This is a genomic window from Picosynechococcus sp. NKBG042902 (genome assembly GCF_963864045.1).
In the GTDB taxonomy this organism is placed as follows: Bacteria; Cyanobacteriota; Cyanobacteriia; order Cyanobacteriales; family MRBY01; genus MRBY01.
In genome coordinates this window covers 1-57,671 of sequence record NZ_CAWLTV010000058.1, presented here as the reverse complement: position 1 = coordinate 57,671, position 57,671 = coordinate 1, and the positions used below count along the sequence as shown (strand labels likewise).

At 50.6% G+C, this 57,671-nt stretch carries 49 protein-coding genes and 1 pseudogene (1 of these 50 running past the window's edge); 23 read left to right on the top strand and 27 right to left on the bottom strand.

Going from position 1 to position 57,671, the window contains the following annotated elements; all coding sequences use genetic code 11:
* Nucleotides 1-419: part of a hypothetical protein coding region (locus tag AACR41_RS03515; RefSeq protein ID WP_030007809.1), annotated on the bottom strand (this coding region is incomplete at its 3' end). The annotated region extends 1,823 nt beyond the left edge of the window; the window shows 419 of its 2,242 annotated nt.
* Nucleotides 420-900: 481 nt separating this feature from the next.
* Nucleotides 901-2,448 (bottom strand): M16 family metallopeptidase, encoded by a 1,548-nt coding sequence (locus AACR41_RS03510; RefSeq protein ID WP_030007808.1) that lies wholly within the window; start codon nt 2,446-2,448, stop codon nt 901-903.
* A gap of 199 nt (nt 2,449-2,647) precedes the next feature.
* Between AACR41_RS03510 and AACR41_RS03505 the strand changes: the two genes are divergently transcribed.
* Nucleotides 2,648-2,989, top strand: a complete 342-nt coding sequence (locus tag AACR41_RS03505) for a hypothetical protein (RefSeq protein ID WP_030007807.1) — start codon at nt 2,648-2,650, stop codon at nt 2,987-2,989.
* A 29-nt stretch (nt 2,990-3,018) separates the two neighbouring features.
* Nucleotides 3,019-4,821, top strand: a complete 1,803-nt coding sequence (locus AACR41_RS03500) for a GAF domain-containing sensor histidine kinase (RefSeq protein ID WP_052349710.1) — start codon at nt 3,019-3,021, stop codon at nt 4,819-4,821.
* A gap of 33 nt (nt 4,822-4,854) precedes the next feature.
* Here AACR41_RS03500 and AACR41_RS03495 read toward each other — a convergent pair whose 3' ends face one another.
* Complete coding sequence (locus AACR41_RS03495) at nt 4,855-5,703, bottom strand: mechanosensitive ion channel family protein (RefSeq protein ID WP_223209950.1); 849 nt, start codon at nt 5,701-5,703, stop codon at nt 4,855-4,857.
* 24 nt (nt 5,704-5,727) lie between these two features.
* Nucleotides 5,728-6,960 (bottom strand): hypothetical protein, encoded by a 1,233-nt coding sequence (locus AACR41_RS03490; RefSeq protein ID WP_030007804.1) that lies wholly within the window; start codon nt 6,958-6,960, stop codon nt 5,728-5,730.
* Nucleotides 6,961-7,240: 280 nt separating this feature from the next.
* Between AACR41_RS03490 and AACR41_RS03485 the strand changes: the two genes are divergently transcribed.
* Nucleotides 7,241-12,973 (top strand): alpha-2-macroglobulin family protein, encoded by a 5,733-nt coding sequence (locus tag AACR41_RS03485; protein WP_030007803.1) that lies wholly within the window; start codon nt 7,241-7,243, stop codon nt 12,971-12,973.
* Here AACR41_RS03485 and AACR41_RS03480 read toward each other — a convergent pair.
* Both AACR41_RS03480 and ldpA read right to left on the bottom strand, forming a co-directional pair.
* Nucleotides 12,970-14,745, bottom strand: coding sequence for a R3H domain-containing nucleic acid-binding protein (locus tag AACR41_RS03480; RefSeq protein WP_030007802.1), 1,776 nt, complete (start codon nt 14,743-14,745; stop codon nt 12,970-12,972). The genes AACR41_RS03485 and AACR41_RS03480 overlap by 4 nt on opposite strands.
* A complete protein-coding gene (ldpA, locus tag AACR41_RS03475) occupies nt 14,742-15,806 on the bottom strand; it encodes a circadian clock protein LdpA (protein WP_030007801.1) in 1,065 nt (354 codons plus the stop codon). The genes AACR41_RS03480 and ldpA overlap by 4 nt, the downstream gene beginning before the upstream one ends.
* A 138-nt stretch (nt 15,807-15,944) precedes the next feature.
* Here ldpA and AACR41_RS03470 point away from each other — a divergent pair, with 138 nt between their 5' ends.
* Entirely contained in the window at nt 15,945-17,672 is a 1,728-nt protein-coding gene (locus AACR41_RS03470; RefSeq protein ID WP_030007800.1) for a succinate dehydrogenase/fumarate reductase flavoprotein subunit, read from the top strand.
* 75 nt (nt 17,673-17,747) lie between these two features.
* Here the strand turns inward: AACR41_RS03470 and AACR41_RS03465 are convergent, their stop codons facing one another.
* Both AACR41_RS03465 and AACR41_RS03460 read right to left on the bottom strand, forming a co-directional pair.
* Nucleotides 17,748-19,292: a peptide ligase PGM1-related protein gene (locus tag AACR41_RS03465; RefSeq protein WP_030007799.1), complete on the bottom strand. Its 1,545-nt coding sequence runs from the start codon at nt 19,290-19,292 to the stop codon at nt 17,748-17,750.
* Nucleotides 19,293-19,378: 86 nt separating this feature from the next.
* Nucleotides 19,379-19,585 carry a DUF751 family protein gene (locus AACR41_RS03460; protein ID WP_012308162.1) on the bottom strand — a complete coding sequence of 69 codons (207 nt, stop codon included), beginning with the start codon at nt 19,583-19,585 and terminating at the stop codon, nt 19,379-19,381.
* Nucleotides 19,586-19,741: 156 nt separating this feature from the next.
* On the opposite strand from AACR41_RS03460, the gene AACR41_RS03455 reads away from it, so the two are divergent.
* Both AACR41_RS03455 and gmd read left to right on the top strand, forming a co-directional pair.
* On the top strand, nt 19,742-20,632 hold the full coding sequence (locus AACR41_RS03455; RefSeq protein WP_030007798.1) for a branched-chain amino acid ABC transporter permease: 891 nt from the start codon (nt 19,742-19,744) through the stop codon (nt 20,630-20,632).
* Between the two features lie 75 nt (nt 20,633-20,707).
* Nucleotides 20,708-21,787 (top strand): GDP-mannose 4,6-dehydratase, encoded by a 1,080-nt coding sequence (gmd, locus tag AACR41_RS03450; RefSeq protein ID WP_030007797.1) that lies wholly within the window; start codon nt 20,708-20,710, stop codon nt 21,785-21,787.
* Here the strand turns inward: gmd and AACR41_RS03445 are convergent.
* Nucleotides 21,784-22,110 (bottom strand): ArsR/SmtB family transcription factor, encoded by a 327-nt coding sequence (locus tag AACR41_RS03445; protein ID WP_012308159.1) that lies wholly within the window; start codon nt 22,108-22,110, stop codon nt 21,784-21,786. The two genes, gmd and AACR41_RS03445, sit on opposite strands and share 4 nt — an antisense overlap.
* Before the next feature lie 102 nt (nt 22,111-22,212).
* Between AACR41_RS03445 and AACR41_RS03440 the strand changes: the two genes are divergently transcribed.
* Nucleotides 22,213-22,383, top strand: a complete 171-nt coding sequence (locus AACR41_RS03440) for a metallothionein (RefSeq protein WP_012308158.1) — start codon at nt 22,213-22,215, stop codon at nt 22,381-22,383.
* A 100-nt stretch (nt 22,384-22,483) separates the two neighbouring features.
* Here AACR41_RS03440 and AACR41_RS03435 read toward each other — a convergent pair whose 3' ends face one another.
* Both AACR41_RS03435 and folK read right to left on the bottom strand, forming a co-directional pair.
* A complete protein-coding gene (locus tag AACR41_RS03435; protein WP_030007794.1) occupies nt 22,484-23,296 on the bottom strand; it encodes a tetratricopeptide repeat protein in 813 nt (270 codons plus the stop codon).
* Between the two features lie 96 nt (nt 23,297-23,392).
* On the bottom strand, nt 23,393-23,908 hold the full coding sequence (folK, locus tag AACR41_RS03430) for a 2-amino-4-hydroxy-6-hydroxymethyldihydropteridine diphosphokinase (RefSeq protein WP_030007793.1): 516 nt from the start codon (nt 23,906-23,908) through the stop codon (nt 23,393-23,395).
* 139 nt (nt 23,909-24,047) lie between these two features.
* Between folK and AACR41_RS03425 the strand changes: the two genes are divergently transcribed.
* From AACR41_RS03425 to AACR41_RS03405, 5 genes are all read left to right on the top strand, one after another.
* Nucleotides 24,048-25,382: a histidine phosphatase family protein gene (locus tag AACR41_RS03425; protein ID WP_030007792.1), complete on the top strand. Its 1,335-nt coding sequence runs from the start codon at nt 24,048-24,050 to the stop codon at nt 25,380-25,382.
* A gap of 83 nt (nt 25,383-25,465) precedes the next feature.
* Nucleotides 25,466-26,344, top strand: a complete 879-nt coding sequence (gene fabD, locus AACR41_RS03420; RefSeq protein WP_030007791.1) for an ACP S-malonyltransferase — start codon at nt 25,466-25,468, stop codon at nt 26,342-26,344.
* Between the two features lie 38 nt (nt 26,345-26,382).
* Nucleotides 26,383-27,015 (top strand): transaldolase family protein, encoded by a 633-nt coding sequence (locus AACR41_RS03415; RefSeq protein ID WP_030007790.1) that lies wholly within the window; start codon nt 26,383-26,385, stop codon nt 27,013-27,015.
* A 69-nt stretch (nt 27,016-27,084) separates the two neighbouring features.
* Nucleotides 27,085-28,509 (top strand): folate/biopterin family MFS transporter, encoded by a 1,425-nt coding sequence (locus AACR41_RS03410; protein WP_030007789.1) that lies wholly within the window; start codon nt 27,085-27,087, stop codon nt 28,507-28,509.
* 141 nt (nt 28,510-28,650) lie between these two features.
* The gene (locus AACR41_RS03405) at nt 28,651-29,310 is read left to right on the top strand and encodes a M23 family metallopeptidase (RefSeq protein WP_030007788.1); all 660 of its coding nucleotides are present in this window, start codon (nt 28,651-28,653) and stop codon (nt 29,308-29,310) included.
* Between the two features lie 13 nt (nt 29,311-29,323).
* Here the strand turns inward: AACR41_RS03405 and AACR41_RS03400 are convergent, their stop codons facing one another.
* The 3 genes from AACR41_RS03400 to AACR41_RS03390 are packed head-to-tail and all read right to left on the bottom strand — an operon-like array spanning nt 29,324 to nt 32,423.
* Complete coding sequence (locus AACR41_RS03400) at nt 29,324-30,211, bottom strand: ATP adenylyltransferase family protein (RefSeq protein ID WP_030007787.1); 888 nt, start codon at nt 30,209-30,211, stop codon at nt 29,324-29,326.
* A gap of 42 nt (nt 30,212-30,253) precedes the next feature.
* Nucleotides 30,254-31,480 (bottom strand): ABC transporter ATP-binding protein, encoded by a 1,227-nt coding sequence (locus AACR41_RS03395; RefSeq protein ID WP_030007786.1) that lies wholly within the window; start codon nt 31,478-31,480, stop codon nt 30,254-30,256.
* 58 nt (nt 31,481-31,538) lie between these two features.
* Entirely contained in the window at nt 31,539-32,423 is an 885-nt protein-coding gene (locus AACR41_RS03390; protein WP_030007785.1) for a tetratricopeptide repeat protein, read from the bottom strand.
* 171 nt (nt 32,424-32,594) lie between these two features.
* On the opposite strand from AACR41_RS03390, the gene AACR41_RS03385 reads away from it, so the two are divergent.
* The gene (locus tag AACR41_RS03385; RefSeq protein ID WP_012308147.1) at nt 32,595-34,019 is read left to right on the top strand and encodes an efflux RND transporter periplasmic adaptor subunit; all 1,425 of its coding nucleotides are present in this window, start codon (nt 32,595-32,597) and stop codon (nt 34,017-34,019) included.
* 8 nt (nt 34,020-34,027) lie between these two features.
* Here the strand turns inward: AACR41_RS03385 and AACR41_RS03380 are convergent, their stop codons facing one another.
* The 5 genes from AACR41_RS03380 to AACR41_RS03360 all read right to left on the bottom strand — a co-directional run bounded on the left by AACR41_RS03380 (nt 34,028) and on the right by AACR41_RS03360 (nt 39,094).
* Nucleotides 34,028-35,257, bottom strand: a complete 1,230-nt coding sequence (locus AACR41_RS03380; protein ID WP_030007784.1) for a zinc ribbon domain-containing protein — start codon at nt 35,255-35,257, stop codon at nt 34,028-34,030.
* Between the two features lie 108 nt (nt 35,258-35,365).
* Nucleotides 35,366-36,385: an ABC transporter permease gene (locus tag AACR41_RS03375; protein WP_030007783.1), complete on the bottom strand. Its 1,020-nt coding sequence runs from the start codon at nt 36,383-36,385 to the stop codon at nt 35,366-35,368.
* A gap of 32 nt (nt 36,386-36,417) precedes the next feature.
* Nucleotides 36,418-36,936 (bottom strand): adenine phosphoribosyltransferase, encoded by a 519-nt coding sequence (locus AACR41_RS03370; protein WP_030007782.1) that lies wholly within the window; start codon nt 36,934-36,936, stop codon nt 36,418-36,420.
* 145 nt (nt 36,937-37,081) lie between these two features.
* Nucleotides 37,082-37,411, bottom strand: a complete 330-nt coding sequence (locus tag AACR41_RS03365; protein ID WP_045442333.1) for a (2Fe-2S) ferredoxin domain-containing protein — start codon at nt 37,409-37,411, stop codon at nt 37,082-37,084.
* Nucleotides 37,412-37,513: 102 nt separating this feature from the next.
* Nucleotides 37,514-39,094, bottom strand: coding sequence for an NAD(P)H-quinone oxidoreductase subunit N (locus tag AACR41_RS03360; RefSeq protein ID WP_030007780.1), 1,581 nt, complete (start codon nt 39,092-39,094; stop codon nt 37,514-37,516).
* 80 nt (nt 39,095-39,174) lie between these two features.
* Between AACR41_RS03360 and AACR41_RS03355 the strand changes: the two genes are divergently transcribed.
* From AACR41_RS03355 to AACR41_RS03345, 3 genes and pseudogenes are all read left to right on the top strand, one after another.
* The gene (locus tag AACR41_RS03355) at nt 39,175-39,426 is read left to right on the top strand and encodes a hypothetical protein (protein WP_216627663.1); all 252 of its coding nucleotides are present in this window, start codon (nt 39,175-39,177) and stop codon (nt 39,424-39,426) included.
* A gap of 104 nt (nt 39,427-39,530) precedes the next feature.
* A pseudogene (gene topA / locus AACR41_RS03350) lies at nt 39,531-42,172 on the top strand (type I DNA topoisomerase).
* Entirely contained in the window at nt 42,169-43,737 is a 1,569-nt protein-coding gene (locus tag AACR41_RS03345) for an ArnT family glycosyltransferase (RefSeq protein WP_030007778.1), read from the top strand. Before topA ends, AACR41_RS03345 begins: the two are co-directional and overlap by 4 nt.
* Nucleotides 43,738-43,785: 48 nt before the next feature.
* On the opposite strand, the gene AACR41_RS03340 is transcribed toward AACR41_RS03345, so the two are convergent.
* From AACR41_RS03340 to rnc, 3 genes are all read right to left on the bottom strand, one after another.
* Nucleotides 43,786-44,175: a hypothetical protein gene (locus AACR41_RS03340; RefSeq protein ID WP_030007777.1), complete on the bottom strand. Its 390-nt coding sequence runs from the start codon at nt 44,173-44,175 to the stop codon at nt 43,786-43,788.
* Between the two features lie 35 nt (nt 44,176-44,210).
* Nucleotides 44,211-45,932 carry an ABC1 kinase family protein gene (locus AACR41_RS03335; protein WP_030007776.1) on the bottom strand — a complete coding sequence of 574 codons (1,722 nt, stop codon included), beginning with the start codon at nt 45,930-45,932 and terminating at the stop codon, nt 44,211-44,213.
* A 128-nt stretch (nt 45,933-46,060) separates the two neighbouring features.
* Nucleotides 46,061-46,837 (bottom strand): ribonuclease III, encoded by a 777-nt coding sequence (gene rnc / locus AACR41_RS03330; protein ID WP_030007775.1) that lies wholly within the window; start codon nt 46,835-46,837, stop codon nt 46,061-46,063.
* A 186-nt stretch (nt 46,838-47,023) separates the two neighbouring features.
* On the opposite strand from rnc, the gene AACR41_RS03325 reads away from it, so the two are divergent.
* Nucleotides 47,024-48,208, top strand: a complete 1,185-nt coding sequence (locus AACR41_RS03325) for an NAD(P)H-quinone oxidoreductase subunit H (RefSeq protein WP_030007774.1) — start codon at nt 47,024-47,026, stop codon at nt 48,206-48,208.
* 94 nt (nt 48,209-48,302) lie between these two features.
* Nucleotides 48,303-48,941 (top strand): alpha/beta hydrolase, encoded by a 639-nt coding sequence (locus AACR41_RS03320; protein ID WP_030007773.1) that lies wholly within the window; start codon nt 48,303-48,305, stop codon nt 48,939-48,941.
* On the opposite strand, the gene AACR41_RS03315 is transcribed toward AACR41_RS03320, so the two are convergent.
* On the bottom strand, nt 48,938-49,957 hold the full coding sequence (locus AACR41_RS03315; protein ID WP_030007772.1) for a DMT family transporter: 1,020 nt from the start codon (nt 49,955-49,957) through the stop codon (nt 48,938-48,940). The two genes, AACR41_RS03320 and AACR41_RS03315, sit on opposite strands and share 4 nt — an antisense overlap.
* Nucleotides 49,958-50,199: 242 nt before the next feature.
* On the opposite strand from AACR41_RS03315, the gene sppA reads away from it, so the two are divergent.
* From sppA to gatB, 4 genes are all read left to right on the top strand, one after another.
* On the top strand, nt 50,200-51,018 hold the full coding sequence (sppA, locus tag AACR41_RS03310) for a signal peptide peptidase SppA (RefSeq protein ID WP_012308133.1): 819 nt from the start codon (nt 50,200-50,202) through the stop codon (nt 51,016-51,018).
* A 39-nt stretch (nt 51,019-51,057) separates the two neighbouring features.
* Nucleotides 51,058-51,447: a chorismate mutase gene (aroH, locus tag AACR41_RS03305; protein ID WP_030007771.1), complete on the top strand. Its 390-nt coding sequence runs from the start codon at nt 51,058-51,060 to the stop codon at nt 51,445-51,447.
* Between the two features lie 76 nt (nt 51,448-51,523).
* The gene (locus tag AACR41_RS03300) at nt 51,524-52,084 is read left to right on the top strand and encodes a Uma2 family endonuclease (RefSeq protein ID WP_030007770.1); all 561 of its coding nucleotides are present in this window, start codon (nt 51,524-51,526) and stop codon (nt 52,082-52,084) included.
* 116 nt (nt 52,085-52,200) lie between these two features.
* On the top strand, nt 52,201-53,691 hold the full coding sequence (gene gatB / locus AACR41_RS03295) for an Asp-tRNA(Asn)/Glu-tRNA(Gln) amidotransferase subunit GatB (protein ID WP_030007769.1): 1,491 nt from the start codon (nt 52,201-52,203) through the stop codon (nt 53,689-53,691).
* 130 nt (nt 53,692-53,821) lie between these two features.
* Here gatB and AACR41_RS03290 read toward each other — a convergent pair whose 3' ends face one another.
* Nucleotides 53,822-54,139 carry a DUF7734 family protein gene (locus tag AACR41_RS03290; RefSeq protein WP_012308130.1) on the bottom strand — a complete coding sequence of 106 codons (318 nt, stop codon included), beginning with the start codon at nt 54,137-54,139 and terminating at the stop codon, nt 53,822-53,824.
* 120 nt (nt 54,140-54,259) lie between these two features.
* Here AACR41_RS03290 and AACR41_RS03285 point away from each other — a divergent pair, with 120 nt between their 5' ends.
* Nucleotides 54,260-55,453, top strand: coding sequence for a response regulator (locus tag AACR41_RS03285; protein WP_030007768.1), 1,194 nt, complete (start codon nt 54,260-54,262; stop codon nt 55,451-55,453).
* A 100-nt stretch (nt 55,454-55,553) separates the two neighbouring features.
* Here AACR41_RS03285 and psb27 read toward each other — a convergent pair whose 3' ends face one another.
* From psb27 to AACR41_RS03270, 3 genes are all read right to left on the bottom strand, one after another.
* Nucleotides 55,554-56,093, bottom strand: coding sequence for a photosystem II protein Psb27 (gene psb27, locus AACR41_RS03280; protein ID WP_071884935.1), 540 nt, complete (start codon nt 56,091-56,093; stop codon nt 55,554-55,556).
* On the bottom strand, nt 56,065-56,577 hold the full coding sequence (locus AACR41_RS03275; RefSeq protein WP_138071537.1) for a hypothetical protein: 513 nt from the start codon (nt 56,575-56,577) through the stop codon (nt 56,065-56,067). Before AACR41_RS03275 ends, psb27 begins: the two co-directional genes overlap by 29 nt.
* Before the next feature lie 144 nt (nt 56,578-56,721).
* Nucleotides 56,722-57,671: hypothetical protein (locus AACR41_RS03270; RefSeq protein WP_030007765.1), on the bottom strand; the 950-nt coding region annotated here is incomplete at its 5' end.

The window sequence follows — 57,671 nt, the reverse complement described above, 5'->3', positions numbered from 1 at the left end:
AGGGGACGGGAAGCTTTTTCTCCTGTATCGTCACTTTCGGCAGGCTGAGACAAAATTTCTTCAAGTTGTCCCTCTATATCTTCATCGTCTTCTGCAACCTCCTGGAGAGGCTCATCTTCATCTAAACCTAAATCTTCACTAACGCCTTCTGGTTCATTGAGTAGTTCCTCTAATTCAGATTCTACAGAACCCGCTGGGTCAGACACTGAATCAATTACGGAGTCAATGATTTCTTGTGATTGAGCAATAAGAAGGGGGGCTGTCTCTTTCTCAAGAATCACCGATTGGGAAGAAGAAACTGCCTCAAGAGTGTCTCGATTCGATACTGCTTGTCCTCCTGAAGCCAAGGCGGTTCCCGGCAATGACAGAAATCCCAAAACCCAAAGCGCTTGAATTAGAAGCTTTCTATTGTTGGACATGACACCTACACACCAAAAGAATGATTGCTTTCATTTTATGCAAGAGTTTTACAAACTTCTAGAAAACCCAAACATATTTAACGACCATCACAACATTCTTTACATAATAGGTATTTCTTTACTTTTTTCAACTACTTTTGTACTGCTGTAAAATCACAATAAATATCTCTTTTGGGAGATTGATTTTTGTTTTTTTATGGTACTCAAAATAGACAGTAAACTTCTTTTTTAATTACGAAGTTATTGTGAAGTTTTTGTAAAGCGAATCCAGATATCTGAAAAGCATCTTGATAATTTCCCAGTCCTAGGCAATTATCGAGATGTTTCTTGTGTCGATGAAGTTCCCAAAATGTGGAGGCTTAGGGGCAACTCAAAAGCATTAGCTACGGTTTTCCAGGATGAGATCTTGACAGCGTATTCTCACTCCGCATCCTTATGCATCCTTGATGATGGTCAAGAGGCGATCGCCTTTATTCCGTCTCTATTCCGTCGGTGCCGACAACAACTTCCCAACGGTGCGATTTTCTGGGGTAAAGGTTTCCTGGGCAACCCGTTGCACATCCTCTGCGGTAATCGCAGCAATGCGGTCTAGCTCCGTGAACAACTCCCGCCAGTCTCCCGTTTGCACTTCATAGGTCGCCAGTAGACGGGCCATACCCATATTGGAATCTAGCGATCGCAACAGACTGGCCCGGGCTTGGGTTTTTACACGCTCTAGCTCCTCAGGGCTCACTGGCTCTGTTTTCAAGCGTTCCAATTCCGCCGCAAAGGCCGCAGCCACATCATCTACAGTTTTTCCGGGAGCTGTGAGGGCATAGAGCAACATAATATTCGGATATTTTTCGCCGGGAAAACCATTAAACCCTTCCGCATTCAGGGCCACCTGCTGTTCTTCCACGAGGGACTTGTACAAACGGGATGTGCGGCCATTACTAAGAATCGAAGCGATAATTTGGTACACCACATAGTCTGGATCCGTTAACTGGGGCGCATGGTAGCCTTCCAAGTACCACGGTTGGCTGGGCAGTTCGAGGGTGACAGAACGGGTTTCTGTTTGGGGCGGCTCCACGGGAAGCGGCGGTTCCTCCAGGGCCGCAGCTTTGGGGAAACGACCAAAGTAAACCTCTGCCATGGCTTTGACCTGGGTGGGGTCTACATCTCCCACAATGGCGATGGTGAGGTTATCGGGGGTGTAGTGTTCCGCAAAGAAATCCTTAATGTCTTGGCGAGTCAGGTTACGAATATCTTCGTCATAACCGATTACCGGACGACGGTAGGGGTGAGTCGAAAAGGCCGTATCAAGAAAGACTTCGACCATTTTGCCGATGGGGGAATTATCCGTGCGCATCCGCCGTTCTTCGAGGATCACTTCCCGCTCTTTATAAAATTCCCGAAAAACAGGATCTAAAAAGCGTTCCGACTCGAGGGACATCCACAGTTCTAATTTGTTGCTAGGAAAACTGTAAAAGTATTGGGTATAGTCGGCGGACGTGGCGGCATTTAACCCAACCCCCCCAGCGGCTTCAACCACTTGGCCAAAGGCATTTTGGATGACATATTCGTTGGCTTCTGCTTGCACCTGCTGAAATTCGGTTTCAAGGGTCTCGAACTGGGCCATGTCGCCAGCTTCCTTGGCCTGCTGCATTTGGTCAAAGAGTCGATCAAGGCGATCTAATAGGACTTGTTCGGCCTCGTAGTTGGTGGTGCCGAGGTTTGTGCTGCCCTTAAAGGCGAGGTGTTCGAGGAAGTGGGCCACCCCTGTTTTGCCGTCGGGTTCATCGACGCCGCCCACATCGGCATAGGTGACAAAGGAAACGACGGGGGCGCTCCGGTCTTCGAGCACGATAAATTGCAGGCCATTGTCGAGGGTGAATTCGGTGATATTTTCAATGACTTGGTCGAGGTAGGGTTGAATCGAGGGGGTCACACCAGGAACCTGGGCCCAACTGATGGCGGGGGAAAGTTGCCAACTGATCACGGCGATTAAGCAACTGGCGAGTAATCTACGACGGAACAACCCTTTAAACATGGAGATTTTTGGTGATGATCTTGAAGAAAATATTCTCGTCCTATTCTAAAGGAAAGTTTTTGGAATGCCCGACGGGTTAGATCGGAAAATAGCGGCATTGATCCCCTGAAAACCGGAGAAATGGGCGACTCCTTGGCAAATTTTGGCGGGAATAAATAGTAAGATCGACGGGTCTACTTTGTCCTATCTTTGATTTTCGATGCCCATGGTTTCCCCTGATTCTGCCGCTAATCTCTCTGAACAACTTGACCGTATCCAGCAGGAATTATTAGCGATCGCCGCCCAATATGAAGGCAACGGGGAAAGGCTCCTGGAGATTTTGCGCGAACTAGAATTCACCCATCGTCAAATTTCTGAAGATTATTTTTATCCGAGTCTCCCGGAACGGCGACGGGATCTGTACAATATCCTGCGGGACATGGAAACGGAAGGGGGATGGCCCTACATTGCGCGGCCGAAGTTACAGTTTATTTTGGAAAAGTTTTTGGCGGTGGAGTCAGAAGCCCTAGAGAATGATTCTGAGGATGACGGGGAAGAATAAAAGTAGAGCAAGATATTTCAGGCGAAACCATGGTCTCCGCTGCCCTCTACGACTGCTTAGAATTTGGCATTTCATCCCCGCGCCTTTTAGCCCGCCTAACGGCGGCGATCGCCCAGCAGTTACAGGTGGATTGGGTTTGTTTGAGGGTCGATTTAAGCCCATCCCAAAGCCTCACCGAGACCTGGCCCACGAACCTAGCCGATGTCAATCCTGTTCTACCCCAAGAATTTCATCCTGACATTTGCACCTATACAGATTTACGTCACACGCCTTACCACACTTTGATGACCCAGGGTCTGGAGGCGATCGCCACTGTGCCCCTCCCCGCACAGCAGGCCCAGGGTTATCTATGGCTCGGTTGTCAGTCCCAAACCTTACCCCAGATAAACACCCTTGAGGCACTCCGTCCACCGCTCCAGTTGGCCCTTGGGATCTTGGCCCAGCAAAACCGCATCGCCAACTGCCAACAGTACCAACAGGCCCAGCGGGAAATTCAGCAGCTCATTGATGAAATTCAAGACACACCAAAATTATTTCAGGCAGCCAGTACCCAACTCCAAACAATTTTCGGCGTCGAGCAGGGAGGTATCCTTTTACTCAAATCGGCGAATCCCCTCCGTCAACGACAGGAACCTGATCCGACGGATACTTTAGAGCTTAAGTCTAGCTGGTCTGAGCTGCCGACCCAATGGTCGCTCCAGGATTGTGAACTCTGTCAGGTGGCTTGGCAAAAAGCGCCTCTGGTGTGGGCGATCGCCGATACCGCAACCCATCCCTGGCAGTCTCCCCTCCTGGGATCCCCAGTTCGTAGCCTACTCTTTGCTCCGTTAATGGGTGGGCAACCGTCTTCCCAGCACAGTCAACCGGTCTTAGGTTTTGTGATTTTGGCCCAGCGATCGCCCCGACAATGGCTCCCCGAAGAAATTCAAACCATGGCCAGCATTGCTCACCAATTGGGCCGCACGATGATCCACCACCAGGCCCTCCGGCAGGTGCAATCCCTGGTCGAAGAACGCACGAGTCAATTGAAATGGAGCCTTGAAGTCCAGGCGAAACTTAGTCAACAGATGCGGCACCAAATTCAACAACTGCGGCACCTTAATCGCTTGAAGGATGATTTTTTGAGCACCGTTAGTCACGAACTCAATACTCCCCTGGCAACGATGAAGCTGGCGATTAAAATGCTCAAACAACCGGGGCGATCGCCAGAAAAACAACGAACTTATTTAAACATTCTCGATCAAGAACTCAACCGAGAAAGCAAACTCATCCACGACCTGCTCCAGCTCCAACAGGCAGAGGCCAGTGAATTTGCCCTCAAACCCCAACGCCTCGCCCTCGGCCCGGCCCTCTCAGAGCTTGTGCAAAAGTTCCAAGATCGCTGGACTCCCCTCAAACAACTCCAGTTTCACCTCCGGTTTAAGCCCAAGGCTCTCAGCACAAAATTGCAATTTGAGACGGATCCCGAACAATTTCTCAATGCCATGAGTGAACTCCTCACCAATGCCGGGAAATATGCCACCCCCAAGAGTAACGTTACCCTCAGCGTTGAATATTTGGGGCGATCGCCAGCCCGGATTCAAATTCGCCTTTGTAACGATGGGGCTGCCATCCACACCGAAGAACAATCCCAAATTTTTGATAAATTTCGTCGGGGCACCGGGGCCACGGCCCAGGCTATTCCTGGTACTGGTCTTGGTCTCGCCCTCGTGAAAACCATTGTTGAACATTTAGAAGGTAGCATTACCGTTTCTAGTGACCCCAATCCTCACCGCAATGATTACCGCACGTGCTTTCTATTGGATTTTCCCCAGGCGATCGCCGGGTTTTAACGGGCGGATTTTTAAATCAATATAATTAACGACTTATTCCTCGGCATCCACGGTTTGGGGCACAAGCCTCGGATAAGGCAGACCTTGATGGGCGAAGGCTTGTTTCGCGCGACGGATTAAATCTGTTTTGTAGATAAATTCGTCCCTCGCATCCATGGGATAGCAACGGAGTTTGAATTGGGTGCCCCACATTTTTTCTTGCATCACCACCACAATCGGTAGCTTAAGCTGGGTATATTTGCTGCTGTAGGCCGCTTGGTAGAGAATTTGGATCACCTGCTCCACATCAACGCCATGGCCAAAGAAAAAGTCCGTGGCGACCTGGGCTTCGAGTTGACCGCTATTGGCATTGGAAACCGCCTCTGTCCAGGTTTTGTTGTGGGGAATGGTGACGAGGTTATCGTCGGGGGTCTGGAGCTGAATCCCCCGCAATCCATAGCCAACGACTTCGCCATAATGTTCGCCAATTTTAATGCGATCGCCAACGCGGTAGGGCGCTTCAAACAAGGCCACGGCTCCGGCAATGATCGAACTGACATAATCCTTAAAGGCAAAACCCAAGGCCACAGCGATGGTACCAGTTAGGGCGATGAGATTGTTTTGGGAGAGATTAAAAAATAAGTTCAGCAGATAAGCGAGGATTAAAATTAGGATCAAGCCCTTCCAGAAGGGGATTGATTGTTTAATCAAGAGCCGCAAGCGTCGGGGCACCCGTTCCGACAACCAGTTAATGGTGCCTTGGATCAGGGCCATCGTGCCGTAAGCAATGGCGATCGCCAGCACAGCCCGGAGGATTTTTTGGATCGTGAAATCCGTTAAAAGTCTTTGGGATAAATTTTCAGGCGGGTCAACCTGGGCGAAGAGGGTGAACCATTCAGACATCGGCACAAAGGATACTCCCATCGATTAATCTTCCCCCACGAAAAAATTGTTATTGGCCAGCTCACTTTTGAGGCGGATATAGTGGGCCGCTTGAATGGAGAGGGCCCCTTGATTTTCCCGCAACACCCCCTGGCGGAGGAGCCACTGGATCCGGGCTTGGATGCGATTCCGGGATTCTCCCAAACTCAAGGCCAGATGGGCGCGGCTAATTTGGCCATGGATCAAGACGGAATGGAGAATGTAAAGATCACCACTGGCTAAGCTAGGCAGACTGGGCAGGGCTGGTTTAACGCTCTCAAGGGTGAGGGGCTGTTGGTGCGGATCTGTTGCGTCGAAATCAAATTGGAGGTTTGGGTGTTGCTCGATTTGCTCTTGGTGAATCCGTAAGCTTTCGAGCCAAAGATTGGCGGCGATTTGACCTGTGCCGTCGGCTTGACTAGCGAGATTTTGCCAATCATCGAGGCTATCGCCTTTAGGGGAATCTGATTCAGCCGTATCTTCTGGCGGATCTTCGGGGACGTTAGGGGGCGGCAAAACCACCTGGGCAATGGGTTCTAACCAAGTCTGGAGCATTTCTCCTTTTAACTTAGGCAGGGTGTCCACATGGCTAAAATAGGCGCTAATTTGTCCCACAAAATCCAGAAAGTCCCAGGCCCAATGGTTACAACTCATGATCCAGAAACAGTGGCGATTTTGAATGGTGATATCCCGGAGGGTCTCAATGCCTTCCCAACCGCCAATACACCGGAGAAAACATTGCTCCAGACAGGGAATAATCACCAGGGTTTGCCGTTGTTCTAGTTGATCCACAGTGGGCTGATCTTGGCGATCGCCTGGGCTGAGATCAATCTGGGGATAAAGTTCTAGGGCTTTTTGGATCTGTTGGCTAATGTGCCTGGGGTGGAGGGGGCGCTGTAGACAATCTAGGGGAGTGAGGATTTCCAGATCAGGGAAAGTTTGGCGGGGAATACTCTCACTCAAAATTTTGGGGAGCGGCTCCACGGGATTGCCCAGGAGCACAAAACTGTTGGGGGCTTCTAAATTGGTTTGCCAAGTTTCAATGGCCTCGGTAATGGAGGTTTTAACAGGCGCACAATAGCCCTCTGGACTCGCCAGGGTTTCCAGTTGACGCGCCAGCTGGAGGGACAGGGTATCGGGGAGTTCTACCAAGTCGGCAGCTTCTTCCGTGGTTGCCTGCTGCTGGGTAAACCAGGTGTGGAACTGCTGTTTGAGGGAGTCAACAAAAAGAGGTGCCATGGCATCGGTAGGGAAAAGCTGCGGGGCGATCGCCAATCCATTCCCGGAGGAATCATCGTTATCAAGCCCATTTGCTCATAATTTGTCCGCCATTTTAGGGGATATTTGCAGAGCAGCCGACTTTTTCATCAAGATTGCGTCATTTTACCCAATGGTTCCCCCGGCGATCGCCACAATTTTGTCACGAATTAATATCTTTGTCGTTTTTAAGAAATATACAAAAAATCGTTTATTGCCAGGGTGATTCGTTATCACAGAAGAGAGAATCAGAGGGCATTGTATGGGGTTTCCACGTCGCTTTGTTAAATTTCTCTTACTGGCCTGTTTAAGCTGTCTGTTGGCGATCGCCGGATTGTCTGGGTGCCAACAAATCCTCCAAATCAGCCAGGTCACCAACCAAGCCGCGCCCTTTCCCGCCGTTGCCGCGCTCCCTTTACCAGAACTACCCGACTGGATCACCGAAATTAGCCCCACCGGAGACAGCGCTGACCTCGCCCAAATCAGGATTCTGTTTAAACATCCCCTGATTCCCGTCGCCCAACTCGAAAGCCCCCAGGAAACAGCCCTCCTCCAAAAGATTGAACTACTCCCCGCCATTTCTGGGCAATTTCGCTTCCTCACACCGAAAATGATTGGTTTTCAAGCCGACCAACCCCTGCCCAAAGCCACCCGTTTCCGAGTTACTCTCAAATCCGGTTTAGGGGATCTCGAAAATAATCAACTCACGAAAGATTTAGCTTGGACATTCCAAACGTCCCAAATTCGCCTCAGCAATTTACCTGGGGTTGTCGGCACTTTGCCCGAAGATGCAGAACCCTTGGGTCTTGAGGAAGAAAGCACAGTGACTAGCAACACCCGACTCGACCTCGACTCCCTCAAGCAACATACTGTTTTTGTCAGCGGCCAGAGCAAAGTTAAGGCAACTGTTACGATGCAGGAACCGCCAGCAGATATTCTTTCAGACGGTCAATTTGATCCAGAAAAAACCTGGCAATACATTATTAAACCCCGTCAACCTTTACAGAAAGCGAGTCAATACACCCTAGAATTTCAACCAGGAATCGCCCCAGACCAAGGCAACTTGACCACCGAAAAAAGCTTTCGTTCCGTCTTTAAAACCTATGCGCCGTTGCAATATGAAGAAATGACTTTCTACGGGCAACCGGATGCGGGGGGAGCCTATGGTCGCTTTGTGAAAGGGAGTGCCCAACTGGTTTTTAATAATGGTTTGGATGCAGATTCTGCCCTTGAAAATATTACGATTAGCCCAAAACCGGAGGGGGATGATCTCGTCGTTCGTACCTATCCCGGTAGCCGCTCGGTGGATCTGAATCCGTGGGTGCTCCAACCGAATACTGATTACACGATTACGATTAGCAAAAATCTCAAGGATCAATACGGGCAGACCCTCGGCAAGGATCAAACCATTACCTATAACCCCGGTGATGTAGCGGCGGATATTTGGGCGCAACAGGATCTGAATATTTTTCCGGCGGGGACGGATCTGAATCTTGATATTGAAACGATTAATTTACCGGAAGGGAAGTTTCAGGTGGGTTATCGGGTGGTGCAACCGACGGATTTGGTTTACGCGGCGACGGCTTATCCGCAAAATAACAGCACCGATTTAGTGCCGTCCGAAAGCAGTTGGGAAAGTATTACGGTTAAACAACCGAAAAATCAGTTGGTGAAAACGCCGATTCCGATTCGGGAAAAATTGGGTGGAAATACGGGTTTACTCGCCTACGGGATTACGGCAAAAACCAATACCTATAAGGATCAGAATAATCAAACCCAGTGGCGATCGCCGCAATATTATGGCTTGGTGCAGTTGACGAATTTGGGGGTGTTTGCCCAGTGGTTTCCGGAGTCGGGCATTGTGCGGGTACACCATCTGGATACGGGGAAAGCAGTTGCCAATGCCCAGATTGAGATTTATCAATCCAAGTTAGATCAAAAAACGAAGGGCAATCCCCAAGCTTGTTTTACGGGACAGACCGATGGGGGTGGTAATTTACTCGTTGCGGGAAATGGCTGGCGGAGTTGTTTGCAGGGTCAAGAATATGCGCCGCAATTACTCGTGATTGCCCGCGAAAATTCGGACTGGGCTTTTATGCGTACCGATGAGTACAGCGGTTCCTACGGTTACGGGATTTATGCCGATTGGGATAATGGGGAAACCCAAGGGCGGGGCACAATTTTTAGCGATCGCCAACTGTATCAACCGGGCGAAAAGGCTTATTTTACGGGGGTTGCCTATTATTTGAAAAATGGGAAATTGCGGCAGGATATTAACCAAAATTACAAGGTGATCCTGAGTAATCCAGAGGGGAAAGAGACCACGTTAGGCAACTTCCAAACGAATCGCTACGGCACGTTTACGGTGGAATGGGATGTGCCGAAAACGCAGGATTTGGGGAGTTATTACCTCCGGGCGGAAGCTGCCAATGGGGTGAATATTTACGGGGATTTTCGGGTGGCTGAATTTCGTCCACCGAATTTCAAGGTAGACCTGAAACTTGATCAAAAATTCGCCAAAATGGGCGATCGCCTGACGGCTACGACCCAGAGCGATTATTTGTTTGGTGCGCCCGTGAGCAACAGCAAGGTGAATTATTACATCACCCGCAGTCGCGGTTATTTTCAACCGGAGGGGTGGGACGAATTCCAGTTTGGGCGGCAGTGGCATTGGTCGGAAACGGAGCCATCCATTAGTAGCGATGTCCTGCAAACGCAAAAAACCTTAAACGATGGCGGGCAAAGTTCCCAAACCATCGACGTGGCGCGGGATCTGCCCTATCCAGTGACCTATCGCGTGGAAACAGAAGTGACCGATGCGGCAAATCTATCCGTGTCCAATACCCAAACCTTTACCGCGTTGCCCGGTGATCGCCTGATTGGGATCAACCATGATTTTGTTGCCGATGCGGAAAAACCCTTTAAAACCCAAGTGATTGTCACCAGTCCCGACGGGAAAGTGATGGAAGGGCAAACGGTCAAATTAGAATTGCAGAAGGTCAATTACAGCGAAGTTTCCCAAATTATCGAGGGATCTCAAGTTAAACGCCCCCAAGTGGAATACGAGGCGATCGCCAGCCAAACTATTAAATCTGCCGCCAAACCCCAAACCGTAGAATTAACCGCCCCCGACAGTGGTTCCTATCGCCTCCATGCCACCATTAGCGGGCAACCCGATGCCGCCGCCACCGATAGTTTCATTTGGGTCAGCGGTGCGGGCTGGTTTAATTGGGGCGATCGCTTCGACAATAACCGAGTGGAAGTCACCCTTGACAAAGATGAGTACAAGATTGGCGACACCGCGATAGCGTTAATTCAATCCCCCTACCCCGAAGCAGAACTGTATTTTTCCGTGATTCGCCACGGCGTACTATACGAAACCCAGCAAACCGTGACCGGAGCCGCGCCCCAAGTGCAATTTACCGTCACGCCGGAGATGTTGCCCAATGCGGCGGTGGAAGCCGTTTTGATTCATAGGGGGGAATCCATTGAAGCTGCCCGCAAAAATGGCGTGGATAAGCTGATGAAAATTGGCTTTGATGATTTCCGCACGAGCCTCGCCGAGAAAAAATTAACCGTCGCCATTCAGCCCCAGCAGAATCAGGTGATGCCCGGTGACGCACAAACCTTAAATCTGCAACTCAAGGATCAAGGGGATCAACCCGTTGCCGGACAGTTAACGGTGATGGTGGTCAATGAAGCGATTTTGCAATTGACGGGCTATCGTCCTCCCGATCTGCTGGCTGAAATTTATCGCGACCAACCGATCACCACCCGCTGGGCTGATAATCGCCCCGATGTGACTATTGCGCCGATGGATTCGACCGAAGCAAAAGGTTGGGGTTATGGCGGTGGTGAATCTTCTGCGTTAGCCAATACCCGCACCCGCACCGATTTCAAGGCGATCGCCTTTTATGATGGTTCCGTTTTAACGGACAGCAACGGTCAAGCGGCAGTCTCCTTTACCCTGCCCGATGACCTGACCACCTGGCGCGTCCTCGTGGTGGCAACGGATGATCAAATGCGTTTTGGTAATGGCGACGAAACCTTTATCGCCACCCAACCTCTATTAACCAATCCTGTGTTACCCCAATTTGCACGGGTAGGCGATCGCCTTGAGGGGGGCGTGATGGTCACCAATACCACGGGTTCCAAAGGTCGCTTAAATATTGAAGCCCAAGTACAGGGGGCGATCGCCTTTGTCCAAGGGAATAAACAACGGCAAACGCAAACCGCCGAAATTGGCAATAATACCGAGGTGTACCGTTTTCCGATGGTTACCAACGAAGCCGGAACCGCCACCTTTAAATTTACAACCCAGAAAAATGGGGTCGCCGATGCCGTGGAAGTGCCCCTCGACGTGAAGCAATTAGCGGTCAAAGAACAGGCGATCGCCACGGGGATTTTGACCGAGGCTGAAGTAAAAATTCCCCTGAACATTGATCGGCAAGTCGTTTCCAACCAAGGCGGCTTAACGGTCACCGTTGCTAGTACCCTGATTCCAGAATTAACTGCCCCTGCCCAAGATACCTTTAACGACGACGATTTCCCGTTCCTCGAACCCACCGCCAGTCAACTGCTCATTGCGGCTAATTTAGAAATGCTCAAACAGCGGTATGGTCAAGCCTTTGCCAATTTCGACAGCCAAGCCGAAGCGAGCCAAGCCCTCACCCATCTCAGCCAATTGCAACTCGCCAGTGGTGGCTTTGCCTCTTTCCCCAGAGACGATACCCCCGATCCCTATGTCACCCCCTACGCCGCCGAGGCGATCGCCCTTGCCCAACAAGCCGGATTACCCGTCGATTCAGGGCTGGTGAATAAACTGAAAACCTATCTTGATCAAACCCTTGCCAATCCTGCCCAATTTAGCGAATGCAGCACCACCAACTGCAAAAATACCGTCCGCCTCGAAACCCTCTTAGCCCTTGATCAATTCGGGGATGTGCGCGGCGATTTTGCGGCAACCCTGTACGATGCCCGCGCAGACTTTGATGCCGTCGGCAAAATTAAATTAGCCCGCCACCTTTCCCAACTGCTCGATTGGCAAATCCAAGCCCAGGAGTTAGCTGATGAAGTCAACGAGTTAATTTATCAAACCGGACGCACCGCCCAGATTAATTTGCCCCAACGCTGGTTTTGGTATCACTCCAACACCACCGCCCAATCCCAAGTCCTCCGCCTTTTTGTGGACATTGAGCAAACCCCCACCACCCTCAGCCAAATCTTACAAGGGTTGCTCGATCAACGGCGCGATGGCACCTGGCAAACCAGTTATGACAATGCTCAAGCCCTCACCGCCTTAACTGCCTACAGCGCAACGGAATCGATTCCACCCAGCTTGAGTGGCGCTATCAAGCTTGACCGTAAACAATTGGGTGAATTTAATTTCCAAGGCTACGAAAATCCCAGTGCCACCGTCGATGTGCCGATGCAGGATCTCCCCAAAGGCAATAGGGATCTGATTATCCAAAAAGACGGCGACGGCAAACTCCATTACCTGAGTGAATTTAACTATCGTCTCCCAGGCAGCCAACCCGGCAAACTAAACGGATTGCGCATTACCCGCTATATCCGCCCCGCTAACCAAACCGAAGTCGCCCGTAAATATGGGTTGTACGATCTAAAAGAACCCTTTAGCGTCGAAGCCGGACAAGTCTTTGACATTGGTTTAGAAGTAATCACCGATCACCCCGTCAATCATGTGTTGATTAGCGATCCCCTCCCCGCCGGCTTTGAAGCGATTGACACTGATTTTCAAACCGCCACCACCTATTACCAACCCCAACAGGACGCATGGCAACTCAGCTACCAAAAAGTCTATAAAGATAAAGTCGTTGCCTACGGCGATCGCCTGAATGCGGGCGTATATAACCTGCACTATCTCGTGCGGGCGATCACCCCCGGCAGCTTTGACTATCCTGGGGCTGAAGTGTCACTGCAATACAACGCCGAAACCTTCGGCAGAAGTACTTCCTCGACGTTAGAGGTGAATTAAGCAGGGAAAATCCGCAGGCGACGGTTTGGTTCTTCCCCAAAGCTCGATGATTGCAGACGGTAATGCTCAATCAGTTCGTGCTGCATCTTACGGATTTTGGCCGAACGGGGCAGCAGTTCCACGGGTTGACCCTGGGGAATGACGATTTGCTCCACTGCTAGACGGGCTTCTTCGAGGGCATCAATTTCATCGTCGCTATTGCTTTGGGCAAATAACCGTAAATCTGTCGGTTCCTGGTTTTGGGGATCATCTAAATTCAAAATGCGCCGCAAACCCCGCGTGATTTGGGGGATTGTATTAGACTTCACCGCATGGATCGGTACATGGCAAGTTTGGGCGATTTGACGCAATTTAGAATGATTTTTCAACTGCGATCGCAACGCTAAAACCGCATCGGCCCCTTCGAGATCTTTGGTGAGTTCGATGGGCAGCCGCAAAATTTCGATCACCTGCTCTAACTGCGATCGCCCGACGCCATAGGGATAGACATACACGGGATAATCCTCTCCATTGGGGCCAGGCACTCGCACTTTCTCCTGCTGTTGTGGATCACGGGCAATCCAAGATTGATCAATGAGGGGATCGAGGGCGTTGCTTCTAGGGGAAACTAATTTTTTTTTCTGGCTACCGAAAGGGAGAGGAGCCATTTTGCCAGAAGCACGCAGTCCCCGTGGACGGCTGGGTTCAGGGGCCATCTTTGTTTGGGGGTTCCAGTTAGGAATCTCGACGGGATGCTCCATTTCCTCGGTGATCTTCACATTGCCTTGATCATCGACGGTGCGTACTTCCAGTAACGGTTGGTGACCCCGCAAGAGGGTATCAATGGTGATCGACACATCACTATGAACCACCCACCGTTGCCGTTCTAACATTTCTACGGCCACATCAAAGGTTGGAGGCGCTTTTCGTTCGAGGACGGTTTTTTGCGATCGCCGTTTGCGGGCCTCTTCATCCCCCAGGGTAACGGCTTGGATGCCGCCGACGAGATCCGAAAGGGTGGGGTTTTTAATCAAGTTTTCAATGCGATTACCGTGGGCTGTCCCGACAAGTTGAACACCCCGTTCGGCAATGGTTCTGGCGGCCTGGGCTTCAAGTTCGGTGCCAATTTCATCAATGATAATCACTTCAGGCATATGGTTTTCCACCGCCTCGATCATCACCTTATGTTGCAATTCCGGCGTGGCCACCTGCATCCGGCGGGCGCGACCAATGGCGGAATGGGGAATATCACCGTCCCCGGCAATTTCATTGGAGGTATCGATAATCACCACCCGTTTGCCAAAGTCATCGGCGAGAACCCGCGCAATTTCCCGCAGCGCCGTAGTTTTACCGACCCCAGGCCGTCCTAACAAGAGGATCGATTTACCGCTTTCAACGAGTTCCTGGATCATCAAAATCGTGCCAAACACGGCGCGACCGATGCGACAGGTTAAACCAACGATGTCCCCCTGGCGGTTACGCATGGCACTGATCCGGTGCAGGGTGCGTTCGATACCCGCCCGGTTGTCGCCACTAAACATCCCCACCCGCTCCACGGAATATTGCAAATCTTCGCGGCTAATGGGGCGATCGCCTAGATCTTCGGTGCTATTTTCAAAGCGAGCTTCGGGGATGCGACCGAGATCCATCACCACTTCGATCAGGGCGTTTTTATTGGGGTGGTCGGCGAGGCGATCGCGGATCGAATCGGGCAAAATCGTTAGCAGTTTTTCGAGGTCGTCCGTCACGAGGCGGCGGTGGGCCGGAAAAGCAGGGGATTGGGGTGCGGTCATAGACTAAGGCTTGGGTTTAACGAAGATTTTAGTGGATTTATCAACTGGCTGGCATAGGCGATCGCCTGGTCAAAGCGTTCGGGATCGGATTCAAGGGGTTTCGGCTGCATTTCAGGGCCATTTTCTAAGATGGGCTGGAGGATTTTTCGGGCATAACCACCAAAGGCAATCCCGGCAACAGAAGGCGTTTGAGCATCATGAAGTAGGCCGAGCCGTTGCAATTTTTCAATGGTGTGATTATTCGTGCCACCCGCCAGTTGCACATAACCCGGCAAATCGCTCTGGAGAACTTTTTGGGCAAACTGAATGCTGGCATGGATCGTCCCTTTACCAATGTCGCCACTCATGGGCCGTCCGTCCGTTTGCCAAAGGAGTAGACAATCTAGGGGCTGAATTTCGGCGAATAATTGTCCGAGATAGGACAACACATCGGGGTGATCCTGGCAGCTAATCGCCAACAATTTCAAATGATGATGAACCGGTTTGAGGGTCTGCCAAAGCCGTTGAAAATCAGCAAAATGGCCCACTTGGGTATGGATTTCCACCGCATCGATCGCCATGGTTGTGATCATCTCGGCGGCGGCCTTGGGACTGGAAAGATAATTCTGCGCTTCGATTAAACCCAAAGGACAGATGGGCAAACAGCGGCCGCAACCATAACAGCGATCGCCAATTACACCCGTGTGATCAATCGCTAGGGCAGGACAAACGGTTTCGCAGGGGCGCGGACAATCGGCGGGACAACGATTTGGGTTAAAAAACGCTTTGCGGAAGTGGGGATCTTCGGCGTCATTGAGGCTAATCATCAACCAGGGTTTGCCCTGCCATTGGGGAAATTTTGCTGGATTTTGACAGGCGATCGCCTCCGCCTGGATGAGCGATTCCTGGGCCATGGTCACCACCGCCGGATCCGCCGCTACATCGATGCAATCGGCACCCACTAAGCTGTAAACGAGGGTTAAATCACGGATGGCGGGGAGATGCTGAAAACTCGCACCACAGATGAGTTTGAACCAGTGGCCAGCGGTGAGGGATTGGGCAGGAAAAAGAGATTGCTTCACCCCTTTATCGTAACGCTCTAATTTTCCCTTTGGAAAGTCTTGATCAGGAGAGAAAGATGTAAAAAACCGTAAGGGCGATCGCCTTTCTTCCCGACCTCTAACCCACAATAGAAAGAATAACCCCTGATCTTTGTGGATATGTTGCAACACGACGTCATTATTGTCGGTGGTGGTTTGGCTGGCTGCCGCGCTGCCCTTGAGATTAAAAAGAAAAATCCAAACTTTGATGTGGGACTCGTCGCGAAAACCCACCCGATCCGCTCCCATTCCGTGGCGGCCCAAGGGGGGATTGCTGCCAGCTTGAAAAATGTTGATCCAGAAGATAATTGGGAAGCCCACGCCTTCGATACGGTCAAAGGTTCTGATTACCTCGCCGATCAAGATGCCGTCGAAATTTTGACGAAAGAAGCCCCCGACGTAATCATTGAGTTGGAACATTTAGGGGTTTTGTTTTCGCGCCTAGAGGATGGCCGCATTGCCCAGCGCGCCTTCGGGGGTCATTCCCACAAACGGACTTGTTATGCTGCCGATAAAACAGGTCACGCGATCCTCCATGAACTGGTGAATAACCTACGGCGCAATGGGGTCACAATCTACGACGAATGGTACGTGATGAACCTGATCTTTGAGGAGAATCAGGCGAAGGGCATTGTCATGTATCACATCGAAACTGGACATTTAGAAATTGTCCAAACGAAGGCCGTGATGTTTGCAACGGGGGGCTATGGCCGGGTGTTTAACACCACCTCCAATGATTTTGCTTCCACCGGAGACGGTTTAGCGATGACGGCGGCGGTGGGGTTGCCCTTAGAAGATATGGAATTTGTGCAGTTCCATCCGACCGGACTTTTTCCCGTCGGTGTCCTCATTTCCGAGGCGGTACGGGGGGAAGGAGCTTATCTGAGAAATAGTGATGGTGATCGCTTTATGGAAAAATACGCCCCGAAGCAGATGGAATTGGCCCCACGGGATATTACTTCCCGGGCGATTACCCTAGAAATTCGGGCCGGACGGGGCATTCATCCCGATGGTAGTGCGGGCGGCAATTTTGTCCATCTCGATCTCACCCACATGGGTAAGGAAAAAATTATGGAGCGGGTACCCTTTTGTTGGGAAGAAGCCCACCGTCTTGTCGGCGTTGATGCCATTAATGAACCGATGCCTGTGCGTCCCACGGCTCACTATTCCATGGGCGGCATCCCCGTGAATACCGATGGTCGGGTGCGGCGCAATGGTACCGAATTAACCGAGGGCTTTTTTGCGGCAGGGGAATGTGCCTGTGTCTCCGTCCATGGAGCCAACCGTCTCGGCAGTAATTCCCTTTTAGAATGTGTGGTCTATGGCCAGCGGGTCGGTGGCAAGATTGCCGATTATATTGGCGATCGCTCTTTCCCAGAGATTAACGAACAACAATATTTAGACGAAGCGAAAAATCGCATCGGGCAACTTCTCAATCAATCCGGCAATCTGCGCATCCATAATCTCAGGCAGCAGTTTCAAGACGCCATGAGCGACCATTGTGGTGTCTTTAGAACCGAGGCAACCATGGCGGCAGGGCTAGAACAAATCCAACATCTTAAGGATCAATACAATCATCTTTTTCTTGATGACAAAGATATCCATTGGAATACGGAACTGATTGAAGCCCTAGAGTTACAGAGCATTTTAAAAGTCGGAGAAGCCATTCTTACCTCTGCTTACCACCGCAAAGAAAGCCGGGGGGCGCACTCCAGGGAAGATTTCCCCGCCAGGGATGATCAAACCTATCTAGCCCATACCCTGAGTTTCTGCAACGACACAGGTGTAACGATTGAGTATATGCCCGTCGTCATTAATCGTTTTGAACCCAAAGAGCGCAAGTATTGAAGCCCTCAGCCCTTCTCAAAGGTGGTGCTGTGGCATCTTGCCCAAGAATACGGATTAAGGTTCCTTAGAAAAGACTTACCACGTCAAGGGAAGTGTCACCGTTGCAGGGCGTTGACTGGTCGTTTCTAAATCTAAAGCTTGCTCGACCTGTTGATAAATTTGGGCGGCTTCTTCGGGAGAATTCCCAATGCTGGTCAGCCCTAATTTGCCAAATTCTGAAAGGGTGCCCATCAGGTGGAACACGCTCCCTGTTTTTGTACTGCTGTCGAAATGGAGGCCATGGGCGGCGATGATATCCATCAAATCACTGGGCAGGAGGCCTTGGTATTGGGGTTTCTGGAGATTGTCAGAGGCGATGTAGTATTTTTTCTGGTGTTGGGGGGTGAAGAATGACCCTGTAGCGCAGTCATAGAAGCCGTTGGTTAACAGTTGCAATGTCATCAACGGGTGGGTCGTGCCCCCTTTGCGGAGGTTAATTTCAATGGCCTGGAGATCCCAACTGTGGTCGGGGTTTTCGGTGGCGATAAAATCGACGCCATAGCGTTCCATCGCTCCCTTTTCAGCGAGAATCTTGCCGACTTTTAGGCCCAGTTCCTGTAACTGTAGGCGATATTCGCTGGCGGCGGGAAAATGGCATCCCAAGTAAATTTGGCCATCCTGTCCCCCCAGAATTTGGTCGTGGGTCGAGAGGATTTGGACTTCACCACTGGGCGTAATTAACCCTTGGACACTGGGCGATCGCTTTGGATTTCCTTCGATAAAGGCTTCGGCGATCGCCCCTAGTTCGGGAATGCGCGAGGCAAAATTATCCCAGGTTTCGCCGCTGGCCTGGAAACTGAGCTTGGGCAAAGCCGCCGCAATCTGTTCACAACGTTCCGTAAAACTGTCTCCTGGCGACAGAGCAGGTAACTTTAACACCGCATTCCCTTCCCCCGAAAACCCCTCGTTTAGCTTAATCACGATTCGTTTGAGGTGGGGTTGCCGCTCCCACAGTTGCGCCGTAACCTGGATCAATTCCGGCACCGTTTTCACCAAAGCACTGCCATCGGGAAAAGGAACACCCGCCGTTTGAAAGATCTCGCGACTGCCACTTTTCGAGCCCCAATAGTTCAGGCTGGGGCTGGCGGCAAAGAGGGGAATTTGCAGTTTTTCTGACAGTTCCTGTTCTAGGGGCGTTGAGTTGTAACACACCATATAGGACTGGTTCGGGCGCAGGGCGCGGCGAATTCTTTCCACCAGCCGGGGCCGCTCCAAAATCTTTTGGGTTAAAGGTTTGTAAGAATTATCATAGGTGGTCACCAACAGCAGGCGATCGCGGGCATGGGAAAACGGAATCCCCGATAGGAGCTGGAGATAGTAGTCAATGATCAAAGGAGCGAGGGGTTGGGCCGTGACATAAATCAAGCGCGTGTGGGGATTGCGCAGGCGAATCAGTGAGAACAGTAACCGCTCTTCATAGTGCAAAAATCCAGGCACTTTCTGGCCGACCCGCTGATCCACACTAAAAGAAGGCACCACTAAAATATCTTGATCGTCCGCCTCAAAATCAGCCGAATCTTGCCAACGCTGGCGCAGTTGCTGTTGTAATGCCGCGAAGGTCTGGAAAGAAGGATTATGCACCGTTTTTTGCCCAGATCGAACTCATAGGATCGTTTTTGACCACCCTACGTCTGATCTTAAAATTTTCTGTCCAGCTTACAAAAAAGCTAAACAACACTTAAACCAAGCATTGCCCGCAGGGTGAAGTAGAGAAACGCAAAGAGACCCACCAAAAGCCCAATCGTGGCGGTGGCCGTCGCTTTATTTTTAAAAAATAGTGGCTTCAGCCATTCAAATACACTGATAAAAATCCCCAGGATCAAACTAATCATGTAACGGGGGTAGCGGAGGACGTTCTCAAAAAACTCTTGCATAGCACCGGAGGGGGAATTTTATGGGTTTAAATAGGGAAGATTTTATGGCTTCAAATTGTAGCATTCCCCTCTGCGTTCCCAGTTTTCCCCTGCCAAGGTAGGCTTGGTAAGATTAATTCATTTTTTATTTCCTTAGCCCTTACCTTCACCTTCGCCATGGACACCCTGCAACTCGTTCTCAATGGTCTGTCGGTCGGGAGTATCCTGGCCCTTGCTGCCGTGGGACTGACCCTAACCTACGGGATTCTGCGCTTATCCAATTTTGCCCACGGGGACTATATGACCCTGGGAGCTTACATTACCTGGTTGAGTAATTCCCTGGGGTTAAATATTTGGCTGTCGATGGTGGTAGGGGCCTTTGGCACCATTGGTGGGATGCTCGTGGCAGAAAAATTACTCTGGCAGCCGATGCGAGATAAGCGGGCGACACCGACAACCTTGATCATCATCTCCATTGGTTTGGCACTGTTTATCCGTAGTGCAGTGCTGTTTATTTGGGGCAGTGGCAATCAACAATATGATCTCCCGGTGGTGCGGGCCATTAACTTGACCGAACTTGTGGGACTCCCAGAAACGGTGCCAGATTTGCGCATTGCCTACTATCGGGTCGTGGTGATGGTGCTGACAATTTTAGTAATTTTAGGGCTGCATTTTATCCTGCAAAATAGCAAGGTTGGCAAAGCGATGCGGGCGGTAGCTGACAATATTGACCTGGCACGGGTGTCCGGCATTGACGTGGAACGGGTGGTGCTCTGGACTTGGATTATTACAGGAACTTTAACGGCGATCGCCGGCAGTATGTACGGGCTGATCACCACGGTGCGGCCGAATATGGGCTGGTTTTTAATTTTGCCGATGTTTGCTTCGGTGATCTTGGGGGGCATTGGCAATCCCTACGGGGCGATCGCCGGTGCTTTTGTGATTGGCATTGCCCAAGAACTCAGTGTGGCCTGGCTTGGCCCAGACTACAAGCTGGGGGTTGCGCTGTTCATTATGGTGGTCTTGCTGTTGGTGCGGCCCCAGGGTCTTTTTAAGGGCACCATGTAAATGGCGTCTTAAAGTCCATATCGGTGAATACTGTTCTAAAATTGCTTAATTGATATGTTGAGTAAACCGAGCTCCATGGGTAATCGAAAAGCACTGGTAACAGGGATCACCGGACAAGATGGCTCTTATTTGGCGGAGTTACTCCTCGAAAAGGGCTATGAAGTTCATGGCATTATCCGTCGCGCTTCTACCTTCAATACCGACCGCATTGACCATCTCTATGTCGATCCCCATACCCCCGACGCTCGGTTCTTTCTTCATTACGGGGATCTCACCGATGGCACATCCCTAGGAAAATTAATCGAAAAAATCCAACCCCATGAAGTTTACAATCTGGGTGCCCAGTCCCATGTGCGGGTGAGCTTTGATTCGCCAGAATATACCGTGGATACCGTGGCGATGGGGACGCTGCGTATCCTAGAAGCGATTCGGGACTACCAGGAACGGACGGGCAATGAAGTGCGCTTTTACCAGGCCGGTTCGTCGGAAATGTTTGGCCTTGTGCAAGAGGTACCCCAAAAGGAAACGACCCCCTTTTATCCCCGCAGTCCCTACGCCTGTGCCAAGGTCTATGGCTACTGGCAAACGGTGAACTACCGCGAATCCTATGATCTGTTTGCTTGCAATGGCATTTTGTTTAACCATGAAGGGCCGCGCCGGGGGGAAACCTTCGTTACCCGGAAAATCACCAGGGCGATCGCCAGAATTATCGCCGGACAGCAGGATAAACTGTACCTCGGCAACCTCGATTCCAAGCGGGACTGGGGTTACGCAAAAGACTATGTGCGGGCGATGTGGCTGATGTTGCAGCAGGACAAACCCGACGACTATGTCATTGCCACGGGGGAAACCTATTCAGTCCGCCAATTTTTAGAAACCGCCTTCGCCTACGTTAATCTGAACTGGGAAGATTATGTCGCCTTTGACCGCCGTTATCTCCGTCCTGCCGAGGTGGACTTACTCATTGGCGATCCCACAAAGGCTAAAAAACAACTGAACTGGGAGCCGAGTATTGATTTTCCGACCCTCGTCGGGATTATGGTCGAAGCAGATCTTGCCATTTTGGGTTTACCGCCCCAAAACCCAGCCATGGGCAAACTCTACGAGGCAGATCAAGCCTATATCCGCCAAGCAACCGGCAGCCGCGTTGATTAGTGGGTGTGTCCATCCTCTGGTTCGTCTAGGTGCTCCGAAGCGTCACGATAAAGATTAAGAATGTGGTGATCCTTGAGGCGATAAATCACATTCCGCCCTTCCTTGCGATAGCTCACTAAACGTGCTGTGCGCAGGGTTCTTAGTTGGTGGGAGACAGCCGATTCACTCATTTCAACGGCGGCGGCGAGTTCCCCCACCCGCATCTCTCCGGTGGCCAGGGCCGAAAGAATACGCCAGCGGTTGGCATCCCCCAAGACACCAAAAAATTCGGCCATCCGTTGGGCCTTGGCTTGGTTCAAGATTTTGCCACTGTGGTCTGTCATGGTTCGTTGATCTAAACAATACCTGAATAGTTGTTCATGTGTTAATCTAAAAATGTGAACAATCGTTCAACTATTTAAGACAATACCTTGGAGGTTTAAATCATGGTAACTGTGACCCAAATGAAGTGTGCCTGTGAATCTTGCCTTTGCATCGTGGATCTCAATAGCGCTATCCAAAAGGAAGGTAAGAGCTATTGCAGCCAAGCCTGTGCCGATGGCCATCCCGCAGGGAGTGAAGGCTGTGGCCATGGGGGCTGTACTTGTCACCAATAGAGCCACCAATAGAAAGAAATTGAGCCAAATTTATAAGCTGAAGCAATACCCATCACCGAAGCTGGGTATTTTTTTTGATAAAGATTGATTTAGTTGAAGTTTAAAGTTTCTCTAGGGCAGCTTGGGCAATTTCTCGGTTGATCAAAGCGTCTTCGTAGTCTGGGTCAATGGCGAGGGCTTGGTCATAGCTGGCGATCGCCTCGGTATAGCGCCCCAGTGCTTCGAGGGAAATACCGTGATTATTCCAGGCTTCGGCGTCGTCGGGATCGAGTTCTAGGAGGGCAGCATAGGTGGCGATCGCTTCTTCATGGCGACCTAAATCGGCCAGAACATAGCCTTTATTAAACCAAGCATCCACATCTGCGGGATCTAACGCTAGTACTTGATCGTAGCTGACTAATTCTTCTTCATAGCGTTCCAGAAAGCCCAGGGCAATACCCCGGTTATACCAAGCATCCACATCCCCTGGATCCAGTTCCAGGGCGCGGTCATAGCTGGCTAGTTCTTCTTCGTAGCGCTCTAAAGCTCCTAACACAACGCCCCGGTTGTACCACACCAGGTTTTGATCGGGGTCAAGGGTGATCGCCTGATCATAGCTGGCCAATTCCTCTTCGTGCTGCCCCAAGGCCCCTAGGGTAACGCCCCGCCAGATCCAAAGCTCTGCATCGCTCGCATTCAAAATTAAGGCGGCATCGTAGGCCGCGAGGGCCAGTTCATATTGCCCTTGGTCGTAATATTCATTGCCCTGGAATACCAATTCATCCACTGAATCGGCGGTCATGCCAGCACCTTGGGCGAAGAGGCAAGGAGTCGAACCACAGGGGCGCGCTTGGGCGATCGCCGGCGTTAATGTTCCTCCCAAAATCAAGGCTAGACCCATACCACCCAACAGCCCAGAAAAAATACGCACCATGGGAACACTCCACCAAATATTGCCGTTCGTCCAATATCTTCCATCATAGTCAGAATTACCGTTGCCGCTGCTTTTCCTAGGGGGAGATATTTACAATCAATAATGGTTCCCCGTAGTTTCGCTATCTAATCTCTGAATTCCAGTGAGGGGAAGCCGTTCCTTGAGGGCTTGGATCGTTTGTTGGGTGCGGGGTTCACACCAATGGGGCGCAATCTCTGCTAGGGGCACCAACACAAAGGCCCGTTCCTGCATCCGGGGGTGGGGCACCTGCAAATGGGGCAGATAAATTATGTCCTGGCCATACAAAAGCAAATCCAAATCCAACGTCCGCGCCCCCCAACGTTCTCGCCGTTCCCGTCCAAATACTTGCTCGATCGCCAACAGGATTTCGAGGAGAGCTTCGGGACTGAGATTGCGCACCTGACCAGTCACGCAACCATTGATGTAGTCTGGTTGTGGCGGGCCGACCGGGGCTGTGCGGTACCAAGTAGACCGAGCCGTTAGGGCGATCGCCGGATGTTCGCTCAAATGTTGAATGGCATTTTCTAAAATTTCTAAGGAGTTACCCAAGTTACTTCCGAGGGCGATCGCCACATCCACAGCCCGTTCCATTGCAAAAAATTTCCCCGTATTCATGCCCCAAAATCATAGCCCGAACTTCACCTTTTCCCCTGACCCCGAACCAGATACTATGGTGTAGGCAAAAATCCCCCCCTCGCAACACCACACCCAAATAATGGAGGAAACCAAGGTGGCAACCCGCGTCATAATCGTGCGTCACGGACAAAGTAGCTATAACGCCCTCAAAATGATCCAGGGCCGTTGTGATGAATCAGTACTCACCGACAAAGGCTGTGCCGACGCCGCCACCGTAGGCCAAACCCTCCAGGGCATCGACTTTGCTGCGATCTATTGCAGCCCCCTCCAACGGGCCAAGCAAACCGCTGGAATTATCCACCAGCACCTCGACAAGGCCCCCGCTCCCATCACCAGTGAGGGTCTGCTAGAAATTAATTTGCCCCAGTGGGAAAAACTCCTCAAAAGTGACGTCAAAGAACAATATCCAGAAGCCTATCGCCTCTGGCACGAAAATCCCGCTGAATTTGTGATGACCCACGCCGATGGGAGCGAGCACTCTCCGGTTAAAGACCTCTATGACCAAGCCCGACAATTCTGGCAGGAAATCCTCGCCAAACACCAAGGGGAAACTATTCTAATCGTCGCCCACAATGGCATCAACCGTTGTTTATTGATGAGTGCGGCGGGCATCCCCCCCAGTAAATACCAGAGCATTCAGCAATCCAACTGCTGCATCAATGTGCTGAATTTTGTCGGTCAGTTGGGAGACATTGTTCAATTTGAATCAATTAACCAAACGGCCCACCTCGGCCTGCCCCTCCCCAGCTACCGTCCGGGCCACAAAGGTCTCCGTTTGCTGCTCGTGCGCCACGGGGAAACCAACTGGAATAAGGAAGGGCGTTTCCAAGGCACCATGGATATTCCATTAAATGAGAATGGCCAAGCCCAAGCCGCCAAAGCCCGTGCATTCCTTAAGGATGTGACCCTGCATTTCGGCATGACTAGCCCCATGAGTCGGCCCAAAGAAACCGCTGAAATCATTCTGCAAGCCCATCCTGGGGTGGTGTTGGGTACCCACCCTAAATTAGAAGAAATTGGCCATGGTCTCTGGGAAGGCAAACTAGAAGCTGACATTGAAGCGGGCTTTCCCGGCATGCTGGCCCAGTGGAAAACCAAGCCAGAAACAGTCCAGATGCCAGAGGGGGAAAATCTCCAACAGGTGTGGGACCGGGCCAACGAAGCCTGGGATGAGATTGTGGCGCAGTATAGCCAAACCCCGAATCAAGTGGGTTTAGTTGTTGCCCATGATGCCATTAACAAGGTGATTCTCTGTCGCTTGATGGGACTACAGCCCCAGGATATTTGGGCGGTGAAACAGGGGAACTGTGCAGTGACGGTCATTGACTACCTCCAGGGGGCAGACAGTGAACCGGTACTCCAGGCGCTAAATATTACGTCGCACCTCGGCTTTGGGGTGATTGATCAGACGGCAGCCGGAGCTTTGTAAGCCTGGGAAAAAATGAGGGGCGATCGCCATCCCCTATAATCAAGTCTGGAAAATTTTTGTAGCAACAATAACGAGCGTGTGTAATGGGTAAAATTGCGTGGGTCTTTCCGGGCCAAGGATCTCAAGCGGTGGGCATGGGTGTTGATCTTGCCGAACATCCCGTCGCCAAAGCAAGATTTGCTGAAGCAGAGGCAATCCTCGGTTGGTCAATTCTAGAAAAATGCCAGGGGGATGAAGCGACCCTCTCCCGCACCCTTTACACCCAACCCTGTCTCTATGTGCTAGAGGCGATTCTCTGCGATCGCTACCGGGAGAAAGCGCCCCAGGTGGACTTTATGGCGGGCCACAGCCTCGGTGAATATTCCGCCCTCTATGCGGCTGGGGTCTATGATTTCGCCGCTGGTTTGCAATTAGTGCAAAAGCGCGCCCAACTTATGGATCAAGCGTCTGGGGGGAAAATGGCGGCCCTGATGAAGTTTGACCGTACTGAATTAATGGAAAAAATTGCGGCGACCGAGGGCGTGACCCTCGCCAACGACAACAGCGAACAACAAGTTGTCATTTCCGGTACCCCAGAAGCCGTTGATGCGATTATGAATGGTGTTAAAACCAAGCGGGCGATCGCCTTGAATGTTTCTGGTGCGTTCCATTCCCCGTTTATGGCCGAAGCCGCCGCCCAATTTGAAGCAGTTCTGGCTGCCGTTGAATTTTCTGATGCCAAAATCCCCGTATTATCCAATGTTGACCCCCAACCGGAAACCCAAGCAGCCGCTCTCAAGGAGCGTCTCAAGGCCCAAATGACCGGTTCTGTCCGTTGGCTCGAAATCATGCAGCAACTGAGCGCCCTAGAAGTTGCAGAGGCCGTAGAAATTGGCCCCGGTAAAGTGTTAACGGGTTTAATTAAGCGCACCTGCAAAGACATGGCCACGGCAAACATTGATACCCTCGCCAGTATTGGCTAGGCTCAAGGCATACCAAACCACTGCGCCCAAAGGGAACCATGATTTATTTAGATTCGGCGATCGCCACCGAAGCCACCGAAGCCGTGGCCTGGGGTTGGGTCAAGGGCATTACCACCAATCCCACCCTCCTGGCCAAAAGCGACGCGCCCCCGGAAGTGACCCTAAAAACCTTGGCGGCCATCACGCCTGGAGAACTCTATTACCAGTTAGTCAGTGAAGACTGTGAGGGGATGATCCGCGAGGCCCACCGGGCACGGGAAATCATTGGCGATCAGCTCGTGCTTAAAATTCCCGCCACTTTCAACGGCTTTCAGGCTTTGCCCAAACTCTCTCCAGAAATAAGCTGCTCTGTCACCGCCATCTATCAGCCGACCCAAGCGTTAATCGCTGCAGAAGGCGGCGCCAAATATGCGATCGCCTACGTGAACCGCGCCACAAACCTCCAGGGGGATGGTGGCAGCCTCCTCCGCTCTATGAAAGCTCTGTTACAAGGAAGTGAAACCACGATTCTGGCCGCCAGCCTTAAATCCGCCGCCGAAGTCACCCATGCCATAATTGCTGGGGCAGACCACATTACCGTTCCTTTGGCTCTGCTCAAAACCCTGACTACACATCCCTTATCGGAAGAAACCAAAGCCGAATTTAATCACTTAGGGTGTGGTTTACGCTAAACAGATTTCAGAAAAGGTTGTCTATACTGAGAAAAGACTTTACAAAACTTCATCATAAGCGTTCCCTTGATGACCTTTCTCGACAATCTTAAAAAACCAACCCTCTTCGGCCATGCTGTCACCCCAGAGTTGTTTGCTCTGTTGACGGTGTATTTCGTCCAGGGGATTCTCAATCTCTCCCGGCTTGCGGTGAGCTTTTTCCTCAAAGACGATCTCGGCCTAACCCCGGCAGAAGTGGCAGCCCTTACGGGACTCGCGGCATTTCCCTGGGTCGTCAAGCCCCTTTTCGGCTTTTTGTCGGATGGCTTTCCGATCTTTGGGTATCGACGACGCTCTTACCTAATTTTGGCGGGCTTACTCGGTTGTGGCGCTTGGGCAGCAATGGCCACCATTGTCCAAGCACCCTGGTTGGCAGCAACGATGATTGTCTTGAGTTCGATTTCCGTGGCGATTAGTGATGTGATTGTCGATTCGGTGGTGGTCGAACGCGCCCGGGCTGAATCTTTGGATAAAGTCGGGTCACTCCAATCCTTGACCTGGGCAGTGGCGGCGGTGGGGAGTTTAACAACGGCCTATTTGAGCGGTTGGTTACTGGAGCAATTTAGTACCAGGGTTGTGTTTGGGATTACGGCCATTTTTCCGCTGTTGGTATCGGCGATCGCCTTGTTAATTATTGAGCAACCCCGTGAAGCCATATCCCTAAAAGCCACCACCGATAACATTGGCAACCAGATGAAAACCCTCTGGGGAGCAGTACGGCAGAAAAAAATTCTGTTGCCCACGGCCTTTGTCTTCCTCTGGCAGGCCACTCCCAGTGCCGATTCTGCCTTTTTCTTTTTTGTCACCAACGAGCTAGACTTTAACCCGGAATTTTTAGGGCGGGTGCGCCTAGTCACTAGCTTTGCGGCCCTAGCGGGGATTGCCATCTACCAAAAATATCTCAAGCAAGTTTCATTCCGGAAAATGTTGGGGTGGAGTACCGTCATTTCCGCCGTCCTTGGTTTTACCACCCTTATTCTTGTGACCCACGCCAACCGTGCTTTGGGCATTGATGATCGCTGGTTTAGCTTGGGGGACAACTTGATTTTGACCGTTACTGGCGAAATTGCCCTGATGCCCATTCTGGTGTTGTCAGCGCGCCTTTGTCCGCCCGGCATCGAGGCGACCATGTTTGCCCTGTTGATGTCGAGTTGGAACCTGGCGGGTTTACTCTCCCATGAGTTGGGGGCTCTCCTCACCCAGTGGCTCGGAGTGACAGAAACCAATTTTGACCGACTTTGGCTTTTGGTCACGATCACGAATTTGACGACCCTATTGCCCCTCGTCTTCTTGAAATGGCTCCCGGCAGGGGATCCCCAGGCTGATCTTGAAGAACACACCACGCCCTCAGTGGAACTTTACGAACACCACGCGGCGATTTCGGGAACAGAATCGGCCCTTTTCCCGACGGTAGAACCGAATTTGGTGGGTTCCCAGTCGGAAAAACAGTCTTAAAATGTCATGCCAGCAGTGGTACAGGTCAAAAATCTGTGAAACAAAAGTGCGCAGACTAAAGACTAGACTTACAATGGTTTGTCAACATGATCTTTTTTGTCTGGGACATCCCCTTACCATGGATTTTAGGCTTTGATGTAAATGCTTAACCTACAGTTTTATCTCCGTCGTGCTCGCCGCTGGATTAAACCAATCCTGCTGGGGGCTGTGACCTTGGCCCTTGTGTTGGGGTTTAATCTCCTGCCCCAGCCACAATCAACACCTCTGGCGATCGCCCAGGCCCAAACCCGCGTTAGTATCAACAACAGTTGGCGACAGGCTTCCTTTCCCGTCGAAAATTTTCAAAGTTACACATCTGGGTTTGGCTATCGCACGTCGCCCACCAGTGGCCAACGCCAATTTCACCAAGGCTTAGACATTGCCGCCCCCCTCGGCAGCTATATCCGTAACTGGTGGAGTGGTAAAGTTGTGGGCCTTTCGGATAACACCGCCTGCGGCACAATGATCCAGATTAAATCCGGTGATTGGGAACATATCTACTGTCACCTCAGTGGCTATGTTTCTTCCTCTGGTCAAGGGACTTTCCTCATGGATCGCAACGGTGGCATTCAGCTTTGGCTTGGTCAGGAAGTGAGCGCTGGCACTCGCATTGGTCGTGTTGGGATGACCGGACGCACCACTGGCCCCCACCTCCACTGGGGCTTGAAATATTCCGGGAACTATGTCGATCCGGCCCTTGTGCTCCAGGCAATGTACAACCAGCCCACGGCTTCCCTGGATGATTTGGTACAGCCCACATAGCCAGTTTTTTGGCTTATTCAAAGGGGGCGATCGCCCTTTGGGATAAATCCCCCTGTGCCGCCACTGAGGCTAATAGTTGCAGGGGGGTTAATTTTTTGAGCAAACTCAACTGCATCTGATTACGCACCAAAAGAGCCCCCGCAAACCCCAGGGAATTCACTGGAATTTTTTCATACTGATCCTGGGCCCGTTGCACCAGCAACATCCAACGGCGGGTAACGAGAAGATTATAGGCTTGGGTTTGCCAACCAGGGTTGAGCGGCCCGTCAATGAAGCGGAGAAAACGCAGCAGGGCGAGGTAACAATCGAACAAAATCTTGCCGTCGTAATCCTGGGGTAGAGGGATAATCCCGTGCATGAAGGGAAAAAGAGGAATTTGCTGGGGCTGCATCCGATCATTGAGCTGGGATAACACTTGGTCGATGGGCACTGAAAAGGTTTCCCCATTGCTTTGGAAAGGGATCAATTGCAAATGTTTGTGGGGTTGACTCGCCCCGGCGATCGCCCCGGCATTATAGAAGGCCAAGCCATCAAGACGTTGGAGACAATGGGCCAGGGCAGTAAAATCAGCTTCCATTAACCAGGTTTCCTGGGGCTGAAACTCCCGGGTGATGATCAAAATGTGGTGATCGACGACGTTAAATTTATTCAGCAGACAGACATGGTGGGGCGTCAGATCACAAACGAATAAATCCTGTTCGTAGGGCAAAAAAGGATTCACCTTCGCTTTTTCTTGCTTCGCTTGATAATTTTCCTTGCGGTCGAGTTGCTCTAAAATGCGCACCACAAAGGGAATCCCATGGTCAACAATCACTTCCTGGGCCGTGGTCAAAGAATGCAGCGCCCCTACCTGTTTGGCGTGGCGCGTGGTGTGTTGAATTTTGGTCAGCAATTCATTCATAGGGTGCTGGGGCGATCGCCACACGACTCAACATCCCAAAGTTTAGCGGATCAGTTGTTCCGCTTCACCCTTGGGGTGGGGTTGACCGAGGCTAAATTCCGTCTCTGGATCAAAAAAGTGGAGTTGCTCTAAATCAAAGGCCAACCAGACTTTTTCCTGGGGGGCAACCTTAGCCTTGGGGGGAATGCGCACCTTGAGATTTTGTAGCGGCAAGTCAACGGGGTGAGCCGAGAGGAAGGTTTCATTGCCCAGGGCTTCGACAAGATTGATCGCCACTTCAAGATTTTCGGGGGCGGCGGTACTGAGGCTGAGGTGTTCGGGCCGGATGCCCAGGAGGAGCGATCGCCCCTGGTAGGGCTGGAGTAATGGTCGCCAACCTCCTGGGACGGGAAAGCGGAATTGGGGATGTTCAACGACGCCAGCGACGGTCAACTGCACTGACAGAAAGTTCATCGGTGGCGAGCCAATAAATTCCGCCACGAAGCGATTCACCGGGCGATTATAAACTTCAAGGGGCGGGGCCACCTGGAGAATCTCCCCTTGGTGCATCACTGCAATGCGATCGCCCATGGTCATTGCTTCGGTTTGATCATGGGTCACGTAAATCGTTGTAATCCCCAGTTGACGCTGGAGTTGAACGATCTGGGCGCGGGTTTCACTGCGCAGGGCCGCATCCAAATTAGAAAGGGGTTCGTCCATCAGAAAAACCTGGGGATTGCGGGCGATCGCCCGCCCCAAAGCAACCCGTTGTTTTTGGCCGCCGGACAATTGTTTCGGGAGTCGTGTGAGGAGATGGTCAATCTGTAGCAGTTGGGCGACCTGCTGCACCTTTTGGCGGATTTGTAATTCGGCAGTCGGTTGGTAACGCAGGGATTTTGGGAGTGGTCTGGTGACGCCCCGCCAGGTATTTTGCAGCCAATGGCTTTTCGTTTCTGCCGTGGGCATCCGCCGCAACCCAAAGGCAATGTTGTCATAGACATTGAGGTGGGGATACAGGGCGTAATTTTGGAACACCATGGCAATGTCTCGCTGTTTAGATGGGAGATCATTCACCGGGCGATCGCCAATGGCAATTTGTCCCGTTGTCACCGTTTCGAGGCCCGCGATGAGGCGTAACAACGTACTCTTACCACACCCAGAAGCTCCCACCAGCACCATAAATTCCCCCGCCTGGATCTGGAGGTTAATCCCCCGCAAGACGGCGGTCATTTTTCCGGTGGAGCGATCCGCAAAAGATTTGTGAATATCGTTGAGTACAACCTGGGCCACGGCAATGTTTTCCCATCAACAGAGAAGCAGTGATGCTTATGGTATCGCACCCTTGTCCCTAGGGTTCCATCTCCGGTTGAAATGCCCGGCGGTCGAGTTCTGTAAAGAAAGCCTGGACGGTTGGCGTATCAAATACAGCTTGGGTGGCCTGGATCAACTTTTCGCCCCAGAGGTTTTCCACGAGGAAATCAATTTCGCCGTAACGACCATCGAGATCCAGGGCGGTACGGGTCAGTTCTAAGCCCTTCGCGCGATCGCCTTTGGTGTAGGTGGCCACAGCAACGGCGAGTTGGGGTTCTGCGGCGGTAGGGTCGAGGGCGATCGCCTTTTGCCAACTGTCAATGGCGGCATCAACTTTACCCTGTTCGTACTGAATCAAGCCAATATTATTAATCCCCGGCCAAAAGGTGGCATCGAGGGCAACGGCTTGGTTGTAGGTGGCGATCGCCGCATCATATTGCTTGAGTTTATACTGGGTATTGCCGAGATCGAAGAGGGTTTCGATGGAATTGTCCCCAAGCTGGCTAGCCGTTTTCAGCGACCGGAGTGCCCCTTCATAATCTCCCTGTTGGAAATAGGCCGACCCCAAAATACTATGGACACCACTTTCACGGGGATTGAGTCGTTTTGCTGTGGTGAGGGCCTGAATCCCGGCATCAAGTTCCCGCTCTTGCACGAGGAGAGTGCCCAAAATGTACCAAGCTTCAAAACGTTCTGGCACCAGTTGGGTCGCGAGTTTGGCCCGGGGAATCGCCCATTCATATTGTTGGAAGCGAGAAAGTTGAATTGCATCTTCGATGAGCATCAGCCCCTGTTGTTCCATTTGGGCCTGGTCAAAATCCCGCCTCAGGGGCAGTACCGCCTGCGATCGCACAGGACTATTTCCCATCCACAACACACTAACACAGGCTCCAAGGGCAACTAACCAACGATGTTTAGGCACGGTTCAACTCTTCACGAAACAACGATTCTTAAAACCAAGTCTAGCGACTTTCCCCCGCAATTGACGTAAAACCATTGTAAAAAGATTCCCCACGGGGGACTATTTCAATTTTGAGGGATTACAGTAGACTACGGATTAGTCCTGTTCACGCAACCCCCCGCAAAAATTCCTATGATTGGTGCCCTTGTCACCCCCAAAAAAGTTGTTTTGTCCTTGGCGGCCTTAGCTGGTGGGGTGCTACTCATTGGTCTGCCGGTGGCGAGAATGTTTGGCGATCGCCAAGCAGGGGTGAATGAAGAACAACTGGCAGCCCTGACCGTTCCCGTTGAAGTGGAAAATTTAGCGGTGCGCATCGAGGCCAACGGCATTGTCGAACCGATCCAGAGCGTTAACATCAGTCCCAAAACCCCCGGTCGCCTCGCCCAACTGCTGGTGGAACAGGGAGATGTTGTCACCGAAGGCCAAGAACTGGCAATTATGGATAATAGTGAATTGTATGCCGAGGGGATTCGTGCTGAATCTCTGACGAAACAACGCATTGCCGAACTCCGGGCCACAGAAACCCGTATCCAGGGAGAAATTGAAGAAGCTCGCGCCCGCTACATTCGCACCCAAGCCCAACTGCAACAGGCGGAACAGCGCATTCCCAAAGAAATTGATCAAGCCAATGCGCAACTGGCGGCAGCCCAAGCCAATCTCCAGCGCACCCAGGACAAGGTTGAACGCTTTGAAACACTCCTCGACAGTGGGGCGATCGCCCAGGAAACCTATGACGATGTCCGCAACGAATTTGACAATGCTAGCGCCCGCTTTTTTGAAGCCCAGCAACGGTTAGCCCAGGTCAGAAATACCGCCAATCCCGAACTTGAAGCCCTTACCGCTGCCACCGTCGAAGCCAGAGCGAGCCTAGATCGCCTCGAACGCAACGCTGAACCCCAGTTAACTCAACTGACAGCGGCCCTCGAACAGGCCCAGGCCCAGCGACAAATTGCGGCGGTACAGTTCCAAGACAGCATTATTCGGGCGCCCTTTGATGGGGTGATCACCCAAAAATTCGCCACCGAAGGGGCATTTGTAACGCCAACGACTGCCGCTTCGAGTACGGCCTCGGCCACCTCTTCGTCTATTTTGGCCCTAGCGCGGGGTTTAGAAGTGGTCGCCAGGGTGCCGGAGGTAGATATTCAGCAAATTGAACCGGGTCAGGATGTGGAAATTGTTGCCGATGCGGATCCCGCCCAGGTGTTTCGGGGACGGGTGTTGTTGGTGGCCCCGGAAGCGATTGTCGAAAATAATGTGACTTCCTTTGAGGTGCGCATTGCCCTGTTATCGGGTCGGGAATTTCTCCGCTCGAAGATGAATACTGACGTTACTTTCGTCGGCCAAAATTTAACTAATGTGATGACAGTGCCCACGGTGGCGATCGCCACAGAAAATGGCGAAACCGGGGTGCTCATTCCTGATGCGAATAACACCCCCCAATTTAAGCCTGTGATCATCGGCGCGACCGTCGGCGATCGCACCCAGATTGTCCGGGGCGTCACCCCAGAAGACCGAGTGTTCATTGACCTGCCAGAAAACCTAGAGCGGCCTGAATAATTTTAAATTTACTGGGGCAGAGAATCCGATAAATCCACCCCGCACTGGCGACAATATTCTGTGTATTTATAGGTTTTTGCCGCACAGTTTGGGCAACTAATCCATTGTTCAAATCCACAAAAAGGACAAAACTGATCGCCTTTGCGGAGCCGACTACTACATTGAATGCAGCGCTGTTTTTGAATGCGACTTTTTGCCTGGACTTTGGGATTAAAAACAAACCGCTGGAGAAATTTAATCAAGCCAAAGCCCAACAGCGGAATAATCAAGATCAGCAGATAGCTAGAAATAAAAACTAAGCCGCCAAAAATTGCGATCAAGACATCAAAAATTGCCCGCACTAGATTCCCAAACTGGATAAATTGGAGAATTTTAATGAGCAGGGGGATCAGAAAAATAAGTAATAAATGCCAACTTAAAAGCGCCTGGGTTCCCCGGTGCCGCTCCACGGCCTGACGATGCCAAAAATAGCTAATCAAAATCAGCGGTAAGAGGAAAAGGGTCTGCAAAAAGAATTGCCGATTGGGGTGCCAAAATTCAGCCCGTTCAAAATCCTGTTTTAAAGTCGCAAAAAATTGGCGATCGCCAATGGCTGTTAAATACGTTTGTACCTCTGATTGATTAAGAAGCTCGGCTTTTCTACGATCTAGGGTCTCGGTCAGGGTTGCTTTTTGGGCTTCGGCGGCCTCAATGTCCGCCTTCGTTTGGGCTGCCGTTGTTTCGTTGATCGATTGATTCGGATCTTGACCCGCAATTTCTTCTAAAAGCGTCGAATCATATTGCTCTTTGTAGGTGGCAATGCGTTGGTTGACTTCATTAATTTGGGTTTGTAAATTCTGAATCTCTTTGGATAAAGTCAGGGTTTCCGGATTTTTTACCGTTGGTGTGAGGGCCAAAAGGCGATCGCACTGGCTAGAAACTTCCCCCAAACGCCCTTCTGTTTCGACGGGTTGAATGTCTTGGGAAGGATAATCCCCCAACATTTCCATTACCCAGGTAAAGTCTTTATCGGAGTTATCGTTATTTTGATAGGTCTGATAAACGCGGTAGCAAGGATACCGTTCCTGGGGTGAAAGGGGCCAGTTACCAACACTATCAAGACCCTGAAACACATTGATCAACACAAAAATGTCGATCAAAATCAGGATTACAATACTCACTTTATTGAGTGGTTCCTGACGGACATGGGTCGATTTACGGACAAGATTCCGCCAAAGACGCTTCAGCCAACGCACCATAAAATAAGTCCCCCGTCGTTTTCTCTACTCTAGGAAAAGAAGCCCCAACGGGGGAACCTTGGTCATAAATCTTTGCTGCTGTGGCGCTTTTTGGAGGCCATGATGCAATTACTTCAAATCGTCTAATTTAATGCGGGGATCAGCAAACTTTAACATCAAATCTGCCAGGAGATTCCCCACAATGAGCATGGTTGCACTCATCATCAGGGCCGCCATGACTAAATACAAATCCTGGGATTGCACCGCTTGTAACGTCAAAGTTCCCAGGCCCGGCCAGTTAAAGAAAAATTCAGAAATAAACGAGCCACTCAACAGACTGGCAAATTCAAAGCCAAGCAGGGTAATGAGGGGATTAATCGCATTGCGGAGGGCGTGGACATAGATCACACGATTTTCTGGTAAGCCCTTGGCCCGCGCCGTTTGGATATAATCTTGCCGCAACACATCCAAGAGTTGACCCCGGGTCAGCCGTTGCAACCCCGCAAAGCCTGTTAAGCTCAAGGCAATAGTGGGTAGGATCATGTGCCAGCCGATGTCGAGAATTTTGCCGTACCAGGGGAGATCCACGAAATTAATACTGGTCATGCCCCCCACCGGGAGTAACGGGGAAACCTGTTGGGCCACCATCAGCAAGGCGAGGGCCGTAATAAAGCTGGGCAAACCCTGGCCGAGGTAACTAATCACCCGCAAAAATTTATCGAGGACGGTATTTTGCTTCACCGCACTGAGAATCCCTAAAGGAATGGCGATCGCCCAGGTACCGATAATTGACGTGAGCGCCAGGAGTAGGGTGGCGGGCATCCGTTCTAGGAGCAGCTCATGGACAGGCCGGAAGGATTCAAAACTAATGCCAAAATCAAAGTAGCGCACCACCCGCCATAGCCAGCGGCCATATTGGGTCAGAATCGGTTGATCGAGGCCGAAACGACTTTGGAGATCTAAGAGCGTCTCCTCGGTCATCTTCGGGTTTTGCCGGAGGGCATCAAGGTAATCCCCTGGAGCCAATTGGATAATCACAAAGCTCAGGATCGAAGCCAAAAATAGGGTAAAAATCGCCTGGAGTAGGCGCTTTAAGATATAAAAAATCGTTTCTCGATCAAAGATCGTCAGGGGATTACGAATGCTCATTGGGGGGTTAAATCGGGTGTTCCAAATCCTGCCTAGTATTGTATGAGGGAAAGCACGGGGGCGTCTGGCAGGCGATCGCGGCCCTTGAGATCTAGGAGTTCGACGATAAACACAAAACCAATGATGTCACAGCCAATTTTTGTAAGCAGTTCTGCGGTGGCTTTGGCGGTACCCCCGGTGGCGATCAGGTCATCGACGATGACAATTTTGTCCCCAGACCCCACGGCATCCTGGTGAATTTCGAGGGTGTCGGTGCCGTATTCAAGTTCGTATTCGACGGTGTGGACGGCGGCGGGGAGTTTACCGGGTTTACGCACGGGGACAAAACCAGCATTGAGGTTGTAGGCGAGGGTCGGCCCAAAGATAAACCCCCTAGACTCCATCCCCACCACATGATCGGGTTTGAGGTTGGCTTCAAGGCAGAGTTGCACTAGGGCATCCATGGTGTAGCGCATGCCTTCGGGGTGATTGAGGAGGGTGGTAATGTCGCGGAAGAGAATGCCGGGCTTGGGGAAATCAGGGATGTCACGAATCAGGGATTTTAGATCCATAGTTTTTAGAGCGGTTTAAGGGGAATAAAAGGCGATCGCCCCTCATCTTAGCGAGTTCTGGCACGTAAACATCACTGGCGGCCAGCTTATTTTCATGATTTTCAAAAGACTTCCGTGTGACTAGCCAAGAGCCAACATAGCCCGATCAGAAAGCCGAAAAAGGAAAAAATAAAAAGAGAGCGGCGATCGCCCCGTGATTGGGTTGGTGAAATTTGCCATAGAGCTTCTGTTTGACGGGTCGGTTTTGGCGCAAATGCTGTTTAACAATTGCTGGAATATCGGCTTGTTGCACATGGGCATACCACACTTCATCGGGCAGCACGCGCACCAGGGGGCCATTGCCACATTCCCCAAAACACCCAGTCTGTCGCACTTCAACATCAGCAGGCGCTTGAGCTTGGAAGGCGGCCAAAATCGCCGTTGAACCCTGTTTTGGACAGGTATGGTGACAACAGATCAACACTGTACGGGTCATGTCGTTTGCTCAGTCGAACTCTGCTCCCATGCTAATCAAAACCCCCTACCAATTGCGGCAGAGGGTCATCATCTTGAACTGAAAATATTGTTTTACCGTTGCTTAATGCTCGGCGATCGCCATTCCAACCAGCTCGCTGTCTACTTGGGCAACGACCTGTTCTGTAGGATGATTTGCCGCCTGCAACATCGGTGTACTGGTGACAGATTGATCCGCAATCACAAACAACGGATTCGAGAGAATCCCCGCCAAAGACGTGATGATCACCGACAGCACCAGACCCACTTGTAAAGGTTTCATCCCCACAGCCGTCCAAGTGACCGCTGGATAATTGCGCACAGAATCAGACATTTCCTGGGGTTCCTTGACCACCATCATCTTGATCACGCGGATGTAGTAGTAGATCGAAATCACACTGGTGATCAAACCCAACAGCACTAAGCCATAGAGGCCCGCTTGCCAGCCTGCCCAGAACAGATAAATTTTCCCGAAGAACCCAGCCAAGGGCGGAATGCCCCCAAGGGAGAGTAGGCAAACACTGAGGCCGAGGGTCAGTAACGGATCTTTTTGGTATAAACCCGCATACTCCGCGATTTGGTCTGTGCCCGTCCGGAGAGAGAAAAGAATCACACAGGTAAATGCACCCAGGTTCATGAACAAATACACCAGCAGATAGAAAATTACGCTGGAATAGCCCGCATCAGTGCCCGCAACGAGGCCAATCATCACAAAACCCGCCTGGGCAATGGAAGAATAGGCCAACATCCGCTTCATGCTGGTTTGGGCCAGGGCCACCACGTTCCCCAAGACCATACTGAGGATTGCCAAAGCTGTGAAAATGAAGTGCCATTCTTCGCTCACGGGGTTAAAGACCGTTACCAACAAACGGATCGCCAGGGCGAAACCAGCGGCCTTAGAACCCACCGAGAGAAACGCAACAACGGGGGTCGGCGAACCTTCGTAAACGTCAGGGGTCCATTGGTGGAAGGGCACCGCTGAAATCTTGAAGGCGATCCCGGCGATCGCAAAGACCAGGGCGATCGCCAACGCCAGGGATTGGCCCCCCTGGGGATCCGTAAATCCAAGGGCAATCTCACTGAGAATTGTCTTGCCACCCGATAGGCCGTAGAGCAAAGACACACCATAGAGGAAAATCGCCGAACTCGCGGCCCCAATTAACAAATACTTGAGGGCGGCCTCATTGGAACGGGGGTCTCGCTTCATGTAGCCCGTCAGTAGATAAGACGAGATACTAAGCATTTCGAGGGAGACAAAAATCATCACCAACTCATTCGCCCCAGAGAGGAACATCCCCCCCAGGGTGGCCGTGAGCAAGATGCAGATAAATTCAGAGAGGGCGGTGCCGGAACGTTCCACATAGCGCACCGACATCATGATCGTGAAGGCCGTAGACAGGACAATGATGCCCCGGAATAAAATACTGAGGTTATCGCTGTTAAATGCCCCCAAAAAGGCAACGGGATGGGGATTATCCCAACCGAGGTACAAGGCGAATACTGACCCCAACAGTCCGGCGATCGCCGCGTAGGGAATCCAACCCGAACGAGCGCGTCCGACAATTAAATCCCCCACCAAAACAACGATGAGGGTCAAAATAACGATACTTTCCGGCAGAATTGCCCCAGTGTACAACTGGCTTGCCACAGTGCTTGAAAAATCCATCTTTGCTCTTCGGCTTAGTGAACCAACTTCCAGTGAACTACCCCACCACAGACGGGAAAGGGCTTCCTGATTCAACAGCAATGGCCTCTAGATCTCAGTCGTTCTTTTGGTCTTACATTGCCTCCACAGGCAGGCGTCCGGGTTCCCCAGACCCAATACTTTTTCTTGCGACACGACCCGCTGGGCTTAAGTTTGCGCTGCGGGATGCAGTGGTCAAGATGTATCAACCCATGGTACGCCCCAAAGGACGGGGATTTCAACCCGTTGCCGTACAACAAAACCTTAAAAACAGGGCAAACGCCTTAATTCCCGGTTCTATCCCAGAGACTTAGAAAAATTTAATCCTTGACGAAACAGGGGCTTATGGGCCATTGATTAGATATGTAAGGTATATCAGAAGCCTAAACACCTAAACCCTCACTTTTTTTGACAGCCCATGTCTACCCTTGTCATCGTTGAATCCCCGACCAAAGCCCGTACCATTCGGAACTATCTACCGAAGGGATATCATGTGACGGCATCCATGGGCCATATCCGCGATTTACCCTCCTCTGCCGAGGAAATCCCCAAGGAACAAAAAGGGCAGCCCTGGTCTCAGCTTGGGGTCAATGTGGAAAACAACTTCGCGCCTCTCTACATCGTGCCGAAGAAAAAGAAGAAAGTTGTCACTGAACTCAAGCAAGCCCTCAAAGAAGCCGATGAGTTAATCCTGGCAACGGACGAAGACCGGGAAGGGGAAAGTATTAGCTGGCATTTGCTCGAAGTGCTCAAGCCCAAGGTGCCGATTAAACGGATGGTCTTCCATGAAATCACTCAAGAGGCGATCCAAAAAGCTTTAACCAATTGCCGGGAAATTGACGAAAACCTCGTCCATGCCCAGGAAACCCGCCGGATTTTAGACCGTTTGGTGGGCTATACCCTCTCGCCTTTACTCTGGCGCAAAATTGCCAAGGGCCTCTCGGCGGGACGGGTACAATCGGTGTCTGTACGCCTGTTGGTGCAACGGGAACGGGAACGGCAGGCCTTTCAATCGGCTAATTATTGGGACCTCAAGGCGGAACTGCTCCAGAAGAAATCAAAATTTGAGGCCAAGCTGATCACCCTCGGCGGCAAGAAATTAGCGTCTGGGAGTGACTTTGATGCGGCCACGGGGAAACTCAGCAAGGGTAAAAAAGTTGTCGTTCTCTCCCAAGCAGAGGCGATCGCCCTCAAGGAGCGTTTACAAGATCAACCTTGGACGGTCAGCAAAACCGAAGAAAAACCCAGTACCCGCCGCCCGTCTCCTCCCTTTACCACCTCGACCCTGCAACAGGAAGCCAACCGCAAACTCGGTATTTCGGCGCGGGATACCATGCGCACCGCCCAGAAGCTCTATGAAGAAGGCTACATTACCTACATGCGGACGGACTCGGTGCATCTTTCCGAACAGGCGATCGCCGCAGCCCGTAGTTGCGTTGCAGAAAAATACGGCACAGAATATCTCAGCCCCAAGGTGCGCCAATACAAAACGAAAAGTAAAGGAGCCCAGGAAGCCCACGAAGCGATCCGGCCTGCGGGCAACACCTTTCGCACGCCCCAGGAAACCGGCCTCAGTGGTCGAGAGTTAGCCCTCTATGACCTCATTTGGAAACGCACCGTCGCTTGCCAGATGGCCGATGCTCGTCTCACGCAATTGTCGGTCATTCTCAAGGTCGATGATGCCGAGTTCCGCTCTGCTGGTAAACGCATTGATTTTCCGGGTTTTTTCCGGGCCTATGTGGAAGGCTCTGATGATCCTGATGCTGCCCTCGAAAACCAAGAAGTGGTGCTCCCCGATCTCAAGGAAGGAGACCAGCCCACCTGCAAAAAATTAGAAGAAGTCGATCACAATACCCAACCCCCGGCCCGTTATACCGAGGCTAGTTTGGTCAAAGCCCTCGAAAGTAAAGGCATTGGTCGCCCCAGTACCTACGCCACAATCATCGGCACTATCGTGGATCGCGGTTATGTGCAAATTCGCGATAAAGCCTTAACTCCCACCTTTACGGCCTTTGCGGTGACGGCCCTCCTGGAGGAACATTTCCCTAATCTGGTGGATACAGATTTCACCTCCCAAATGGAACAAACCCTCGATGAGATTGCCACCGGCAAAGCCCAATGGTTACCCTATCTAAAAAATTTCTACCTCGGAGATGATGGCCTGGGTACCCAAGTAAAAGTGCGCGAGGAAAATATTGATCCGGCCACCGCGAAGGCGATCGCCATCGAAAACCTCCCCGTGAAAGTCAAAATTGGTCGCTTTGGCCCCTACATTGAAGCTGCTAACGGCGAAGAAACAATTACCGCTTCCCTACCAGCGGATTTAACCCCCGCTGACCTCGATCCGGAGCAGGTTGAGACAATTCTCAAACAAAAACCGAAGGCCCCGAGCAATTGGGGACGCACCCTGAAACAGGCGATCCCATCTACTTACTTGTGGGTAGCTATGGCCCCTACGTTCAACTGGGCGAAGTCACCGAAGAGAAGAAAAAGCCCAAGCGTGCTTCCCTCCCCAAAACCGTTAAACCAGAAGAGCTCACCCTACAAATGGCGGTGGATCTGTTAGCGTTGCCGCGCTTATTGGGAGAACATCCCGAAACCAACAAACCCGTCAAAGTGGGTCTCGGTCGCTTTGGCCCCTATGTTGTCCACGACCAAGGAAAAGAAGGTAAAGATTATCGGTCTCTTAAAAAAGAAGACAATCTTTTTACGATCGATTTTGAACGGGCCATGGAACTATTAGCGCAACCAAAGCGTTCCCGTGGCCGGGGCAAAACAAAGACGCCCCTGAAGGAACTGGGGAAACATCCCGCTGATAACGAACCAGTCAATGTTTATGAAGGCCCCTATGGTATCTACGTGAATCACTTAAAAGTGAATGCAGGTTTGCCAGAAGGAGAAACCGTAGAAACAATTACCCTCGAAAAGGCCCTCGAACTAATCGCCGAAAAAGCGGGTAGCAAAGCAACGAAGAAGCGTTCGACGACAAAAAAGAAAACGACGACGAAAAAAACAACAGCAAAAAAAACCACCAGCCGTAAAACAAAAACTTCTTCATGAGCCACAGCAAGCGTCGGTGGGAAGATTGGAGCCAAACCCTTGGCGATCGCCAAATTATCTTAGGTTTAAGCCTAGCGGCCCTTTTTTTGTTTTGCCTGAATCTGGGAAATATGCCCCTCCGGGATTGGGATGAAGGCACCAGGGCACTGGTGGCGCGGGAAATTTTCCGTACTGGCAACTGGTTGCATCCCACCCAATTCGGCGATCCTTACCTGCTGAAACCCCCCTTAATGGATTGGCTCGTGGCCAGTAGCTATACCCTCGGTGGCGTGAATGAATGGACAAGTCGCTTACCAGGGGCTGTAGGAAGTGCTCTGGGAGTGCCTCTCCTCTACTGCCTCGGACGGCAATTATTCCAGGGGCGATCGCCTGCCCTGTGGAGTGCCTTGGTCTATCTCACCCTCTTGCCAGTGGTGCGCCATGGTCGTCTGCTGATGCTTGATGGTCTGGTTTTAACGGCCCTCATCTTCAGTCTCTGGTGTTTACTCAAGGTGCAAAAATCTCCCATCTGGGGACTGGGTTTTGGTCTGGGCTTGGGCATCATTGCCTTTGTCAAGGGGTTATTAATGCTTCCCCTGGGGGCGATCGCCCTGTTGTTTGTGATTTGGGATCGCCGCTGGTTTATTTTTAAAAATCCCTATATTTGGCTGGGGTTGGGTCTCGGCGCTTGCCCGGTGCTTCTCTGGTATGGGGCGCAAATTCAGCATTATGGTGCGACTTTTATTCAGGTTCATTTTTTCAATCAAGGGTTTGACCGGGTCGCTAGTACCGTTGAAAGTCACCAAGAGCCCCCCTGGTTTTATTTATTAGAAATAGCCAAATACACGGCCCCTTGGTTATTTTTTCTACCCCAGAGTTATCAATATCTTTGGCAGACCCGCCAAACTTCTAGCAGCAAATTAATTTTGACGGGCAGCATCTTTTATCTGGGTTTAATTTCTGCGATGGGGACAAAATTGCCCTGGTATGTGATGCCGATTTACCCGTTTTTGGCCCTTGCGCTGGGACATTACTTAGCGAAGCTCTGGGATGCACCACCACGCAAGGCGATGTTTCTGCGGGGGCTATTTGGGTTGTTGGCGATCGCCGCTTTGGGGGGAGGTATTTATCTCTACTTCACAGATCCCCAGATTCCCTTGATTTTGATGGCCTTGACCCTAGGGGGGATGTTTGCCGTGACTACCTGGCTTTGGCCCCGGCCCCAGGCTCTTTATATTTTGGTGGGAGGAATGTATTGCGGTTTGGCTCTGCTGTTTTGCTCCCAGGCTTGGGTCTGGGAAGTTAACGAAGCCTTTCCGGTCAAACCCATTGCCGCCATTATTCGGGCGGAAACCTCAGCCGATGCGATTATTTTCACCACCTTCGATTACAGTCGGCCCAGCTTAGATTTCTATGGCGATCGCCCTGTGCGTCCCCAGCCCCTCGAAGCGCCCGTTGGCGAGCAATATTGGCTCATTCACCAAGATTTGTTGACAGAACAACCAGCCCTAAAAGAAGCATTGCCTCCCTTTGAACGGCTGGGACGAGCCTCAGGATTTAACCTGGTGCATTTTTTCCCGGACTAAAGGAGGCGATTGAGTGATAATTCGGTTGTGTTGGGCGCTAAATTGGCCTTAAAAAATATTGAAAGAATCAACTTCTAAGGCTTTTGATCCGCCTTCCCGGAGAATGGCAAAGACTCGCTCTAATTGTTTCCATAAAAGACCCACAGTGCCGATGGTTAAAGGTAAAGACAAGCTGTAGGCAAACCAAGCGGGGATAAAAAAGACTTCTAAACCACTGGCGAGAAAAATACTCATGCCCATACCAATGCCAAAGAGAGGCAGTTGTAAATCAATGGTGGATAACTGTTTGCGAATATCGTCGTTATTGGCAACAATCCCCCGTGCTTTGAGCTTCAGGGTACTCTGGAACGCAAAGCCGCTAGTTAGGGCAATAAACAAGCCAAGGCCTACCAACAAAAACGGCGGCTGCGGAATGTAATAGTAATAATATTCTTCCATGGATTTTTTAACAAAACTTTATTAACTAGCCTTCATTATGACCGAGATTGGGCGAAACTCGGCAAAACAGCCGTTAAACGCTTACCGGAAAATTGGCGGAGATTTGACCAGGCGGCCCCCAGTAATTTTTGAGGTTGAAATTCGTCTTTCAGGAGCGCCCAGAGTCGTTGTACTTCTTCGGTGTGGAGGCGATCGTCTTCCGTTAAGGCCAGGAGGATCATCCGCCGAATTTCTTCACCTTCTTCGGACATTAAATACTGGAAACCCATTTGGGCCGTGGGTAAAATATCAAACTGATTATCGGCCTGGGCGATCGCCAACATATTTTCGAGGCGATGCCATTGAAACTTGCCGTCTTTAAAGAGTACTTCTAGGAGCTTGCGGCGTAGCTCTGGGGTCTCAGCAGTTAACAAGCGTCGGGAAACATAAGGATAGGAAATTTCGACGATCTTGAAATCCGGATTCAGACTTAGGGCCAATCCCTCCTGGGTCACAAGGGAGCGGATAATCAGCGCAAACTTGGCCGGCACCCGGAACGGATATTCATACATCAGCGCCGAAAATTCATCGGTAATCGTCTTAAAATTGAAATCACCGACACTTTCCCCCACCGCTTTTCCTAATACTTTTTCTAGGGCCGGAATAATCGGACGGATATCTGTTTTAGGGGCGAGAAAACCCAATTCCACAAAATCCTTCGCCAGAGTTTGATAATCCTGATTAATCAGCTGGACAACGGAACTAGCAATGGTCTCTTTGGTGGTGTTATCCAATTGATCCATCATGCCGAAATCAATGTAGGCCATGCGTCCATCAAAGGTGGCAAACAAATTACCTGGGTGGGGATCAGCATGGAAGAAACCATGTTCTAGCAATTGTCGCAGTCCCGTGGTCACGCCAATTTCAATAATTTTGTCAGGGTCTAGGCCAGCGGCGCGGATGCGGTCTAATTCGTTGAGCTTATAACCTTGAATCCATTCCAGAGTGAGAAGGCGATGGCTTGTATATTCCCAATAAATGGCAGGGACTTTAACAGTGGGATCATCGCGAAAATTAGCGGCAAATTTCTCGGCGTTGCGACCTTCGTTAATGTAATCAATTTCTTCAAAAAGCTTGGTGCCAAATTCATCAACAATCAACGTCAAGTCATGGCCCAAGTTGAGGGGAAGATAGGGGGCAAACAGGCTTGCCCCTAAACGCATCAGGTACAGATCAAGGGTCAGCAGCGGGAGTAATTTGGGACGTTGTACCTTAACGGCAACTTCTTCACCACTATACAAACGTGCCCGATAGACCTGGGCGAGGCTGGCTGCCGCGACGGGATGAGGAGAAATTTCTTGGTAAATGTCATCGACGGGACGACCGAGATCTTTTTCAATAATCGCAAAGGCAATCTCGTTATCAAAAGAAGGCAGTTGATCCTGGAGCTTGATTAATTCTTCGAGAAAGTCGGGACGAATCAAGTCCGGCCGGGTTGAAAGGGCTTGCCCCACTTTGATAAATGTCGGCCCTAAGCGGGTCAGAATTTCACGCAGTTCGTTGGCGCGACGGGCGCGGGTTTCGGGGTCTTCTTCGCGTTTACTATCTAGCCACAATTTGAAGGAAAACCACCCAAATAGCCAAATGATCGTAAAGGCCCGCCACAGGGATTGCCAGGGTCGCCAACGGTAATGTTTGGCGATCGCCTTGGCGTCATAGCGGGTCAAGGTGGTAGAACCAAGTTTGTGGTCGGGGGCAACGGAAGGATACTGGGTCACAGTGGTTTCGCCGTCAATGAATTGTGTGGTTTTGTAAAGTAAATCACACTATATTGTATCGAAATTTTTCGCAGCGACACCAAACCAAGCCTGCATCGGGGATCAAGCACAGCCATTTTCTCGCCCAATTAAGGGGATTGGCGCGGGGTGATTTGGGTGGCAAGGGCTTGGAGGAGGGCAAAACGATCATCTGTTGCAGGTGGTTTAGGAGACGGCTCGGTGGGCACTGATGAAGGGGTTAATTTTTGTAAAGCAACCTGGGCCGCGGCTTTTTGGGCTTGCTTCTTCGAGGCCGCTTGACCCCGGCCCCATTCCTGTCCTTGGAGATAAACCGCCACCGTAAAAGTTTTTGCATGGTCGGCCCCGGATTCATCTAGGGTTTTGTATTTCGGAATTTCACCGTGGTTTGCTAAGGCCCACTCTTGCAATTGGCCTTTGAAATTTTGGGCGAGGGGATCGCTTGGTTGTTGCACGAGGCGATCGGCTACGGGAATCACTAAGGTTTCAACAAAGGCGATCGCCGCTTCGATCCCCGCGTCTAGAAAGTAAGCCCCGACGACCGCCTCAAAGGTATTACTCAAAATTTCTGGGTTTTGCCTGGCCCCTTCCTTTTCGGCCCCTTTGCCGAGGCGCAAGATCTGATCAAGATCCAACACCTGAGCAAATTCAGCGAGCTGGTGGCGATTATTTTCTAAACTGGCCCGCAACCGGCTCAGTTCCCCTTCCTGAAAGTCAGGATAACGCTCATACAGTAGCTTTCCCATGATGAACTTGAGCACCGCATCGCCTAAAAATTCCAGGCGCTCATTGTCTTGGATTGTCTCTGGTTGTTCGTTGGCAAAGGAGCGGTGGGTCAAAGCCTGTAACAGAAGAGGCGATCGCTGAAAGGGAGGCAAGCTTGTCATGGTTAAGCGAAACTTTATAATGTTCAGAGAGTAAATAAACCTAGCGTCAAACCATCTAAAAGCCAATCACTGCAACTCATAAGCAACGGTGATTCAGGAGATTGGAAAAACGCAATGCACAAACAAACCATCTCACCCCATCACCAGATTTAATTTAAATAAGCATAACGGAAGACCTGCGGATCCATGACAAGAATTGAAACTCGTACCGAACCTATGGTGATTAACATGGGGCCTCACCACCCCTCCATGCACGGCGTATTACGCTTGATCGTCACCCTTGACGGGGAAGACGTCGTTGATTGCGAACCCGTCATCGGCTATCTGCACCGGGGTATGGAAAAAATTGCCGAAAATCGCACCAATGTCATGTATGTCCCCTATGTGAGTCGTTGGGACTACGCCGCAGGGATGTTTAACGAAGCGATCACCGTTAATGCCCCCGAAAAACTCGCCGATATCGAAGTGCCGAAGCGCGCCCAATATATCCGCGTGATCATGCTGGAGCTGAACCGCATTGCCAATCACCTCCTTTGGCTTGGCCCCTTCCTCGCGGATGTCGGTGCTCAGACGCCTTTCTTCTACATCTTCCGGGAACGGGAAATGATCTATGACCTGTGGGAAGCCGCCACTGGAATGCGCCTAATTAACAACAACTATTTCCGCATTGGTGGTGTAGCCGTCGATCTGCCCTACGGTTGGAACGATAAATGTTTAGATTTTTGCGATTATTTCGATCCCAAAGTTGATGAGTACGAAAAACTAATCACCAATAACCCCATTTTCCGCCGCCGGGTAGAAGGGGTCGGCACGATCGCCCGCGATGAAGCGATCAACTGGAGTCTGTCAGGGCCAATGTTGCGGGCCTCTGGGGTGAAATGGGATCTCCGCAAAGTGGATCACTACGAGTGCTACGACGATTTTGACTGGGATGTACAGTGGGAAACTGCAGGGGACTGCTTTGCCCGCTATTTGGTACGGATTCGGGAAATGCGCGAGTCAGTGAAAATTATTCGCCAAGCTCTGAAAGGAATGCCCGGTGGTGCCTACGAAAACCTCGAAGCCAAGCGGATGTTAGAAGGGAAAAAATCCGAATGGAACGACTTCGATTACCAATACATCGCGAAAAAAGTTGCGCCGACGTTCAAAATCCCCGATGGCGAACATTATGTCCGTCTCGAAAGTGGCAAGGGAGAAGTGGGAATTTTCATCCAGGGCAATAACAATGTGTTCCCCTGGCGCTGGAAAATTCGTTCGGCAGACTTCAATAACCTCCAAATTTTGCCCCACCTGCTGAAAGGCGTGAAGGTAGCGGACATTATGGCGATCCTCGGTAGCATTGACGTGATTATGGGTTCCGTTGACCGTTAATTGTTCTGAGTGAGAAATGTGAAAGAGGGCTATGGCGGCTCTCTTTTTTTGTTTGCGGTATTTAATGTTTTGAAAATTTGGAGAATAGAAAATTATGGCGATCGCCCCGTTAGAAAGTTTAGAATTTGCCAACTGCCCACCGGAGACCGCGCAATATTTGGTGGTGATGCTCCACGGTTGGGGGGCCAACTACCATGACCTCAAGCCCTTGGCCCGGATGCTGGATCTTCCCCACTGTCACTTTCTTTTCCCCAATGCACCTTTTCCCCATTTCCAAAGTCCCCAGGGGCGGGCTTGGTATGCCCTGGAACGGGAAGATTTTCAGGGTTTGCCAGAGGCGCGTGATCGCCTTTTTCAGTGGCTGCAAATCCTACCAGAAAATACGGGCATTCCTCCGGAACGAACCGCGATGATTGGCTTTTCCCAGGGAGGCGCGATGACCCTCGATGTCGGTTTGCAGTTTAATTTTGCCGCCCTCTGTAGCTGTAGCGGCTATCTCCATTACGACCCAAGTACCAGACAAACCCAAGATTATTCACCCACGTTACTAATCCACGGCACCCAAGATCCCGTGGTGCCGATCCAAGCAGCCCACCAAGCCAAAACCCAACTGGGTCAAGTGGGCGTTCCCCTCGACTATTTTGAATTTTCTGGGGGCCACGAAATTCCGGCGATCGCCTTAGCCCGAATATCCCAGTTTCTAAACCAGCATTTGCTTCAGAAAGAAACCTAATTTTGTTTGCTGCTTTCGACGGGAATTTTACTGTCTTGGGGCGTGCCTACCCCTGCCGCAGCTTCAGCTTGGGAAAACCAAGCGGCAATTTTTTCCCGTTGGTTAATTAAATAAATGCTCACCAGGGTCAAGCCTACACCGACCCATTGTAGGGGGCTCAGTTTTTCGTTGAGGAGGACATTGCCGAAAATTAGAGCAAAAACAGGGGTGAGAAACGTCAGGGCGCTAAGACTAGTTAAATTGCCCTCGGACGCCAGGTAGAAAAATAAACCATAGGCGATCGCACTGCCAAAAATCGTGGCATAGGCCAAGGCCCACCAGCCCGACGTGCTAACAAATTGCCATTGCAGGGTTTCTAGTTGATCCGAGGCGATAAAGAGAGGGATGCCGCCGAGAATCATGTGCCAGCCCGTTGCCATCACCGGATCCGCATGGCGACTGACATAACGGATCAAAATCGTGCCCACTGCCATCGATAGGGAAGCCCCCAGCATCAACACTTCACCACTAATACCGAGGTTTTCCCACTGAAAAAAAGAAAGATCTCCCTGGAACAGCGCCAAAATCCACGCATCAGGAATGCCAATTAAGCTAATCCCCAAAATCCCGAAACCTAACCCTAGCCAACCCCAGAAGCCGATTACTTCCCCAAATAGCCAACTCGATAAAAGGGCCACAGCAAGGGGTTGCGAGTCAATCATCACGGAACCCAATCCTGCTCCTGTTTTCACGAGTCCCTCTGCTAAAAAGCCTTGGAACATGAGGCCATCGACTAGGGCAAAGAGGCCAATCCAGAGCCAACCCTGCCAAGAAATGTGGCGATCGCGTCCCGATAGGAGTCCGAACAGCAACACCAATAATCCCGCTGGCACTAAGCGCAACCCTCCTAGAAAAAGAGGTGTGGTCTGGGGAATCACGCCCTTCATCGCGACCATGGCCGTACCCCACAGGAAAAAGGGTGCAATCAGTACCAAGGGAAATTGACTAAAGTTCGACTTCGAGAGATTGAGGGCCATAAATTCAGGGCAACTATAAAGACTCGCGGTAATGTGTAGTAATGTTAAGCATAGGGGAAATTTATAATTTTTGTTGTTCTTTCCCGTACAGTCCCCCCGCCACTGGCCCCCAAAACTTGCCCACTACCGCTGAAAAAACCACGGTAAGACCCAGCGGATCAGTTAGCATAGGGGATTAGTGCCCTCAACGTCTAATCTGCAGGGCCTGCTAATATTTCATTATTTATTTTTGACAAATACCTATGGTGTGGCCGTTTCCTCCGAAAACCCGTAAACAAGTTGCGCGTATTGAAATCACCGGGGCGATCGCCGCTGATACCCGAAAACGAGTCCTGAAAGCCCTCGAAGAAGTCGAAGAGAAAAAATATCCGGCCCTGCTGTTGCGGATCGATTCCCCTGGGGGCACCGTGGGCGACTCCCAAGAAATTTATTACGCCCTCAAAAAACTCCAGGAAAAAACAAAGATTGTCGCCAGCTTCGGCAATATTTCGGCTTCCGGGGGCGTTTACATCGGCATGGGAGCGCAGCACATCGTTGCAAATCCGGGGACAATTACAGGCAGCATCGGCGTTATTTTGCGGGGCAATAACCTAGAGCGGCTCCTCGAAAAGGTTGGTGTCTCTTTTAAGGTAATTAAGTCTGGCCCCTACAAGGATATTTTGTCCTTTGACCGGGAGTTGACCGAGGCGGAAGAAAATATTCTCCAGGAAATGATCGACGTCAGCTACGGCCAATTTGTCAAAACCGTCGCCGAAGCCCGCAATCTGGATGTGGAAACAGTGAAAACCTTTGCCGATGGTCGCATTTTTACCGGAGAACAAGCGCAGGAGCTTGGTGTCGTTGATCGCCTCGGTACTGAAGAAGACGCCCGCATTTGGGCCGCAAAATTAGCGGGCTTAGATCCAGATAAGGCAGAATGTCGCACCATTGAGGAACCCAAACCCCTGATTACTCGCCTTTTGAGTCGCAATCAACTGAGTTCGCCCGTGGGGAACGCCCTTAATTGGGTAGAATTTGAACTGGCAACGGCGGGACAACCCCTGTGGCTCTATCGACCCTAATTTCGAAAATTTTTGATACTTGAGGCGGAGGAAACCAACGTGGACTGGAAGGTGCGGGCTATTCGAGGCGCAATTACAGCAACGGCCAATACCAAGGAGGCGATCGCCGATGCGGTGCGGGAACTACTCGATGACATTGAAGTCCGCAACCAACTAGACCCCGAAGAAATTATCAGTGTGGTGTTCACTGCCACCGCCGATTTGGACGCTATTTTTCCGGCGGCGATCGCCCGGCAACGGCCCAACTGGGATAATGTGCCCCTCCTCGATGTGCAGCAAATGGCTGTCCAAGGGAGCCTAGAGCGTTGTATTCGCGTTTTAATTCACCTCAATACCCCCAAACCCCAGGCGGAGATTTACCATTCTTACCTGCGCCACGCCCAAAACCTCCGCCCCGATTGGCACCTCGCCCAAATTGCGAGCCGTTAACGTTTAACGATGTCTGGAAAAACAGTCCAGTACAATGGGAAGCAATGAAGTTATTTCCCTAAAGAAACTTCCGCCCATGGTTGCCACCTCGACAAACCGTTATAGCTTTGAAGCGTATTGCCAATATGATGACGGCACCGATACCCGCTACGAACTTGAAGATGGCAATTTAGTTGCAATGACGCCCCCCACCTTTCGCCATATTTTACTTGCGGAAAAATTAGGCGATCGCCTGAAACAAGAAATCACGCGCTTAAATCTCCCCCTGTATTGCCTCCGGGAAACAGGGTTGCGGGTCGGTTACGCAAAATCACGGATTGCCGATTTGATGGTGGTTGATCAACAAAAGGTTGCCGCTGCGGTGGATCAAGCTGGCATCTATCAATCGACACCCAACTTGGTCGTGGAAATTGTCAGTCCAGAGTCGGTGATTCGAGATTACCGTTATAAGCGCTCTGAATATGCGGCGATCACCGTTCCGGAATATTGGCTCATTGATCCGAGCGCCGAAAAAATTACGATTCTGACTTTCAATGAAGGTCTATATGATGAAAGGATTTTCACACAAGAAGAGAAGCTGGTTTCACAACAGTTTCCTGAATTGACCCTGACCCCACAGGATCTCTTTGCTCTCTGAGCTGTAATAACAATGCTTTTTCCTTGGTATCACCCTAACCGAGCACAGTAACTCAACCAGCCAAGGATAGAATAGAGGCTATTGATTTTTGTACGTTTCCTAAATAAAAAAGTCCTATGGCAGTTGCAGCACCCCGCAAAACCGAGTATGAAGCGATTATTGGGCTCGAAACCCATTGTCAGCTCAATACCGCCAGCAAAATTTTTTGTCATTGTTCTACTAAATTTGACAGCGACCCCAACAGCAATGTCTGTCCCGTCTGCCTAGGCTATCCTGGAGTTTTGCCCGTTTTAAACGAAAAGGTGCTGGAATCAGCGGTGAAAATGGGCCTGGCCCTCAAGGCAAAAATCAGCCCCTACAGCAAATTTGACCGGAAACAATATTTTTATCCAGACCTACCCAAAAATTACCAAATCTCCCAATTCGATCTGCCCATTGTTGAGCATGGTCACCTAGAAATTGAAATCGCCGACAAACCCAGTGACCCCCCAGTCAAAAAAACCATTGGCGTGACCCGCCTCCACATGGAAGAAGACGCCGGAAAATTAGTCCATGCCGGGAGCGATCGCCTCGCGGGTTCCACCTACTCCAAAGTGGATTTTAATCGTACCGGGATTCCTTTGTTAGAAATCGTTTCAGAACCGGATATTCGTTCTGGCAAAGAAGCTGCTGAATACGCCCAGGAATTGCGCCGCCTCGTCCGTTATCTCGGCATCGGCGATGGCAACATGCAAGAAGGCTCTCTCCGCTGTGACGTAAATATTTCCATTCGTCCTGTCGGCCAAGAAGAATTCGGCACCAAAGTCGAAATCAAAAATATGAACTCTTTCAGTGCGATCCAAAAGGCGATCGACTACGAAATCGAGCGACAAATCAAAGCCGTCGAAACAGGGGAACCCATCTACCAAGAAACGCGCCTCTGGGATGAAAGTAGCCAGCGCACCTTTAGTATGCGGAAAAAAGAAGGCTCCAGCGATTACCGTTATTTTCCAGAGCCAGACCTGCCCCCCATCGAAGTGACCCCAGCACAACTAGAAAAATGGGCTGCCGAACTCCCCGAAACCCCCGCCCAAAAACGAGAGCGCTACGAAACCGAGTATGGTCTGTCTTCCTATGACACGAGGGTTTTAACCGACGACCGCGACGTAGCTGAATACTTTGAAGCGGCTGTGGCGGCTGGGGCAGATCCCAAACAAGTGACCAACTGGGTGACCCAAGACATCGCTGCCCACCTGAATAAAAATGTCGGTCTAACGATTGTTGAGCTTCCCCTAAAGGCAACGCAATTAGCTGAACTTGTTAATTTAATTCACGATGGCACCATTAGCGGCAAAATTGCCAAAGAAATTCTCCCGGAACTGTTAGAGCAAGGCGGTTCGCCCAAGGCAATTGTTGATAGTCGCGGCTTGACCCAAATTTCAGACACAGGTGCCCTAGAGGCCATGGTGGACGAAGTTTTGGCCGCCAATCCTGAGAAAGTGGAACAATTCCGCGCCGGAAAAACAAAGTTACAGGGCTTTTTTGTGGGGCAACTGATGAAGAAAACCAGCGGCCGTGCTGATCCGAAACTGCTCAACCAAATCCTGGCCCAGAAACTGCGGGGCTAGAAATTTTCTTGGGGTGAGGGGATTGTCCCCCCAGGTAGACTGGGCTATATTAAAGATAGTAGATGCACCCTGATGATTGGGGGAGTCACAAGGTGGCTCTCCTTTTTTTGTCGGTTAGAGAAATTAGTCTTTAACAGATGTCGGCATCGCTCAGGTATTGCTGCATCTGTTCTAGGGAAAGGTTTTGTTCGAGGAAAATAGGCTGGTTTGGATTGTAGGGACTTTGGAGACGATCAATCCTGAGAATTGGCATCTCTGCTAGAACTGGGTTATCGGGATTATAGTCTGTTGGCTGCATCAAAGAACTAGAAAAGCCTTTAAAAATAATAATTTGGTCTTCTATTTCCCCGTGGCCTAGGTGAAGTAGCAGCACTTCATGGGCATACTTACGGGTATAGGCTTCGAGGTGTTTGGCTAAACGGGAAAAATCTGTACTTTGGTGTGTCATGGTGATGATAGGAACAGAATAAATGACTTAGTATTGAGTATTAGTGTAGGCAATCACTGCGGTTTGTTTGTCAATTAATGTTGCAGTGGTGTTTCTATTTTGAAGCTTAAGGGTTATGCGATGACAAATGCCAACTTGCCCCCGGAAATTCCGATTCGCAATTTTGATGCAGCGAAGCAAACAACCCTTTTCCAGACCCTCAAAATGCCCCAGTTTACGGGTCGCTTGATCTTGACGGACCCGCGATCGCATCAATGGTCTTTTTTCTTGTATTTTGGTCGTCTGGTCTATGCTTCGGGGGGAACCCACTCGGTACGGCGTTGGCGGCGTCATCTGACGGCTCAAATGCCCCACATCGCGGCCAATACGCAACTATTGCAACAGGGTTTATCGGCCATTACATCCCAGGCGATTAAACTGCATTGGGAATATGATTTGATTCAAACTTGGCATGGGCAACAACGGATTACGCGGGATCAAATTCGTCGCATGATTGAGGCGATCGCCACCGAGATTTTTTTTGAAGTCAGCCAGAGTACGCAAGTCACCTACCATTTCGACCCCGTCACAGAGCAGCAGGAAGATCCGCTGATTTTAATTGACCCAGCCCAAAGTATTTTGCGAGCTTGGCGACTCTTTGAACAGTGGAATAATCTAGAGATTGCCCACCTGTCGCCTCAGGTTGCCCCTGTTATTGTTAAACCAGATCTGTTACAGGCGCGCTCTTCGGAAGCCAATTACCAGTTACTAACGAGTTTGGTCACGGGACGGCGAACTTTTTGGGATTTATCGATCCGTCTCAAACAGGATGTGCCCCAGGTCGCCCGACTCTTGATGCCCTACATGAAGTTAGGGTTTATTGATGTCAAGATGTTAGATGATCTGTCGTCACCGCTGACGAATGCTCCCCCCCAGCCGACGGCTTCAAAGCCAGTGATTGCTGAGAATCAGCCACTCATCGCCTATCTAAGCCTAGACTCCAAACAACATCAGCACCTCCGTCAAATCCTCAAGCAACAGCGTTATCGTTATTTGGCGATCGCCGATCTCACCAAGGCACTACCGGATCTCTTAACAGAAAAACCAAACTTAATTCTTTTAGATCTAGAGCTTGATGGCAACAATAACGGTCTTGAATTTTGCACCCAATTGAAAAAACTATCACTATTTCGTCAAACACCAGTCTTGCTCATGACCGATAACAATCGTCTTTTTGATCGCGTTAAAGGGCGCTTAACTGGGGTCACAGACTTTATTTCAAAGACAAGTACACCAGACGAATTACTTAAAGCACTACAAAAATATCTCCGCTAGGATCAGTGCTTTTGACCTGCTGAAATAAAAAAACCTCCCCAAGCTTTTCAAGGAGAGATTACAAAATATTAGTTCAACAATGTAAGGCTTAATTAAAAGATTAGATACCACGCTTCACAGCAATATTGGCTTTTTCAAATTCTGTCGCTAAACGTGTTTTTAATTTTTCAGGTAAGGGGCGACTACCAAAGGAACTGTAGTAACCAGCCAAAGCATTCAACGCAGTTTGCATGGTAGTGAAAGAACGTAGCCCAGAGGTTTTCGGATCACGGCGGTAGCGGGACATATATTCATTCATCTGCAAGCGGGCCGCTGCCTGCACTTCGCTGCGGTTAGGGGCATCGGCAGGTAGTTGAATGGCTTCAGTCAGATTTTCGACGACGAGTAAAGTATCATCTACATATTTCCCGGTTAGGCCACTGGCACTGGTGCCGCTACAGGCTGTTAGTCCAGTTACGCTCACCATAATCACCAGGGCGATCGCCACAAGGCGAGATAAAAATTTCTTTAACATAGTTTTTCGGTATAAAAAAGCACGCTTAGAACTAACTGTTATCCTACCGCGAAAATTTAGCCTTGTCTGCGTTGCAGTTTGGTATAGGTTTTGAAAATTATTGCTCTTCCGGCAAAATATCAACATAGAGACTGACAAGGCGATAGCGACCATCGATTTGGGCATAGGCAAGATTGAATACAGTATTGGGGTTAGTCGGGAATGCGCCTCTCATGCGTAAAATACCTTGTTCATCAAGGGTGGGTTGTTCAGAAAAAACAGGTTCCAGCTGGGTGATCACCGCAATGTTTGAATCTCGACGACGCATTGGCGCAAAAACATCGGCTAAGTTTGTTAGGCTAAATTGGGCTTGAAAAGCAGGTGCGGCTAATTCTTTCAATACACTGTAATTTCCGGTGAGGTTGGCATTATTAACCGCAATTAATGTGCTTTTAAGGAGAGACAATAATAAAAGGCGATCACCTTCAGTTTGTACAGCAGGACGCAGTTGAGGTTGAGATTCGTTCTGAGCATAAGTAGGAGTGATGGCCATTGTCACACTAGACAAGCTCACCACAATAAATCCCACAATACGAGCAAGAGTGATTGGGGAATATTGGTTCATTGTCATTGATGGTAAGAAAGTTCTTTAAAAGAATAGCCCCAAATTCTACTAATGACATGAATTAGGAGAACTCAGGGCTATATCCACTATATTTTTGAAGTGATTTACTGTAGCTAGCGAACTACGCGCATCCTTCGAGTCATAAATCGCTTAGAAGCTCAAGCCAAGACCTGCACCAGCGGAGAAGGTATCAGCATTCAAACCCCAACCAGCGCTAACTTTGAAGGTCGCGGCCGTGCCAGTGCTGTTGGGATCAGTGAAGAGGAACTTGGCAGCAGTACCAATTGCGGTTTCATCTTCGAAGGTACCAAAACCTAAACCAATAGCATAGCGGTGGCCAGGACGAAGCTCAGGTTCTGCGTTCTCCATGGCGATACTGGAAGCGATCCCTGTTCTGAGCTCTTTTCTGAGCTCACCGATAACATTTCTGTTTACACCAACACTGTTATCACTGTTGATGACGAGGAGATCCTCAGAGCTACTGTCGGAGAGACCATTAAGAATCGTTGGACCATTGAGAGTAGTTACACCATCTACCTCAAGCGTACCTGCCACGTCGAGAGTATCAGTTGTAATCGCACCGGTATTGTCGATGCCATTGGTTGTCGTTAAACCCTGAATATCCACAGCACCGGCTGCATTTAGAGTATCAGTATTGATAGCTCCGGTGTTATTGATGCCATTGGTTGTGGTTAAACCGTTGAGAGTTGTTTCGCCAGTAACATTGACATCACTATCGAATTGTGCGTTGCCAGTAACGTTGAGATTACGGCCGACATTAACATCTCTACCAGCATTGACATCTCTACCGGCATTGACAAATCCACTGGTTGGATCTCCTACCTGGATGTTGGCATTGAGACTTCCATTTGCATTGATATTGCCATCATCAGCAGTGATGTTGCCAGTTGCAGTGCTGATGCCAGTCTGCGCAGATACATTAGTGCCCGCGTTGACACTGCCGCTGGAATTGATGTTGCCATTCTGTGTAGTAATGTTGCCATTTTCTACAGTTAAAGCATTTTGCACATCTAAGGTGCCATTAAGATCAGAGTTACCATTAACAGTAGTGGGGCCGTTAAAAGTGGATGTACCAGTGA

What these genes read in the sequence shown, in the direction of transcription:
- AACR41_RS03510 (WP_030007808.1), bottom strand. Translation starts at nt 2,448, where the DNA reads ATGTTTAAAGGGTTGTTCCGTCGTAGATTACTCGCCAGTTGCTTAATC.
- AACR41_RS03505 (WP_030007807.1), top strand. Translation starts at nt 2,648, where the DNA reads ATGCCCATGGTTTCCCCTGATTCTGCCGCTAATCTCTCTGAACAACTT.
- AACR41_RS03500 (WP_052349710.1), top strand. Translation starts at nt 3,019, where the DNA reads ATGGTCTCCGCTGCCCTCTACGACTGCTTAGAATTTGGCATTTCATCC.
- AACR41_RS03495 (WP_223209950.1), bottom strand. Translation starts at nt 5,703, where the DNA reads ATGTCTGAATGGTTCACCCTCTTCGCCCAGGTTGACCCGCCTGAAAAT.
- AACR41_RS03490 (WP_030007804.1), bottom strand. Translation starts at nt 6,960, where the DNA reads ATGGCACCTCTTTTTGTTGACTCCCTCAAACAGCAGTTCCACACCTGG.
- AACR41_RS03485 (WP_030007803.1), top strand. Translation starts at nt 7,241, where the DNA reads ATGGGGTTTCCACGTCGCTTTGTTAAATTTCTCTTACTGGCCTGTTTA.
- AACR41_RS03480 (WP_030007802.1), bottom strand. Translation starts at nt 14,745, where the DNA reads ATGACCGCACCCCAATCCCCTGCTTTTCCGGCCCACCGCCGCCTCGTG.
- AACR41_RS03470 (WP_030007800.1), top strand. Translation starts at nt 15,945, where the DNA reads ATGTTGCAACACGACGTCATTATTGTCGGTGGTGGTTTGGCTGGCTGC.
- AACR41_RS03460 (WP_012308162.1), bottom strand. Translation starts at nt 19,585, where the DNA reads ATGCAAGAGTTTTTTGAGAACGTCCTCCGCTACCCCCGTTACATGATT.
- AACR41_RS03455 (WP_030007798.1), top strand. Translation starts at nt 19,742, where the DNA reads ATGGACACCCTGCAACTCGTTCTCAATGGTCTGTCGGTCGGGAGTATC.
- gmd (WP_030007797.1), top strand. Translation starts at nt 20,708, where the DNA reads ATGGGTAATCGAAAAGCACTGGTAACAGGGATCACCGGACAAGATGGC.
- AACR41_RS03445 (WP_012308159.1), bottom strand. Translation starts at nt 22,110, where the DNA reads ATGACAGACCACAGTGGCAAAATCTTGAACCAAGCCAAGGCCCAACGG.
- AACR41_RS03440 (WP_012308158.1), top strand. Translation starts at nt 22,213, where the DNA reads ATGGTAACTGTGACCCAAATGAAGTGTGCCTGTGAATCTTGCCTTTGC.
- AACR41_RS03435 (WP_030007794.1), bottom strand. Translation starts at nt 23,296, where the DNA reads ATGGTGCGTATTTTTTCTGGGCTGTTGGGTGGTATGGGTCTAGCCTTG.
- folK (WP_030007793.1), bottom strand. Translation starts at nt 23,908, where the DNA reads ATGGAACGGGCTGTGGATGTGGCGATCGCCCTCGGAAGTAACTTGGGT.
- fabD (WP_030007791.1), top strand. Translation starts at nt 25,466, where the DNA reads ATGGGTAAAATTGCGTGGGTCTTTCCGGGCCAAGGATCTCAAGCGGTG.
- AACR41_RS03415 (WP_030007790.1), top strand. Translation starts at nt 26,383, where the DNA reads ATGATTTATTTAGATTCGGCGATCGCCACCGAAGCCACCGAAGCCGTG.
- AACR41_RS03410 (WP_030007789.1), top strand. Translation starts at nt 27,085, where the DNA reads ATGACCTTTCTCGACAATCTTAAAAAACCAACCCTCTTCGGCCATGCT.
- AACR41_RS03405 (WP_030007788.1), top strand. Translation starts at nt 28,651, where the DNA reads ATGCTTAACCTACAGTTTTATCTCCGTCGTGCTCGCCGCTGGATTAAA.
- AACR41_RS03400 (WP_030007787.1), bottom strand. Translation starts at nt 30,211, where the DNA reads ATGAATGAATTGCTGACCAAAATTCAACACACCACGCGCCACGCCAAA.
- AACR41_RS03385 (WP_012308147.1), top strand. Translation starts at nt 32,595, where the DNA reads ATGATTGGTGCCCTTGTCACCCCCAAAAAAGTTGTTTTGTCCTTGGCG.
- AACR41_RS03380 (WP_030007784.1), bottom strand. Translation starts at nt 35,257, where the DNA reads ATGGTGCGTTGGCTGAAGCGTCTTTGGCGGAATCTTGTCCGTAAATCG.
- AACR41_RS03375 (WP_030007783.1), bottom strand. Translation starts at nt 36,385, where the DNA reads ATGAGCATTCGTAATCCCCTGACGATCTTTGATCGAGAAACGATTTTT.
- AACR41_RS03370 (WP_030007782.1), bottom strand. Translation starts at nt 36,936, where the DNA reads ATGGATCTAAAATCCCTGATTCGTGACATCCCTGATTTCCCCAAGCCC.
- AACR41_RS03365 (WP_045442333.1), bottom strand. Translation starts at nt 37,411, where the DNA reads ATGACCCGTACAGTGTTGATCTGTTGTCACCATACCTGTCCAAAACAG.
- AACR41_RS03360 (WP_030007780.1), bottom strand. Translation starts at nt 39,094, where the DNA reads ATGGATTTTTCAAGCACTGTGGCAAGCCAGTTGTACACTGGGGCAATT.
- AACR41_RS03355 (WP_216627663.1), top strand. Translation starts at nt 39,175, where the DNA reads ATGGCCTCTAGATCTCAGTCGTTCTTTTGGTCTTACATTGCCTCCACA.
- AACR41_RS03345 (WP_030007778.1), top strand. Translation starts at nt 42,169, where the DNA reads ATGAGCCACAGCAAGCGTCGGTGGGAAGATTGGAGCCAAACCCTTGGC.
- AACR41_RS03340 (WP_030007777.1), bottom strand. Translation starts at nt 44,175, where the DNA reads ATGGAAGAATATTATTACTATTACATTCCGCAGCCGCCGTTTTTGTTG.
- rnc (WP_030007775.1), bottom strand. Translation starts at nt 46,837, where the DNA reads ATGACAAGCTTGCCTCCCTTTCAGCGATCGCCTCTTCTGTTACAGGCT.
- AACR41_RS03325 (WP_030007774.1), top strand. Translation starts at nt 47,024, where the DNA reads ATGACAAGAATTGAAACTCGTACCGAACCTATGGTGATTAACATGGGG.
- AACR41_RS03320 (WP_030007773.1), top strand. Translation starts at nt 48,303, where the DNA reads ATGGCGATCGCCCCGTTAGAAAGTTTAGAATTTGCCAACTGCCCACCG.
- AACR41_RS03315 (WP_030007772.1), bottom strand. Translation starts at nt 49,957, where the DNA reads ATGGCCCTCAATCTCTCGAAGTCGAACTTTAGTCAATTTCCCTTGGTA.
- sppA (WP_012308133.1), top strand. Translation starts at nt 50,200, where the DNA reads ATGGTGTGGCCGTTTCCTCCGAAAACCCGTAAACAAGTTGCGCGTATT.
- AACR41_RS03300 (WP_030007770.1), top strand. Translation starts at nt 51,524, where the DNA reads ATGGTTGCCACCTCGACAAACCGTTATAGCTTTGAAGCGTATTGCCAA.
- gatB (WP_030007769.1), top strand. Translation starts at nt 52,201, where the DNA reads ATGGCAGTTGCAGCACCCCGCAAAACCGAGTATGAAGCGATTATTGGG.
- AACR41_RS03290 (WP_012308130.1), bottom strand. Translation starts at nt 54,139, where the DNA reads ATGACACACCAAAGTACAGATTTTTCCCGTTTAGCCAAACACCTCGAA.
- AACR41_RS03285 (WP_030007768.1), top strand. Translation starts at nt 54,260, where the DNA reads ATGACAAATGCCAACTTGCCCCCGGAAATTCCGATTCGCAATTTTGAT.
- psb27 (WP_071884935.1), bottom strand. Translation starts at nt 56,093, where the DNA reads ATGTTGATATTTTGCCGGAAGAGCAATAATTTTCAAAACCTATACCAA.
- AACR41_RS03275 (WP_138071537.1), bottom strand. Translation starts at nt 56,577, where the DNA reads ATGACAATGAACCAATATTCCCCAATCACTCTTGCTCGTATTGTGGGA.